This window comes from Microbacterium sp. 22179 (genome assembly GCF_052045715.1).
Lineage (GTDB): Bacteria > Actinomycetota > Actinomycetes > Actinomycetales > Microbacteriaceae > Microbacterium > Microbacterium galbinum.
Genome location: NZ_JBQEPJ010000005.1, coordinates 55,826 through 112,637, shown reverse-complemented (window position 1 = coordinate 112,637; position 56,812 = coordinate 55,826). Strand labels below are relative to the sequence as shown.

The window sequence follows — 56,812 nt, the reverse complement described above, 5'->3', positions numbered from 1 at the left end:
ACGGCGGAGAGGAAGCGTGGGTCGACGCGGCAGTCGAGCTCTACGCGACACGTTCGTCTCTCACCGACGGCGATCTGGATGCGATCCGCCTCACGGCGCAAGGCCTCGTCGGGCTCGCGGGCAACGCAGCGACCCAGCTGTGGTTCATCCCCCGCGGGGTGTACAGCGACGTCCTCGTCGAGATCACGGTGGCGGATGCCGAGGCGCTCGATGAGCGCGCTGTGCTGGAAGAGATCGCGACGCTGCCCGACTCCACGGCATCCGAGCTGATCCAACTCGAGACCGACGCGCACGGCAACGGATTCCTGCTGCGCCGCACCTCCGGCGTCGTCGTCGACGGCGCCGCGCGCCCGATCGCCAACTGGACGGTCATGCTCCGTGCGGGAGAATGGGTCATCATGATCGAGGCGATGGGCTCGACCCTCGAGTCCTTCGCCCTCATGGAGGAGCACATCCTCCGCGTGATCGACGGCATCACCCTGCCGGCGTGACCGCCGCCCCGAACAGACCAGCGCGAGGAGCCCTTCGGTGAACGAGATCAACGACCTCGGCGTCGAGATGCAGTTCGGCGTTCCCCCGTTTCGCCTCGTGCTTCCTCCGGGTTGGGTGCGGCACGTGCCCACCAATGCGGCGCAGCAGGAGGACGTGCGCAAGGCGAGTGCGATCTTCATGCAGGCCGGGCGTCCCGACCTCGATGCCGAGTTCCGCACCATGATGGCGCAGGTCAACCAAGTCATGCGCAACACCAAGGTGTTCGCCGTCTACCGGCAGCAGGACGTGCCGATGGAGGAACTGCTCCCCCTGTCGATCACGGCCTCGCTGCTCACGGCCGCCCACGGCGAGAACCTCGACGGCTGGGTGACCGAGGCCTTCCGCCTGCGGGGCGCCGTCTTCCTCGACGACCACGTCAAGCACATCGTGCGCTGGGTGACCGAGGCGAAGCGCCCACCCGGGGCGTCGTCGATCGACGGCGTCGGCGGACGCACGATCACCTACGTCGTTCCGGTTCCCGGCACGCAGCGCCGGAAGGCGCTCGTGTTCACGTCGACGATCGTCATCCCGGACGGCGACGTGCTGCCCGCCGAGGTGCTCGATGAGCTGGCGCTGCTGAGCGATTCGATCGTCTCGACCTTCGCCTGGGAGAGGGTCGCGGAGGAGGACGCCGTACCCGCGGTCTCGCCCGCTGAAGCCGCCGGTTGAGGGCGTGGCGGACCACCGATGCGTCGCCCGAGCGAACCGATGCTCTGGATCGCCCACGATGCCGAGGGCGCGGCATGAAGCCGGTCGTGCGCCTCTCCGGTGACGATGAGACGGTCACCGCGGTTGCGAACGAAGCGGTGGAAGTGCTTCGCGCCCAGCCGCAGGCGTCATCGGCGCTGTTCTCCCGCCTGTGGAACCTGCATCAGCGTCGGCGGCGCTTCGTCTCGGCGTCCGCGGCGCCGGCGATCGCCACCGCGAGCGCGCCGCCACGGGCGCAGTCGAGCGCGGGATATCTCGCCGTGTGGGGAACGCTGCTCGGCCTCGGACTGACGGCGGCCCTGACGTCGGCGGTGATGCTCGGTCCGTCCGACCGCAGGAACGCCTTCACCGACCCCGAGCTGGCCGTGTCGACCGCCGTCGTCGCGGGAGTGATCGCCATACCGGTGTTGCTCGTCGCGCTCCTGCTGCGGGTGCCTGACGTTCGGAGCGCCCGCATCGGCGAGACCAGCGCGGTCATGGTCGGCCTGCTCTGTGCCGCCCTGCTGGTGACACGCCTCCTCCTCGGTACCGGCGACGACCGCGGGTTCACGCCGGAGGACCTCGCGATCTGGTTGCCGATGACGGCGGCGACCACCCTCCTCATCGCGGGGGTCGCGATCCGGAGCGATCGGGTGCGGAGACAGGATGCTGCGCTCACGCCCCGCGCGCGAGCATCCGTCGATCCGGGCGACCTGCGCCAGATGCGCCGCGACGCCGAGTGGGCGGCATCGTCGTCCTCGCCGACGCCCTCCGACAATGCCGAGTGGACCCGCAGACTCGACGCCCTGGCCGCCGCGGGCATCGACACCACGACCATCGCCCAGGCGCGCACGCTCGCGCCCGCCGCCTGGGTTGCGTGGCTCGCCTACGACGGCGAGATCGACATCGCCGGCGTCATCCCCCGCCCCTGATTCCGGTTCTTCGCCCCGTGCGAACCGGGATGGGGAGGTCTCCCCATCGACGGTGGGGGTGGGGGTTGTTAGGTTTGTGGGTATCGGGCCGGAGGGGTCCGGTTCATTCGATTTCCGGAGGTGTGGACGATGGCCGATTTCGGTGCGTCTTATGCAGAGATGGAGCAGGTGGCGTCGTCGCTGTCGCAGGCTCGTGATGACATTCAGGGTCAGTTGGACACGCTGAAGGGTCAGGTGGACACCCTTCTGGGTGAGGACTTCAAGACGCAGCATGCGTCGGGCAAGTTCGGTGAGGGTTACACGGAGCTGACGACGGGTCTGAAGACCGCGGTCGATGGCATCAATGACATGTCGGAGTCGCTGCTGGGCATGATGCGTGCGATTCAGGACCTCGACACGCAGCTCGCCGGCAGCTGACCGAGCGTTCTTCGTGGGGCGTCGACCGACAAGGTCGGCGCCCCCTTTCGACCGGTGACCAGGGGAGGGGACACGTATGCCTGATGTGAGTATCGACTACTCGGCCATGGAGGCCAGCAAGACCGCGTACGCGAACATGCGCACGTCGTTGGATGCCGCGACCAGCGCTCTCGGCAGCGTCTCGGCCTCGGCCGTCCCGCAGCAGGAGCTGCGACGCCGTCTCGAAGACCTCCACGATTCGTGGGGTGGCGGCATCGACAAGCTCGGCCGCTACGCCGAAGATGCGAGCACCGGCCTGCAGGGCATCCTCGAGGCGTTCCGCGGGCTCGACTCCGAGCTCGCCGCCAGCATGGAGCCCGAGGAAGGGGCATCCGCATGACCGCGTTCCCCGCTCTGGGATTCGATCCCGCTCCCGGCGATCTCGGCGAGCTCGAGGGCTTCGTGCTCGGGCTCTCGACCGGCTGCGACAGCGTCGACGACGCGCTCGCGATGCTCAACGGCGACGATGACGCCGCCTGGACGGGCGAAGCCGCCGTGGCGTTCCGCGCCGCGATGAGCGAGGACTTCCGTCCGCACCTGGTCGACACGGGTTCGGCCCTGCGCACGTCCCGCGATGCGCTCAGCACCTGGGTGACGCAGCTGACCGGCTACCAGCAGCGCGCTCGCGAGCTCGAAGACCGGGCGGCCACCGCCGCCGCGTCGGTGAGCAGCAAGGCGACCGCGAAGGACAAGGCCGTCGACGGCGCCGACGCCGAGGATGCCGATCCCGACGCCGTGTCGAATGCGACCACTGCCCTCGCGACGGCTCAGGGCGCGCTCGACGACGTGATCGCCGAGGCGCAGCGCCTGAAGATCGAGGTCGACGACGACGCGGCGATCGCCGCGCAGCACCTCGTGAGCGCGAGCGACACGCTCAACTCCTATGCGGGCAACGCGTTCTCGAACTTCCTCGAGGGGGCGGGCGACTGGCTGGCGGATGCCGGCGAGTGGCTCATGGACAACGTGGTGCCGATCCTGGAGGACATCCTCCGCGCGGCGCTGCCGATCATCGCCATCCTCTCGCTCTTCATCCCGGTGCTCGGCACCGTGGCGCTCGTCATGGCGATCGCGCTGGTCGCGATCGACGGGCTGCAGGCGCTCACCGGCCGCGGGTCGTGGACGGACTTCGCGATCGGCGCGGTCGGGTTGCTCGCCGGTGGTCTGCTGGGTGTCGCGGCGAAGACGCTCATCGGCCCCGGTGGTGCGGTGCTCATCCCGTCGATCCAGCGCATGACCCCGGCTCTCGCCGGTGGCGGTACGGCGGCGGGAACCCTCGCCGTCACCCTGAACATCAACATGAGCAACATGGTCGCCAACACCTACTGGATGACCAACACCGCGATGGACGCGCACAGCAAGGGGCAGGACTTCGTCGACAGCCTGTTCGGTCCGTGGCAGAACCTCGCCGAACGTGTCGACAACACGGTCCATGGCAACGGCCCGAAGACGGACGACGAGCTGTGAGCGTCGAACAGGCAACCGGCCACCGGGTCTGGCAGCGGATGCCGCAGGGCTGGATCGAGTTCCGTGCCCTGGGCGATCGCTCGCCCGACGAATGGTTGGAGCGCTACCTCGAGGGCGGCAAGGGCTGGCTCCCGGACGAGGCGCGTGAGGCGATCGTCGCCGGATTCCACGAGGGTGTGCGCACCTTCGCCGACACCGGATTCGACTTCGCCGGGGTGTCGATCGTGCTCGGTGAGCGGCCGGCGGTGTCATTCCTGTGCACGAACGTGGTCGTCACGGGACCGGAAGACACCGCGGATGCCGTCTCGCTGCACCGTCTTCTGCCGCTCGGTCGCTTCGGCGACGACGCGACCGCCGAGACCTTCGCGTCGCCGGACGGGCGGGTCGGCACCGTGACGAGCGGACTGGTGTCGCGCGGGGGTATGGACGCGGTCATGACGGTGGGTGAGATCCGTCTTCCTGACGAAGCGGGAACCGTGGTCGTCATGGGCATGTGCTCCGACCCGGCGCAGCGGCAGGAGCTGGCGGTGATGACGGCGTTCGCGCTGTCGATGACGCAGTACCTTCCCGAAGGCGTCGAGCCGCAACTGCCGGAGGGTGCGCGATTCGAGACGCCGCTCGACGACGGCCTAACCTGAATCCATGCCCTTCGCCCTGATCCTCCCGGCCTCGCGTCCTCTCATCGCCGAGGCGGGATCCGATGACGCTCGCCCCGTCGAGGCCGACCGTGCCGCCGCGGCGCTGCGGGCGGACTTCGAACGATGGTCGCGGTGGGGGCTCGGCATCCTGGGCTTCGCCCTCGCTGCCGGCGGTGCGTTCGTGGCGGTCGGTCTCATCGAGACGGTGCGGATGCTGGGCGGCACGCCCGCCGGCAGCGACCTGGTGGCGATCGTGGTCGCCGTCGTCGTCGCTCTCGCGGGCGTCGCCCTGCTGGAGCTGCTGTGGTGGTCCGGGCGGCGGCTCCTCTCGGCTGCGACGTGGTGGATGCGTCTGCCGTACACGCGCGGAGGGCGCCAGCGCCGCGCCGGCGGTTGGCTGCAGGCCCGCACCGTGAACTTCGAGCTGCGGGTGTTCGTTCGGATCGTCACGGCGACCCTGGCCTTGCTGATCGCGGTGGGCGGGATCGCGCTGTTCGTCCGCGACCTCATCGAGGGGCCGAGCGAGCTGACCGTGGCGGCGGGGGTCGTCGGTGTGATCGCCGCGCTCGCCGGCATCGGTCAGATCGGCGGGGTGATGCGGATCGTGTCCGGTCTCTCGGAGCGCGACCCGCTCTGGGTGCGGATCCGGTCGGGCGTGATCGGCCGCTGACCTCGCCGTCACTCGCGGCTCGATGGGGAGGTCTCCCCATCGACGGTGGGGGTGGGGGTTGTTAGGTTTGTGGGTATCGGGCCGGAGGGGTCCGGTTCATTCGATTTCCGGAGGTGTGGACGATGGCCGATTTCGGTGCGTCTTATGCAGAGATGGAGCAGGTGGCGTCGTCGCTGTCGCAGGCTCGTGATGACATTCAGGGTCAGTTGGACACGCTGAAGGGTCAGGTGGACACCCTTCTGGGTGAGGACTTCAAGACGCAGCATGCGTCGGGCAAGTTCGGTGAGGGTTACACGGAGCTGACGACGGGTCTGAAGACCGCGGTCGATGGCATCAATGACATGTCGGAGTCGCTGCTGGGCATGATGCGTGCGATCCAGGACCTCGACACGCAGCTCGCCGGCAGCTGACCGAGCGCAGTTTTCGAGGGGTCGACGGTTCGCCGTCGGCCCCTTCGTCGTGTCCCCGACCCCGTCGCGGGCACAGTGCGGATGGGGAGTCCTGCCCATCGTGACATCCCTATATCCCTCGTTAGTGTGAAACCACAGAGAGCACCGGGGGGTGGAGATGTCGGACGTCGAGATCGACAGGGCCGCGCTCGAAGGGGCGATCCTGCAGATCGACTTCTCGATCGGCAACTACGTGATGTATGCGAACGACATCTGGGCGCGCGACACTGGCGTCGGCAACCCAGTGGGGCGCACGAGCCTCCGGGTCATGCTCGAGAACGCACTCGGTCAGGCGTCGATGGAGGCGAAGGCGCAGCACCTCGACGGCATCGCGATCAGCGACCGCCTCAAGAGCATCAACGATTCGTTCGACGACCTCGACGTCTCGCTCGGCGCCGGATGGGATTCCGACTATGTCGCTGACTTCTCCTAATCGCGGCTGGACGCTCGAGGAGATCGAGTACGACAGCGGCTCGCTCGAAGGCATCCATCGTGACCTCGAGACGTTGATCGATGAGGGTGGCAACGCCCGGATCGTGCTGCGCAACATCGACGGCGGACTCGAAGGGCGCGGCGAGAGCATCGATCGCGTGCAGACCGAATCGGGCGCGCTCGCGAGCCGGATGAACCCGACGATCCTCACCCTCGGGCGCATCGCCGATGTCGTCCGCGCCTACGGCGAGGCCGTGGCGCAGCACGCGAAGGCGGCGAACGACCTCATCGACGACATCGAGACGGCCCATGCCGCGAAGGAGGCCGCGGCGGCCGATCTCGATGCGGCCGAGCTCGCGCAGCGCCAGTGCACGCCCGACGACACCGCGCAGACCCGCAACACGGCGGAGCAGGACGTCACGGATGCCGAGAGCGGTCTCGCCTCGGCCACCAGCACCCTCGACGATCTGTGGGAGCAGTGGGAATCGGCGTACTCCCTGTGGGATGAGGCCTACGGCGCCGCGATCTCGGGCCTGGTCCGCGCCGATGGCACGACCCTCAGCGACTCGACGCTCTCGGCGATCGATGCGCTCGCGAACGCCGACAGCCCGGCCGAGGTCGCGGAGATCTGGGACAGCCTCACCGATGCGCAGCGCGCGGCGTTGGCCCGCACCTACCCGGAGTTCATCGGCAACCTCGAAGGCGTTCCCTACCTCGACCGGTTCCTCGCCAACAAGGCCGCCTACGACCGGGTGATCGAAGGCGGCCCGTATGGCGAGCCACTCGACTCGCAGCTCGAGCAGCTCGGGCGCGAGGTCACGGACTTCGATGGCCAATTGCTGATGTTCCACCCGTTCGAGCACCCGCAGGCAACCGCCGCCGTTATGTACGGCGTGCGGATCGTCGACGATGAAGGCAACCCGGTCGATCCGATGGACGGCATCACCAACGTCAACGTGCTGGTCGGTGGGATGTTCTCGAGCCTCGACGACCTCAAGGCATGGGGGGCGAGTGGCCGCAACCTTAACAAGTTCGCGAACGAGTACGGTGAGGGCGTGGGGTCGGCGACGATTGCCTGGTACGGCTACGACTCCCCGAATCTGGCGACCGAACACGTGATGGGCAGCGCGACCGAGGGCGCGGCGAGGCTCAGTTCCACGCTGCGAGGGCTCGACAACGAGGTTTCTTCACAGGTCACGACGTCGGTGATCGGGCACTCATACGGCAGCACGACCGCGTTCCTCGCGGTGGGCGGATCGCCCGACAACCTTGGAGTCGACAACCTCATCGCAGTCGGGTCTGCAGGCGTCCCCGACGGGTATCACGCAGGCTGGACCGGAGACGCGCCAATGGACTACTCCGGCACGCAAATCTACGCCTCGCGTGCTCCCGGGGATGTGGTCGCACGGTACGGGGAGCACAGCTCGTTCGGCCACGGGATGAATCCCGAGGCGTTGCCGGGTGCGGTCAGTTTCGAAAGCGACGGGGGTGAGGTGCCGAGCCTGGGCGGTGGTACCGAGATGGCGGTCGGAACACCCGGGCACGCGGCCCACGACGGCGGCAACACGGTGTGGGGGTGGTGGGAAGCGGGTAACGGGTACCTTTCTCGCGACTCGGAATCGTTCCGTAACATTGCCAACATCATCGCCACCGGCGAGCCGATCGATTGACTGGTACGCGGTGACGATACACGAGGAGTAGAGGCGTGCAGATGAGGAAGCGCTGGCGGGTGTCCGCTGCTGTGGTGGTGTTGTCGGTTGCCCTTACGGGGTGTGTGAATGGAGGCGGAATGATTCCCACGGGTGACGAGCTTGTTGCTCAGGCGAAGCAGCACTACTTCGACTACCGGGCCATCACGAATGATGTCCAGGCGCTCGTCTACGACGGGCCCTGGGAGTCGGATATCGGTTTGTTCGGGATGCAGCCTTCGGGCGCCGGGTGCGGTGACGACAGTTACAATTTCGATCTCACCCGCAACACGAAGATCGATCCGGATGAGCGGGATGGGATGCGCGAGAAGGTGCAGGATTATCTTGCCGATGCGGGCTTCGAGGTGGAGGGTCAGGAACTCGGCTCCGGTGACGCGCAGTCGTCCGATGTGATCGTGCGTCGGCAGGGCGACTTCTCGTTGCTGATGGTGACGTTCATCGCCAACGGCTCGGTTCTCGTCACCGCGACCACAAAATGCTGGCCCGGCGACCCGGCAGAGCTCAGCAAGCTCATCTTCGGCGGTGTCACCCTCTCGGAGGGGTATCTGCCGCGAGAGGAGTCGCCGAGCGATCCGCTCTTCTTCGGCGTCACGCCGGGTGAGCCGGCCTTCGGCCCCACACCCGCACCGTAAGCGTTCGTCAGCGCGCGAGATCCGCCAGGTGGCGCGCGTCGTGGTTGAGCACCTTGACGATGATGCCGCGGCGACGGAGGTCGGCGACCGTGCGCGACTCCTCTTCGCCGTCGCGACCGAGCGCGTGCGTGTTCGCGACGACGAGCACGTCGCCCTTGTGCAGGGTGTCGATGAGGCGGGCGAGGCGATCGCCCCAGCTCTCGAGGATGTCGGGTGCGGGGTGACGGAACCCCTCGATCGGAACGCCGAAGCGCGTGAGATCGTCGCGCTGCTGCACGACCGGAGGCATGCCCTCGCGGGAGACCACGAGTCCGACGAGGCGTGAACCGTCGGGGCGAGCGAGCCAGAAGTCGCGGTTCTGCTGCAGTTCGGTGAAGCACTTGGGGCACTCCGCCGCGGCGTGCGGCAGGTGCAGCGGGCTCGTCAGCGCGTCATCGACCGATGCCGTGCCGGTGGTCCGGTCTGTCGTCTCGCTCATGGGCGCACCTCCGGACTCCATTCTGCCCTGTCGGTGCCGAATCCGTATCGACTCCGCCGACGGGATCGGATGCCGCTCAGAGCTGTTGCAGGCGACGGGGAGGTCCCTCGAGCCGGGCGATCGTGATCTTCACGTCGACCAGCTCGTGCTCGACGCCGAGGAGGCGTTCCTCCACCCGGTCGATGCGGGCGTCGACGCGATCGAGTCGGGCGTCCACCTGGTCGAATCGGCGATAGACCTGCTCGAACCGGGCATCGACCTGCTCGAACCGGGCGTCGACCTGCTCGAACCGGGCGTCGATCCGCGCATCCATCTGCACGAATCGCGCGTCCAGACCGCGCGTCTGGTGGGCGAGCATCGCGCCCACGCCGCTGAGCACCGTCGCCGTGAAGGCGAAGAGCGCGATGATCATTCCGATCGTGTCAGGAGACAAGGTCACCGGTCCATTCTGCTCCGCGGAGCGTCGTCAGTCCGGTAACCATATGTTGGCTAATCGCGTACGTGTGGGGACAGTGGATAAGTCACTTATCCACACGTTCGCGCCGGAGGAGTGGATCAGATCAGACCGAGCGACCGCACCGCATCGCGCTCCTCGACGAGTTCGGCGACCGAGGCGTCGATCCGCCGCCGGGCGTCCTCGTCGATCTCCAGACCCTCGACGATCTGCCACGCACCGTCGACCGCGCGCACGGGGAATGACGAGATCAGGCCCGCGGGCACCCCGTACTCACCGTGCGAGACGACGCCGGCCGAGGTCCAGTCCTCGGTGCCGCGCACCCAGTCGCGCACGTGGTCGATCGTGGCGCTCGCCGCCGAGGCGACCGACGACGACCCGCGCACCCGGATGATCTCGGCACCCCGCTTCGCGACCCGCGGGATGAACGTCTCGTCCAACCACGCCGGCACGTCGCCGACGATCGCGGCGAGAGCCTCTGCCGCAGGCTCGCCGGCCACGGTCGCATGCGACACGTCGGGGAACTGCGTCGCGGAGTGGTTGCCCCAGATCGGCAGGCGCCCCACCGTCGCGACCGGCACCCCCAGCGTCTGTGCGAACTGCGCCCTGGCGCGGTTCTCATCGAGGCGAGTCAGCGCCGTGAATCGTTCGGCCGGCACGCCGTCGGCGGATGCCGCGGCGATGAGCGCGTTCGTGTTCGCGGGGTTCCCGACAACCGTGACCCGCACGCCGGGTGCCGCGTTCGCGGCGATCGCCGCCCCCTGCGGGCCGAAGATGCCACCGTTCGCGGCGAGCAGGTCACCCCGCTCCATGCCGGGTCCGCGCGGGCGCGCGCCCACGAGCAGCGCGAGGTCGGCACCGTCGAAGCCGATCGCCGCGTCATCCGTCACCTCGACGTGCTCGAGCAGCCCGAATGCGCCGTCCTGCAGCTCGAGCGCCGCGCCCTCCGCCGCTCCGATCCCCTGCGGGATCTCGAGCAGCCGCAGCCGCACCTTCTCGTCCGGTCCGAGCAGGTCTCCCGCCGCGATGCGGAACAGCAGCGCGTAGCCGATCTGTCCGCCCGCGCCCGTGATGGTGATCGTCGTGGTCATATCCCGAGCCTACGACCGTCCGAGGGGCGGAGTACCCTCGGAGCCATGACGTTCAACCCCGACGCCGACCTGTCGACCAACACCACGCGCCGCCGCGGTCGCAACGCGGCGATCGCGGGAGGCACAGGAGTCGGGGTGCTCGGCCTCATCGCCCTGATCGCGGGGCCGCTGCTCGGGATCGACCTGACGGGGCTTCTCGGCGGCGGTACGTCGACGGGTGGTTCGGGCTCCGACTCCGGGAGCTCGGTCATCGAGAACTGCGACACGGGGCAGGACGCGAACGAGAACGTCGACTGCCGGATGGCCGGCGCACAGGTCGCACTCGACGCGTTCTGGGAAGACAACGTCGAGGGGTACGTGCCGCCGACCCTGACGGTGGTCGACGGTGCGACCTCGACGCAGTGCGGCACCGCCTCCAACGCCGTCGGGCCGTTCTACTGCCCGCCCGAGCAGGGCGTCTACCTCGACCCCACGTTCTTCTCGCTCATGCAGCAGCAGTTCGGGGCATCCGCCGGCAACCTCGCCCAGCTCTACATCGTGGGTCACGAGTGGGGCCACCACATCCAGAACATCGTCGGCACGATGGATCAGTACCCGAACAACGGCACCGGAGAGGGCAGCAACGGCGTGCGCATGGAGTTGCAGGCGGACTGCTACGCCGGTGCCTGGATCGGGCGGATCTCCGAGCAGACGGACGCCGACGGCACGCCGTACCTGCAACCGACCACCGAGGAGCAGCGGCGGGACGCATTGGATGCCGCTGCCGCGGTGGGAGACGACCACATCCAGGAGATGTCGGGCGTTTCGAACCCCGACAGCTGGACGCACGGGTCGAGCGAGCAGCGGCAGTATTGGTTCGCGCTCGGCTACAGCGAGGGCCTGGGGGTCTGCGCCGAGACGTTCACCCGCTCGGTCGACGACCTCGACCCCTGAGACTGACCCAGGGGTGCGTCAGGCGCGCAGCGCCGCGAGCAGGGTCTTCACGAGGCCTGCCACGCCCCCGCTCGCCCGGAAGCGTGTGAGCCCTTCGCTCACCTCGGCGCCGGTGCGCGAGGTCACGAACCACGGCGGCGTCGGCAGGATCGTGACCCGACCGCCGCCGTTGAGGCCCGGCGCGGAGCGCGGGAACGGCCGGAACGGGCCGCGCAGCACCGATCGCTCGACCCGATCGAGCAGCAGGGCGTTGTGCACGACGCCGATGCCGCTGCCGACGTCGTCGATCGTGCTGCCGGGGAAAGCGCCCCAGGTCAGTGTCGGGGTGATGAACGCGAAGCCGGTCCAGCCGTTGATCGCGATCGATCCGTACCGGAGGTCGGCGATCGCCCTCTCGAATCCGGTGCCGAGCGACTTCTCGGTCGCCGGGTCGATGAGCACGTTCGCCCCCAGCGTGCCCTGCAGCTCGTCGTTCGCGTAGGCGACGGCGGCGTCGAGGAACTCCTGGCCCGTCCCGGCGACGCTCACGACGCCGAGGACCGGCGCGAAGTACTCGGTGCTCTGCAGGGCCGAGGCGTCGTCGTCGCCGTCGATCTCCACGAGCAGCCGGTCGCCGAGCACGAGGGCATCGGGGTAGGCATCGGATGCCTCGTGCATGCGGTTCGTCGACCCCGGGTACCAGGTGGGTCGCTCGGGCGCGCTCGCGTAGGCCCGACGGAGCGCGGCGCGGAAGGCATCCGCCTGGTCCCAGTCCTCCGACAGGATCACGACCTGCCCGGCGATGCAGTTGTGCCCGCTGTTCTGCAGCCGCATGGTCGCGACGTGCTCGGCCTGGTACCGCAGGTCGGCGTCGGACCAGTCGCCGGGCACGACGATGATCGGCGAGACCCCGCCGAGCTCGGCCGTGATCGGCTTCGACATCGACGGCTTCTTGCGGCGGGCGCCGCGCGCGGTCTTCGGGCCCCAGACGATCGCGTCGAACGTCGCCGCGGACCCGGTGATGTGCACGTGCGAAAGGTCGGGATGCGCCGTGAGGTAGGCGCCGACCGCCGGGCCGCCGCGCACGATGCGCAGGAACCCCGGCTCGATGAGCGGGGCGAGCGCGCGCTTGTAGATCGGCACGAGGGGATCCTGCGTCGGGTTCACCTTGAGCAGCGCGGTGCGGTTCGAGGCGAGCAGTTCGTAGAGCACGTCGAGCACGGGGATCGAGGTGACGTTGCCGGCGCCGAGCACGAGACCCACTCCGCCGGAGACGGTCGGGGTGCGCTGGCCGAGGCCGGCGGCGGCTCGGGCCGCGCGCGGTGTCGTGCCCGGTTCGAGCCAGACCTCGCCGGTGAATCCCGACAGCAGGAAGCGATCGATGCCGGTGAGGGGGAACGCGTGCACGCGCGTGCGGCCGCCGGGGGCGCGGTCGATGGTGATTCCGTCGAGCGGGTTGGCGCCGCGGGCGAGCCGCGAGAGCGTCTCGATGTAGGCGTCGAGGGCGCCGAGCACCCCGTAGGGCCCGCTCAGCCATTCCTCGCCTCGGAGCGGATGCCGCGCATCGAGCCCCTTCGTCGCAGCGGCGGTCGTGGCCCAGTCCTCGGCGGTCGCGGCCACGCTCGTGCGCACCTGACGCAGCAGCGTCACGCGCTGCGCGACCGTGAGCGCCGACCACACGCGGGCGCCCGTGTGCAGGTCGTCGATCGCCGTATCGAGCCGCGCGTGCTCGCTCTCGCCGATCTCGGGCGTGGTCGTGGCGACGGGCGTGGAGGTCACGGGCGGCTCCTTCGAACGGGATCCCAGCTTATGCGTCGATGTCGTCGCGGCGCAGGCGGTAACGGCGAAGAGGCAGGAGGCTCGCGAGCATGATCAGTGCGGGAAGGATGCTGAAACTGAGCACGATGCCGGTGATGGCGGCATCCGGTTGCTCGACCGTCGTGCCCGCGACCGTCGAGACGTACCCGGTCAGGGCGAGGGTGAGGGAGACGGTTGTCGCACCGAGAGCGAAGCCGACGGTCTCCCCGGCGGTCCAGATGCCGGTGAAGGTGCCCGCGCGCCCGCTGCCGTGGGTGCGCTCGTCGTGCGAGATGACGTCGGGCAGCATCGCCATCGGCAACGACTGCAGCCCGGCGTAGGCGATTCCGGCCACCGCGACGGAGGCGTAGATCCAGGCGCCGGGCGTCCAGACCGCGATCGTGAGGGACGCCGCGGCGAGAGTGAACAGCACGCTCGCGATGCCGAACGCGCGCTCCTTGCCGACCCGCCGGGCGATGACCGTCCAGGCGGGCGTCGCCACGAGCGCGGGGCCCACGAGCGCGACGAACACGAACGTCACGGCGTCCTCCGACCGCAGTACCCAGGTCGCCACGTACTGCGCCCCGGCGAGCATGGTGCCGGTCGCGAGCGCCTGCAGCAGGAACGCGCCCAGCAGCGCACGGAACGGCTGGCTGCGCCGCAGCGCCTGAAACCCCGAGGCGTACTGCTCTCGGATGCCGGCGGCCGGGGCCACCGCGCTCTCGTCGCCGACGCGGCGTGCGGCCGCGGCATCCGCCGTGCGCGTCGCCACGAACATGCCGATGCCGATCGCGAGACCCGCGACGATCCCCATCAGCAGATATCCGAGCACGGGGTCGTCGCCCGCCTTGCGCAGTGCGGGGCCACCCGCGCCGAACAGGAGGATGGATGCCGTCAGCACGACGACCCGCCAACCGAGCAGGCGCGTGCGCTCGTCGTAACCGTCGGTGAGTTCGGCGGGCAGCGCGACGTACGGCACCTGGAACAGGCTGAACGACGTCGCCGTGGCGAGGAAGGCGAGCAGCACGCACACCGCACCGGCAATCGGACCCCACGACGGAGGTACCGCGAACGTCAGCGCGAAGAACACGGGCAGCGTGACGGCGCCGAGCACCATGAACCCGCGACGCGAGCCGGTGCGCGCGAGCTGACGGTCGGAGGCCGCGCCGATCAGCGGGTCGATCACGACGTCCCAGATCTTGGCGGCGGTGACGATGACTCCGGCGGCCAGAGCGGCGACCCCGAGGTTGTCGGTGAGGAAGTACGTCAGCACCAGCCCGGGCAGCGTGGCGTATCCGCCGGTGCCGACGGATCCGATCGCGTACAGCACGATCGTGCGCGCGGACAGGCGGACGGATGCTCGTTCGGGCCGAGCCTCTGTGCTCATCGCGCCAGTGTAGCGGTGGCCCTTTGTGCCGGGGCGGCGCTCAGATCAGGGAGAGCTCGCGCAGCTTCGCCTCGACGTCGGCGTTCGACGGCTCGACCTGGTGGGAGGAGTCGGGGTACAGGACGACGGGGATGTTCGTGCGGCCGGAGATGTCCTTCGCGACGTCGGCACCGGAGGGGTCGGCGACGAGATCGACGTACGTGTACTCGACGCCGAGGTCGTCGAGCTGCTTCTTGGTGCGGATGCAGTCGCGGCACCAGTCGGCGCCGAACATCGTGATGGTGGATTCAGCAGGAGAAGTCATGACACAAGCGTAGAACGCCCTGGTGGGGAGAGGGCCGAGAGGGGCTTGTCGGTAAGGGTAGCCTTACCTATAATCGAAGCCATGAACCATGCGAGCGAGCACCTGGACGACCCCGACTGGGAGAGCATCGAGGGCGCTGTGCTCGTCGCCGGAGACGCGGCGGACGCCGGGGTGATCGCGGGGATCGCCGCCCGACTGCCGTGGGACGCGACCGGAGTGATCCTGCTCGAAGCGGCCGCGCGCATCCAGATGCGTCACATCGACGTGCCCGACGGGGTGTCGGTGCGCTGGCTCGTGCGCGGCGACGGCATCCGTGCGCACACCAAGGGCGAGCGCCTCGCCAATGCCGTGCACTCGTGGTGCGTCGAGTGGGCGTGCAGCGAGCCGCCGGCGCAGTGGACGGTCTGGCTGGGGCCGCACACGCCACCCCACGTGGCGCGCATGGCCCGCAGCCTGCTCGGCGTCGCGAACTGACTCCGTCGGCGAACCGGCCCGTCAGCGCGCGAGCGCCGGAGCCCCCGCACCCGCGGTGATCGCGTCGAGTGCTCGCCGCAGCGATGAGCTCGAGGTGTGCGCCGTGTACGGGAAGTACACGACCTCGACGCCGACGCGCGCGAACTCGCGCTCGAGCCGCAGCCCCTTCTCGGTGCCGCGCCAGTCGTCGCCCTTGAAGAAGTGCGTGAAGCGCACGTCTTCCCAGGCGTCCAGCTTCGACGGCGTCGTCTCGACGTGCACGTCGTCGACGAACGAGATGTGTCGCACGATCTCCGCGCGCTCCGCCGTCGGGATGACGGGCTCGATGCCCTTCACCTCGCGCAGCATCTCGTCGCTCACGACGCCGGCGATCAGAATGTCGCACTGCTGCTTGGCGTGGCGCAGAAGGTTCAGATGCCCCACGTGGAACAGGTCGAAAGCTCCCGCGGCATAGCCGATACGCGTCCCCATGATCTCCCCAGATCAGTGATTCCCCAGTAGGCGGATCCCCATCCACCTGCGACTCCCACAGCCGCACGGGTCAGTCTAGACCTCCCGCGTGCGAAAGCGCACCCCCGGATGCGGCCGGGCGGCAGGGCGAGGTCAGGTTTCGAGCGCATAGGAACCCGTGGCACGATGAGATGCCGCACCGCGGCGCGCGCAGAGGGGGCGACATGGACACGAAGGTCACGGTCATCGTGCCCACCTTCAACGAACGCGAGAACGTCGCCGAGCTCGTCGCCCGCACCGCCGCCGCGCTGACGGGGTACGACGCCGAGATCCTCTTCGTCGACGACAGCAGCGACGACACCGCCGACGAGGTCGCGCGGGTCGCCGCGGATGCTCCGTTGCCCGTGCGCGTGATCCATCGGGACGAGAACACGGGTGGGCTCGGCGGTGCCGTCGTGGTCGGCCTGGAGGCCGCGGCATCCGATCTCTGCGTCGTCATGGACGGCGACCTGCAGCATCCTCCCGAGCTCCTGCCCGTCCTGCTCGCCCGGCAGGCCGAGGGCGATGCCGACGTCGTCGCCGCCTCGCGCTACATCGGTGGTGGCGACACGAGTGGGCTCGGCACCGCGGTGCGCTTCGGCGTCTCGCGCGCGGCCACCTGGCTGACTCGGGCCATGTTCCCGATCCGCCTCGCCCGCAGTACCGACCCGATGACCGGGTTCTTCCTCGTCGACCGGAGTCGCCTCGACCTCTCGACGCTCCAGCCGCAGGGCTTCAAGATCCTGCTCGAGATCCTCGCGCGCACCGATCTGCGCATCGCCGAGGTGCCGATGGAATTCGCGGAGCGGCGCCACGGCACCTCCAAGGCGAGCCTGCGCCAGGGCGGCACGTTCATCGCGCATCTCGCTCGACTGCGCTTCGGCAAGATGTCGCTGTTCGCCCTGATCGGCGCGGTGGGCGCCGTCGCGAACCTCGCCATCATGTGGCTGCTGACGGCGGCCGGCGTGCCGTACATCTGGGCGGCGATCATCGGGGCGGTCGTCACGATCGTCGGCAACTTCCTGCTGCAGGAGCGATTCGTCTTCGCCGACATGCGCACGAATGCCCGCGGCGTGTGGCAGCGCTTCGCGGCGTCGTTCGCGTTCAACAGCATCGAGGCGGCGCTGCGCATCCCGGTGATGGCGCTGATGGTCGAGACCTGGCACATCTCGAGCGTCCTCGCGACGGGGCTCTCGCTGATCGTCGCGTTCTTCGCGCGGTTCCTGTTCCACTCGCTGGTGGTCTACGCGCCCCGACGCCGGGGGCAGAGCGGCGAGCCGAAACCCGACACCGCCACGCTGCGCATCATCCGTGCGATCGACGAAGAGGCGATGCGTCCGGGCGAGCTCTGACCCCGCTCGCCTCGCGACGAGATGCCAGCCGCGCCACCGGGATCGCCGTGAGCGCGAAGAGCAGTGCCAGGGTGCGCGACGACGTCAGCAGCGGGCTGAAGAACGTGTCCCAGGCGCCGAGCAGCACGAGCCACACCGCGATCCCGGCGGCGGCCTTGACCGAGACGCTGCGCGCGACGGCGTAGATCGCGCACCCGATCAGCGCGACGGCGAAGATCGCCCCGACCGGGCCGAAGCGCAGCCACAGGTCGCCGACCACCGAGTGCACCTCGTACTGGCCGCCGAACATGTATCCCTCGACGTAGCCGTTGTCGGGGTCGTAGTTCAGCTCGCTCATGCCGGTCTTCGCGATCCACACGTCGTGCGAGACGGGGAGCACTCCGCTGCCGAACCCCTGCGGCCGCTCAGCGACGAGCGCGGTCGCCGCTCCGAGTTCGGGGCGTCCGCCGGCGATGAGCGACCCGGAGGTGTCGATCTGCGCCTGGGTGCGCTGTTGGGCGGCGTCGCCGAGCGCCCCCTCCAGGATCAGCGCCTGCAGCAGGCTGAAGGCTGCGAGGCTCAGCACGCCGAGCAGCACGAGAGTCTGCAACGGGCGAGGCCGCCGGGTTCCCGGCGGCATGAACATCTGCCACAGCACGATGACGGCGGCCAGCAGCAGGAACGAAGTCATCGACCGGGAGTCCGACGCCAGGCACACCACGGCCAGCGCCCCGAGCGCGAGCAGGTCGAGCCACCGCCGTCCGGTCGTCGCGGTGAGACCGAGCACGATGATGATCACGGGCACCGCGAGCGAGTACTTCCAGAGGTTCGCCGGGTTGCCGCCCGTGAGCACCACGTTCGCCAGCGCCCCGACGCCGAACGCCACGGCGGTGCCGCCGAGTCCGATCTGCGTGCGCGACCACAGCAGCACTCCGATACCGCCGGCGAGCGAGAGCAGCGTGAAGGTCTGCTCGAGCAGCAGGCTCGTCGACACCGGGCGCATGGTCTCGAACAGCGTGAGCACCCCGCCCCACACGGCGGCGATCGCGGCGAGGGCGAGCAGGAGGCGGGCGAAGCGGAACCTCGCCAGCACGTGCCACCACACCGGCAGCAGCACGACGGCGGCGATCAGCGAGAGGCTCACGCCCGGCCCGAACTGGTACCGGACCGCGGTCGCCGCCGCGGCGGCCGCCGCGACGATCGAGGTGGTCGTGTGCCGCTCGGCGCGCCCCATGCCGGGTGCGCCGATCAGCGCAGGTCTCCGCGGAACACGGCGACCTTGGCGCCGAACAGGTAGTCCACGGTCAGGGTGACGTCGTCGCGGTCGGCCTCGGGCACCGAGAACAGGTAGGTGCCCTCGGCGGAGTCGCCGGGTTCCACCGTGCCCTCGAACGGTGCGCCGCCGGGCTGCGTCAGCGTGCCGGCCGGTGCACGATCCTCGCCGATGTAGGCGTTGACCGCCACGTACTCGAGGTCGAGCGGCTCGTCGCCGGTGTTCGTGATGCGCACGGTCGCGCGGATCGCGGGACCGGAGGTCTCGCCCGCGAGAGTGGCCTGACCGTCGACGGCCTGCAGCGACGACAGCGAGATCTCGATGCCCTCCTCGGTGACGATCGTCTGGTCGGGGGCGACCGGGCTCAGTTCGGCGAAGGGCTCGTCGGTCGCGCCGGCTGCTGGCGTCGGGGTCTGCGTCGGTCGCGGGGCATCGGGATCGACGATGTCGCGCGGAGGAGTGGTGGGAGTGGCGGATGCCGAAGGCTCGCTGCTCGGCGTTCCGGCGAGCAGCGGCGGCACGAAGATCGCGCCCAGGACCGCGAGCGCGATCACCACGACCAATGCCGACAGTGTGATCCACACGCGCCGTCGATTCGGCTGCGTCTCTTCGGTTGCGTCCATCGCAGACCCCCTGCTCCCCGTGTCTCCCCATCCGGCGCCGCAGTGGCGGCGGCCGGTGATGAGAGTTTAGACCGCGGGCCCCCGCTGCGAACCAGCCTGTGCAAGAAGTCGTCGTCCGTCGCGCACACCGCGCCAGGCCGCGCGCAGCGGAGCGATCGGGCGGAGGAACTGGCGGCGTCCCCCGCGCAGCAGCACCTGGCGCGCATTGCTCCAGGCGGTGCGCGACCAGGCCGCGGCATCCGCTGCATCGAGCAGCAGACCCGCGAAGAGCAGCCGGTTGCGGATGTTGTAGTAGTAGTACAGCTCGGACTTCGCCTCCGGCCGCTGGGCGCTCGCGCGATGCGTGCCGCCCTCGTCGTGCACCGCCAGAGCGTCGTCGACGACGAGCAGGCGCGCCCCCGCGCGGGCGGCGCGCACCGAGATGTCGACGTCCTCCCAGTACAGGAAGTACGCGTCGTCGAAGCCGCCCGTGAGGTTCCAGGCCTCGCGAGTGAACCACAGGCAGGCTCCGCTGAGCCAGGGCAGGCGTCGGGCGTCCGGGTGCTCGCGGCGACGACGCGGCCCGCCCATCGATCCGTCGTCGAGGTACACGTCCATACCGGCGAACCACACCCGGCCCGCGGCATCCTCGACGCGCGGCGAGGCGACGCTGGGTCCCTCCGCGGTCGCCGCGGCCAGGGCGGCGACGGAGCGACCGTCGATCCGGGCATCCGGATTCAGGAGCAGGATGTCGGTGACCCCGAGCTCGTCGAACGCCACGGCGGCGCCGGCGTTCACTCCGCCGCCGAACCCCGCGTTGCCGTCCATCGGCACGAGCCGCCACCCGTTCGCGACGCTCAGCGCCTCGACGCGTGCGCGCTCCTCCGGGGTCGAGCGGTTGTCGACGACGACGATTCGCGCGTCCGGCACCGCCGCGGCCGTCGCGGTCAGGTTCTCGGCGAGAAGGTCCGCCGAGGCGTAGTTGACGACGATGATCCCCAGCATCCGTCGTTCGTCCATTCGTGCATCCTCCCCGTCGTCACGAAACCCACGGACCCGTGCGAGGGCACCTGTGGCTATAGTGAAGGCTACATTTGACGCCACCTGGGGAGATGTCGTGTCAGAGATTCGTGGGGCGATGCTGCGTCTGAAACAGGCGCAGAAATCATCGAAGGGCGCGGCGGCATACTCGCGCTACGTGAACCGGCCTTTGGGGCGCCCGCTCGCGGCGACGGCCTACGCGTGGGGGATGACCCCGTCGCAGGTCACCATCGTGAGCGCGCTGTGCACCCTGAGCGGGGTGGCGCTGATCGCGCTGCTCGCGCCGACCGTCTGGTCGTCGGTGCTGGTGGCGGCGCTGCTCGTGCTCGGCTACGCGCTCGACTCGGCCGACGGGCAGCTCGCGCGGCTCACCGGAACGGGCTCGCTCGCGGGAGAGTGGCTCGACCACTTCTTCGATTCGCTCAAGCTCGCGACGATCCATCTCGCCGTGCTCGTGTGCTGGTTCCGGTTCTACGATCTCGACGACCTGTGGCTGCTCGTACCGCTGGCGTTCGCCGCGATCGCGAACACGTTCTTCTTCGGCATCATCGCCGCCGACTTCCTGCGGCGCATCCACCGGCTCCAGTCCCCGGCCGAGACCGAGGAGGCGCCGCGCGAGGCCTGGCGCTCCGGCTCGCTGTACTCGCTCGCGGTGATCCCCAGCGACTACGGATTCCTCTGCCTCGCCTTCGCGCTGCTGTGGTGGCAGCAGGGCTTCGTGGTGATCTACACGGCGCTCGCCGCGATCAATGCGCTGCTCCTGCTGCTCGCCGCACTGCGCTGGTACCGCTCGATCAAGGGCCTGCAGGCCGATGGCTGAGCGCCCGGGACCGGTGCGCGTCATGCAGTCCTTCGGGGCGCCGCGAGTGACGACCAACCCGTACATCACGATGCTCGATCGGGCACTCGCCGACTCCGACGAGGTCGATCACCTCCGCTTCTCCTGGCGTGGCGCGATCCTCGGTCGCTACGACGTCTTCCACTGGCACTGGCCCGAGGTGAAGCTGCACGGCGGGAGCGCCGTGTCGTCGGTGGGCAAGTACGTGCTGACCGCGCTGCTGTCGCTGCGGCATTCGCTCTCCCGACGGATCGCCGTCGTGCGCACCGTGCACAACCTCGAGCTTCCCGACGACAACGCCGCCCGGCTGTGGCTGCTGCGACGCATCGAGCACCAGGCCGATCACCGGATCGTCCTGAACGAGACCACGCTGCTGCCGGAGGGCACCGCGCGCTCGGTCATCCTGCACGGTCACTATCGCGACTGGTACGCGCCGCAGCCCCGCGCCGACCGGGTGCGCGGGCGCCTCGGAACCTTCGGCGGCGTGCGTCGGTACAAGGGCGTCTCGGGATTCGTGGATGCCTACGCCGAGGCCCTCCGAGACGATCGCGAGCTCAGCATGACGATCGGCGGGAAGGCCTCGACGCAGGAGCTGGCCGATGATCTGCGCGCGCAGGTCGAGGGGCTGCCCGGGGTGACGCTGCAGCTCGCGTTCCTCAGCGATGCCGAGCTGGTCGAGCTGGTCACGGCATCCGAGCTGGTCGTGCTCGCCTACCGCTTCATGCACAACTCCGGCAGCGTGCTCGCGGCCCTGTCGCTCGACCGGCCGGTGCTCGTGCCGCGCAACGAGCCGAACGAGGCGCTCGCCGCCGAGGTGGGCGCGGAGTGGGTGCAGATGTACGAGGGCGAGGTCGACGGCCGCGCGCTGCTCGAGGCGCTGCGCGCGGTGCGGCGGATCGAGGCCGAGCGGCCGGATCTCTCGCGCCGGGAATGGGCGGATGCCGGGGCCTCGCACGCGGCCGCCTACCGGGCGGCGCTGCGCAGCCGCTGGCTCGGCGCGAAGCCCCGGGGGGTGGACGCGTGATCCGCGAGGCGGCGTTCCGCCTGAAGACCGCGATCGGCGGACGGTCGAGCCTGGAGGCCTACCGGGCGTTCCTGCAGATGGACGCGCTCGCACCCGAGGAGATCGCCGACATCAGTGCGCGTCGGTCGGCGGAGCACGCGCGGTTCGCCTTCGCGCACAGCCCCTTCTATCGCGACCTCTACTCGTCGCACGGGTTCTCCGACGACGACCTGCGCGACCCCGCATCGTTCTCGTCGCTGCCGATCGTCGACAAGGCCATGCTGCGCGAGAACTTCGACGGCATCCGTACCGATGAGGCCGACCAGCGCACGAGTGTGGTGTCGAAGACGGGCGGCAGCACGGGGCTGCCGCTGCATCTGCTGCGCGATCTGCGCTTCCCGGCGCGGGCGCTCGAGTGGCGGCTGTTCGAGTGGTGGGGCGTGACGCCGTGGGACGACCGCGGCATCGTCACCCGGCACGTGCTCACGGGAGCCGCGCGGCTGCGGCACGATCTCGGGTGGTTGCCCTCGCGGCGCGTGCAGCTCGATGCCTTCCAGATCACGGATGAGGCGGTGACGGAGTTCGCCCGCGAATGGAACCGCGTGAAGCCACGGTTCCTCATCGGCTACGGCGGCGGGGTGCTCGACACCGTGCGCCGCCTGCGGCGTCTGGGCCTGGAGGTGTATCCGCCTCGTGCGATCGCGGTGACCGCGGCTCCGCTCACCCCCGGCACGCGCGCGGAGATCGAGACGGCCTTCGGCGCCCCCTGCTACGACCACTACCGCTCGGCCGAGATCCCCTGGATGGCGGGGGAGTGCCGTCACCAGAGCGGCCTGCACGTGTTCGCGGACGTGCGGCGGATAGAGATCGTCGACGCCGCGGATGCTCCCGTGCCCGACGGCGTCGAGGGCGAGGTCGTCGTCACCGACCTGAGCAACCGGGTGTTCCCGGTGGTGCGCTACCGCCTCGGCGACATCAGCAGCTACCTGCCCGGCGCCTGCGCCTGCGGGCGCGGCCTGCCGAGACTGGGCGCGATCTCCGGCCGGTCGTCGGATGCCGTGCGCCTGCCCGATGGCACGACGATCGCGGGTGCGCTCGGCCACATCTTCGACGATGCGCCGCTGTCGATCCGGCAGTTCGAGATCGTGCAGGAGGCCGATTACGCCGTCACCCTCCGCTGCATCCCGAGCGATGCGCCGGATGCGCAGGCCGGGATCGACGCGGCCGCCGCGAAGCTGCGCTTCGCCACCAGGGGCCTGGTTCCGGTGACGGTGGAGCGGGTCGAGAGCATCCCGCAGGTGGGCGGCAAGATGCGCTTCATCCGCAGCGCAGCGCGGGTCCCTCCGGCCTGATTCCGGCCCGTCGGGCTTCCGATATATTTCAGTTTCGCAACGATCTTCCAGTGGGCGTGTACACTGACCCCTGGCCGCCGCCCTCCGGGTAGGCGGTGCGTACCGATACTGCACACCATCTCGCCCGGAGGGGGCAAGTTGGAGGGGCGCGGTGTACGCGGGCTGAAACCCCTAGGAGAACCCTGTTGCGTCTTCGACGTCACCATCACCGTCCCGATCCCTCCCCTCGTCTGGCGACCACCGGTGCCACCGCTGCGGTCGCAGCCGTGACGCTGCTGCTCGGCCTGGTCGGCGCTCCCGCTTCGGCGGCTGAGACCCCGGCACCCGAGCCGACGACGACCGAGACCCCGGCCCCGTCCCCGGAGCCGCAGCCGAGCGCGAGCGAGGTGCCGGCTCCCGATCCGGCGTCACCCGATCCCGCCCCCGACGATTCCCCGGCCACGGATGCTCCCGCGCCCGAAACCCGCAGCGCGGCGGCAGCGGCACCGACAGTGCTGCTCGCCGACGACTTCGAGCGCACCTCGCCCGCGGGGTGGGGCAGCTCCGACAACGGGCTGGCCTACACCTCGTGGTCGTCGCGTGCGGGTGTCGCGAGCGTCGCCGACGGCGCGGCGACCATCGCGCTGAAGCCCGGCGAATCCGCCTATCTCACCCCTCGCGCCGTCCAGGCGACGGACGTGCGGCTCTCCGCCGACGTGCGCCTGTCGTCGACGGGCGGGCGGGGCTACTACGCTTACACGACCCGCGTGCAGAGCGACGGCGCCTCGTACCGTGTGCGCCTGCTCACCGACGCGAAGGGGCAGGTGCAGCTCTCGGTGCTGCGCACCCAGGGCGGCAAGGACACCGAGCTGAAGTCGGCGTCGGTGCCGTTGAGCATCCTCGGTGATTCCTGGTACACGTTCGACGCGACCGTCACCGGAACGGATGCCGTCAGCTTCGAGGCCCGCCTCACGCCGAAGGGCACCACTCCCGGTGCACCGCAGCTGACTGTCACCGACACCTCATCGAGCAAGATCGGCGGAGCCGGTGGATTCGCGCTGTGGGGCTATGCCTCCAGCAGCGGCGCCTCGGCGTCGGCGCTGCAGATCGATGCCCTCGAGGCGACGGTCGCCACGGGACCGTTGAGCAGCGAGGTCGTGACCGACCCGGAGCCCGAGCCCCAGCCGGAACCGCAGCCGGAGCCCGAACCCCAGCCCGAGCCGGAACCGCAGCCCGAGCCCCAGCCCGAGCCCGAGCCGGAGCCCCAGCCGGAGCCGGAGCCGCAGCCCCAGCCGGGCACCGGTCTCGAGGCCCGCGGTTCCGCCCCGGTCGGCACCGCGTCGTACGCCGTGCCGCAGGGGGCCGTGTTCGTCAATGGTTCGTCGACGTCGCAGACCCAGAACGGCAGCGCGGCGGCGCCGTACCGCAGCGTGCAGAAGGCGGTCGACTCCTCTCCCGCCGGCTCGACGATCGTCGTGCGGGCCGGGGAGTACCACGAGTCCGTCGAGGTGCCTTTCAACAAGACCATGACCATCCAGGCCTACCCGGGCGAGGCGGTCTGGTTCGACGGATCGACCCGGGTGACGTCCTGGACGAAGTCCGGATCGTCGTGGGTGAGCGGCGGATGGACCGCGGAGTTCGACGACGACATGCTCAACGGCAACGCGAGCTGGTTCGTCGACCCGAACTACCCGATGGCCAACCACCCCGACATGCTGTTCATCGACGGGGTGGCGCAGAAGCAGGTGGCCTCGGCATCCCAGGTCACAGCCGGCACTTTCGCGGTCGATTACGCAGCCGACCGACTGATCCTCGGTACCGACCCGAGCGGTAAGCAGGTGCGGGCCAGCGATCTCGGGCAGGCGTTCAACGTGCGCTCCGCGAACTCGCAGCTCAAGGGCCTCGGCGTCCGCCGCTACGCGACCTCGTACGACGTGCTCGGCACCATCCGCATGCACAACGTCGGGGTCACGCTTCGCGATCTGGTCATCGAGGACAACGCCACGATCGGACTCTTCGTGGGCAACGACCGCGCCACGGTCGACAACCTCACGATCCGCCGCAACGGTCTGCTCGGCATGTCGTTGACCACGGCGTACGACTCGACCGTGTCGGACTCGCTCATCACCGACAACAACAACGAGCGCTTCAACGGCTCGCCCGTCGCCGGTGGTATCAAGGTCACGCGCTCCCGCGGGGTCGACATGACCAACGTCGACACGAGCCGCAACGTCGGCAGCGGAACCTGGTTCGACGAGTCCTGCTACGACGTGAACATCGTCGACGTCACGTCGAACGACAACACCGAGATCGGCATCCACGCCGAGCTCTCGTCGAAGGTCACGATCGCCCGCAGCCAGACGTTCGACAACAAGGAGGGCATCCGGATCTTCGATTCGGAGGGCGTGCTCATCACGAACAACGACCTCGGCAACAACTCCCGGCACGACCTCAACCTCATGCAGGACGAGCGACGTCAGGCCACCCACAAGGTCGGGCGCGACCCGCGCGTGACCGGTGCCGACCCGACGGTGACGTGGATCACCCGCAACATCACGATCCGCAACAACGTGTTCGGCGCGGGCGGTCCGCGGGCGATCTTCGCTCACGACACCCAGACCGGGCGGGCCGTCGACACGTGGAACCTCACGATCGACGGGAACCTCTTCAGCAGTTCGAAGGGCGGACCGTCGATGGTCACCTGGGGTGGCTCGGGCAACGTCTACGAGACGTTCTCGACGCCGCTCGCGCTCGCCTCGGCGAAGAACACCGGATGGCGCAACGCGATGACCACCACCGCCGAGCCCTTCTCGGGCATGGCCGACGAGATCGCCGCCAACAGCGGCATCGCGCGTCCGCTCACCGGCGCGGCTGCGACCCTTCTCGGGGTCGGCAGCGGCACCGTGCTGCTGGGCAGCGGCCGCTGACACCCACCCCCACCGAATCCGCCCGCCGCGTCTGTGATGCGGCGGGCGGATGGGTGGTGGGGGCGCGCCGAGCGGCCGTGCCGTGCAGAATGGTCGGGTGACAGCCGACACCCGCCGCCCGCATCTGCTCGTGCACGCCGGCTGGGAACTGTTCGGTTCCGACCGGATGCTCCTCGAGAGCGCACGGGGTCTGCGCGACGCGGGTGAGCGGGTCGTCGTCGCGCTTCCCGCGGCGGGGCCGCTGGTCGGCGAGCTCCAGGCCGCCGGCGTCGAGGTCCTGATCCCGCCGACCTTCGCGTTGCGCAAGTCGGCTCTCCGCCCGCGCAACTGGCTGCGCTCGCTGCGCGATGCCATCCGCGGGTTCGTCGCCGCCGTCGTGATCACCCGTCGCCTGCGACCTCGGACGCTGTACGTGAGCACGATCGTGCTGCCGCTCTGGCCCCTCGTCGGCCGCCTGCTGCGCGTGCCGACCGTGACGCACGTGCACGAGGCCGAGGCATCCGCCGCCCGCATCGTCAACACGGTGCTCTATGCGCCGCACCTCGCCGCGCACCGCATCATCGTGAACAGCGAGTTCACGATGCGCACGGTGGGCTCGGTGATCCCGGCGCTCGGTCGTCGCGCGACGCTCATCCCCAACGGGGTCGACTCCCCGGACTCGGTGCCCGAGCCGCGCGCGGTGATCGATCGCCTGCGCATCGCCTACGTCGGTCGCATCTCCCACCGTAAAGGCCCCGACGTGGCCGTGGAAGCGGTCGCTCTCCTCGGCGACGCCGGGATCGAGGCGGAGCTCGATCTCATCGGGGCCGTCTTCGAGGGCAACGAGGCGTACGACGAGACCCTGCGGCGTCGCACCGACGAGCTGGGCGTCGCGCATCTCGTGCAGCACCACGGCTTCCGGTCCGACGTGTGGCCGGCGCTCGGGGCGGCCGATGTGCTGGTGGTGCCTTCCCGGCAGGACGAGTCCTTCGGCAACACGGCCGTGGAGGGTGTGCTCGCCGGGCGCCCCGTCGTGGCGAGCGAGATCCCCGGACTGCGCGAGGCGGTCGGGGCGTACGGCTCGGCCGCGTTCGTCGCGCCGGGCGATGCCTCGGCGCTGGCGGATGCTCTCGCCCGCGTCGTCGCGGACTGGTCGGCGCTCCGCGTGACGGCGCTCGCCGATCGTGACCGGGCGAAGGAGCGCTTCGCCCCGGAGATGTACCGGGCGACGATCGCGACCTTCCTCAGCGACCTCGCACGGGGTCGCTGAGGAAGGGATCGCTGAGGTCGAGGCGCTGGGGTTCGAGACCGCTGACGTCAGCGCGAACCCGCCGCGGAGTCGAGGAAGGCCGCAGCCTGACGCAGGAACTGCCCGACCTCGGCCGACGTCGAGGTCAGCATCGCGCGGTGCTCGCGCGTCGAGTCGTGGTGCGCGTCGGCGATGTCGAACGGGTTCCGGCGGCGGCGACCGAACAGCGTGCGGTCCGTCTTCGGCGGTGCGGTGAAGCCGCGACGGGCGTGGAGCGCCTCGGCGTATCGGGCCAGGCCCGTGGCGCTCGCGGCATCCGCATCGAATTCGGCGATGATCTCGAACTCACGGGCATCGACGGGCTCGGCCCCGAGGTGGATCGCCTCGCGCAGGGTGAATGCGCGGGAACGGGCCTCGGGCGCGGCGGCGGCGACCGCCGAGCGCTCGGCGCGACTGGCGGTGAGGATCAGATCGGCGGTCCGCAGCGCCTCGGCGTCGATCGCCTCCGAGCGGTGGCCGGCGGCGAGGATCGGCGTCTCGGCATCGCCGGAGGCCTCGGCGATCTCGGCCGAGGTCGCGCACATGCGATTGCCCGCGGTCCCCACGCGGGTACCCGCGCTCGAGATCTGCCACCCGGCCGCATCGCCCTGCGCGCGGAGCACCAGCTCCATCAGCGGCGACCGGCAGATGTTCGCCTCGCAGACGAAGATCAGTCTGTGCGTCACGTGTTCCCCCGTCGTGCCCCGCAGAGATCTCTGCGGTCCGATCCTCCAACATAGGTGATAATGGTCGCGGGGAAGGCACCGTGCGAGACACTGAGGCACGTCGAGGTGCCGAGGGGATACGGGGACACATGACACTGCAGGACTATTTCCAGTCGCTCAGGAGCCACTGGATCGTGATCGTCGTGCTGATGGTGCTCGGCGCGGGCTCCGCATACGGGTACTCGCAGTTCATCGACCCCGAGTACCGGGCCGAGTCGCAGGTGATCGTGATCCCGACCCGGGGCGAGAACACCAGCGAGCTGGTGCAGGGCTCGAACTACGTGCAGAGCCTGGTGCAGACCTACACGCTCCTCGTGAAGTCGCCGACCGTGCTCGACCCGGTGATCGATGACCTCGGGCTCGACGAGACCGCCAACCGTCTGGCACGACGGGTCGATGTCAACGTGCCCCTGAACACCGTCGTCATCGAGATCGGGGTGACGGATGCCAGTGGTGAGAGCGCGGCCGAGACCGCGAACGCGATCGCCCAGGAGCTCGCGACCGCCGTGGCGGGCGTCTCTCCGGTCAGCGCCGACGGCGAGCCCGCCGTGCGCGTCGACACGATCTCCGCCGCGCGTACTCCGACGGTTCCGATCTCCCCGAACACCCGCCTGAACGTGATGGTGGGTGCCGTCGCCGGAATCGCGCTCGGTGTCGTCTTCGCGCTGCTCCGACGGCTTCTGGCCACCCGCATCACGACCGCGCGCACGCTGAGCGACGCCACGGAGGTCGCCCTCCTCGGCGAGATCCCCGAAGCATCCGACACCCACACGATCGCCCGCATCATCCGCTCGCAGCCCGACGGCCGCGTCGCCGAGGCGATGCGGCAGGTCGCCGCGAGCCTCAAGTTCGTCGACGTCGACAAGAACCGTCGCGTCATCCTCGTCACCTCGTGCTCGGCGCAGGAGGGCAAGTCATCGGTGAGCCTCGGACTCGCCCTGACCCTCGCCGAGGGAGGGCGCTCGGTGCTGTTCATCGAGGCCGACCTGCGCCGCCCGAGCACCGCCCGCTACACCCAGCTCGAGGGCTCGATCGGCCTGACCACCGTGCTGATCGGCGACGTGGAGCTCGCCGACGCCGTGCAGCAGTGGGGTCGACCGGGACTCGACATCCTCACCGCCGGAGCGCAGCCCCCGAACCCGGGCCAGCTGCTGTCGAGCGGCGGACTGCATCGCATCGTCGACGAGGCGCGCGATTCCTACGACTACGTCATCATCGACACCGCGCCCGTGCTGTCGGTCAGCGACGCGCTGTGGCTGTCGACGATGGCCGACGGCACCCTGTTCGTCGTGCGCTCGAACCGCACCAAGGCCGCCGATCTCACGCGCGCCCTGGGTTCGCTCGAGTCGACCAGGACCCCGGTGCTCGGAATCGTGCTGAACGGTGTGCGCGGCGCGGCGAAGAGCCCGTACTACACCGACGAGCCGAGACGGGGCGTCCGCCCGCGCCTCGCCGCCCGCGCCCCGCGCTGACACCGCCATGAACTCGCTCCTGGCCCTCGGCGCTCGCGCGCTGACGATGGTCGTCTCGCTGGTCTGCGGGGTCATCACGACCCGCATGATCCTCGGCGAGACCGACATCCAGCACTACGCGCTGTACTCGCTGCTCATCACGATCCCGTCGCTGCTCACGTTCACCGACCTCGGCAGCGGCGCGGTTCTCGTGAACGCCGTCGCGACCAGTGACGACATCCGCACCGATCGCCGGCTCCGACTGCAGGTCACCTCGGTCGGCCGCATCCTGCTGATGTTCGCGACCGGGCTCATGCTCATCAACACCGTGCTGCTCGTCACGGGCGGATGGCGCGCCCTGTTCGGCGACGCCGGTGCGATCCCGGGGGCGGCGCTCGCCGCCTTCCTGTGCATCACGCTGTTCAGCCTGTCGATCACCCTGGGCGTGTGGTTCCGCATCCTGCTCGGGCAGCGGCGCAACCACCTGGTGATCCTGGTGCAGGGCCTCATCTCGCCGGTCACCCTCGGTGGTGTCTGGCTGATGCTCCACCTCGGCGGGCGTGATTTCGATTCGTATCTCGCGATCGCCTCGTACGGCGCCTCGCTGCTGTCGGCGATCATCGGCTTCCTGTTGGTGACGCGGTCGACGCGGCCGCTGATCCCGGATGCTCTGCGGATGCTGTTCCGCTGGCGCAGCATCCCCGGGGTGCGGGTCATGGACGTCGGCTGGCCGATGCTCGCGCAGATGATCACCTACCCGATCGCCGTCGGGTCGCAGCGTTACGTGCTCGCCCAGTTCGGCACGCCGACCGACGTGGCCGAGTACGGCGTCACGGGTCAGGTGTTCTTCGCTCTCAACGGCCTGGTGATGGCCGCGGGCGTCGCGCTGTGGCCGCAGTTCGCCCGTCTGCGGCACAGGGGTGAGCTGAAGCGCGGACCATATCTGCTCTCGCTGCTCTTCGCCGGGGCGGTCGCCGCCGCCACCGCGTTCGTCTGGCTGATCGCACCGTGGCTGTTCGAGTTCATCACTCAGGGCGAACTCGACGTGCGCAGCTCGACGATCCTCGCCTTCGGCGCGATGATCATGCTCACTGCGGCCGTGTATCCGCTCGGGATGTTCATCATGGACAAACCCGGCATCCGCTTCCAGGTCATCCCGACCCTGGCGATGGCCGCGGTCAGCATCGTGCTCTCGCTCGTTCTGACGCCGGTGCTCGGCATCGTCGGACCGCTGCTCGGCGTGAGCTTCGCGCTGATCGTCTGCCAGGTGATCCCGTACGCGATCTACATCCACCGCCACCGGGATCGACTCCTGAAGAGCGAGCCCGAATCCGCGGCCGAAGCCGCCGTCGATCCGGTCTAGCCGGGCCACTCCGTCTCTGCGCGATGCGCACGGCGCGCGAGGGGATGGATGCTGTCGCCGGCCGCCAGGCGCCGGGCGAGGTCTTCATAGGTTGCGGCGACGTCGTCCCACGAGAACGCATCGGCCGCGCGACGCCGGACGGCAGCGGATGCCGCGGCGACGGCTCCGGCATCCGATTCCGCCGCGTCGACCGCAGCCGCGACATCCGCCGGCGTGCGGAAGTACCAGCCCTGCTCGTCGAGCACCTCGCGGTTGAAGACCACGTCGAACGCGATCACGGCCGTGCCGGCGCCCATCGCGCGCAGCAGGGAAGGGTTCGTGCCGCCGACCGAATGGCCGTGCAGGTACGTCGAGGCGTGGTGGTAGAGCGCGTCGAGGAGGCCTTGGTCGTAGACGGCGCCGAGCAGGCGGATGCGCGGATCTGCGGCGGCGATCCGGTCGATCGCGGCCGTGTACTCGGCGGCGTAGGGCGCGGAGCCGACCACGACGAGCGGTTTCGTGGCCTGCGACATCGCATAGCCCTCGACGATCTCGCGCACGTGGTTCTCGGGCTCGAAACGGGCGACCACCAGGTGGTAGCCCCCGGGCTCGAGACCGAGTTCGCGGATGCCGTCGGACGGAGCGTCGTCGAGCAGGGGGGCGCCGTAGCGGATCAGCTCGCTCGCGACGCCGAACTGGTGGTCGTAGTAGTCGGCGATGCCGGGGGCGTCGGCGATGATCGCGTCGGCCTGACGCACCCCGAACGACTCGGCGGCGCGGTAGTACGCCTTGCCGCGCGGGCCCCATTTCGAGCGTCGCCACTCCAGCCCGTCCATGTGGAGGGCGACGGGAATGCGACGGGCGCGCAACAGCGGGAGGAAGGGCGAGTTCGCGGCGTTGAACACGAACGCGGCATCCGGTCGGGCCTTGGTGACGGCGTGCACCGTCGACAGGGCCGTGTGGCTGAGGGTCTCGAGCGCCTTCTGACGCACCGCCGGCAGGGTCACGCGGCGCATGCCGAGGTGCACGTCTCCCGCTGTGCCGGCGTCGCGCCCGTAGACCAGCACCCGATGCCCGCGTTCGACGAGGCGCCGTCCGACTTCTTCGACGGCGGTCTCGAATCCGCCGTAGGCGGCGGGGATGCCGCGCGTGCCGATGAGGGCGATGCGCAGGGACGTCGACGACGGAGCGGAGGCGGTCTGCATCGCATCAGTATGCCCGAGGCGGCCGACAACGCCGGAAGACCGCGGGCTATCCTGGGGCGGTGTCCACGCCGCCGCACGAACGCCGCCCACTGATCTGGGGATTCCCTGCCGAGCAGTCGGTGACGCGCTGGGAGCGCCGGCACTCCGCCGGCGAGGTGCCGAGCGTGTGGCCCTACGGGCTCGACGGTCTGTGCGAGTACGCGCCGGTCGCGGTGCTCGACCTCCCGGCCCCCGGACGCCTCTCGCGCCTGCGGTCGCGCGTGGGGATCGGACCCCGACCACGCGCCCAGACGGCGTTCACGTGGGACGAGAACGCGGCGTTCCGCATGCAGGTCGCGAGCCCCTACGAGCGGTTCGCCTCCGGAGTGATCTGGCTGACCGACATGATCGAGCGCGGAGCCGACACCGGTCGTCTCGTCGAGGTGCTCCGCGGCGCCGAGACGCTGTGGGTGCTCAGCGAGGCGCAGGTCGAGCCCCTGCGCGCCCTCTTCGGAAGCGCGGGGCCACGGATCGTCGCGGTGCCGTTCGGGGTCGACGCCGAGTTCTTCTCGCCCCGCCCGTCTCCCGATCGCCCGCGCATCGTGAGCGTCGGCAACGACCGCGACCGGGATCCGCAGACGCTGTTCCGCGCGCTGGCGCGCGTGCACGAGCAGCGCCCGGACGTCGAGCTCATCGTGCAGTCGTCGGCGTCGACGGATGCTCCGGCCGGTGTCGAGGTCGTGCAGCGGATGAGTCATGGCGAGCTGCACGAGCTCTATGCGACGGCGTCCGTCATCGCCACCGCGACCCGGCCCAATCTGCACGTCTCGGGCATGACGGTGACGCTCGAGGCCTTCGCGACCGGTCGGCCGGTCGTGAACACCGACACCCCCGGAATGTCGCAGTACGTCACGGAGGGGCGCACCGGCCATCTCGTGCCGCTCGGCGACGACGAGGCCCTCGCGCAACGGTTGATCGGCCTGATCGACGATCCGCAGCGCGCGGCGGAGATGGGGCTGGCGGGGCGTCGCGACGTCGAGGAGCGCTTCACGACGCAGGAGATGTGCGCTCACCTCGCGCAGATCCTCATCTGACGCGGGGGTGATCTTTTCCAGTCCGAGACACCTGATCCGGGGTGTCGCGGAACCGTCGAGAAACTTCTTCTGGTATCCGGCGCGGTTGTGCGCTATCGTTGCCGCGGATGCGTCTATGGGGGACGCGGGGGAATCCACTTCTTTTGCCGATCACTCGGCAGCCGCCTGGGGAGGCGCTATGCGAGTCCGTCGACTCGACGCGATCGAAAACGATCACGATTCGAATTCACGTCCATTCCGTCGTATCGCATTGGGGATCGTCACCGTTCTGGTGACAGCGATGCTCGGTGCCACACTGACGGCTCCTGCCGCGCAGGCCGATACGGTTCCGACCGATCCGGCGCTGCCGACGACCATGAGCGCCGATCCGCTGCCGACCGTGCAGATCAACGGCATCGTGTGGGCTCAGGCCGTCGCGGGCAACAAGGTCTTCGCCGGTGGCCAGTTCACCAGTGCGCGCCCGGCCGGCGCGGCCGCCGGCACGAACGAGACGGCGCGGTCGAACCTGCTGGCGTACAACCTCGCCACGGGTGTGCTCGACACGTCGTTCAACCCGAACGTGAACGGTCGCATCCTCGCGGCCGCCGTCTCGCCCGACGGCTCCCGCCTCTACATCGGCGGCGGTTTCACGGCCGTCGACGGGCAGAACCGCTACCGTCTCGCAGCCTTCAACACCGCGACCGGTCAGCTCATCTCGACCTGGACCCCCGGGACGAACACGATCGTGCAGGGCATCGTCGCCACCGACACGACCGTCTACGTCACGGGTGAGTTCACCAACATCAACAACGTCGCCCGCACCGGTGTCGCCGCGCTGAGCGCGTCGACCGGTGCCGTGCTCGACTTCAACCCGCAACTCGCGGGCGGCTACGGCGTGCGCGCCGTGGTGGTGTCGCCCGACAAGTCGAAGGTCGTCATCGGTGGTTCCTTCACCTCGACCAACGGCTCGACCAACCCCGGGCGCGGCATGGCCGCCCTCGACGCGGTCACCGGCCAGAGCCTGCCGTGGGCGATCAACAGCGTGATCCGCAACGCCGGCACCGGCGCATCGATCTACGCGCTCGCCTCCGACGGCGACAGCGTGTACGGCAGCGGCTACGACTTCGGCGGCTCCAAGACCGAGGACGACTTCGAGGGCGCATTCCGTGCGAACTGGAGCGACGGATCGATGGCGTGGATGGAGGACTGCCACGGCGATACGTACTCGATCTTCCCGACCGGGGGCGTGCTCTACACGGCGTCCCACACCCACTACTGCGGCAACATCGGTGAGTTCCCGCAGCTCGACCCGTGGAACTTCAACCACTCGCTGGCGTTCGACAAGAACCCGTCGAACCGCACCATCACGCCCGACCCCTACGGATACCGCAGCTTCACCGGCAACCCTGCCGCGAAGCTGCTGCACTGGTACCCGAAGTGGCAGCCGGGCTCGGTCTCGGGCATGGACCAAGCCGGATGGTCGGTCACGGGTGCCGGCGAGTACCTGATCTACGGCGGAGAGTTCACGGCCGTCGGCGGCGTCGCCCAGCAGGGCCTCGTGCGTTTCGCGAAGCCGTCGACCGCGCCGAACAAGGTCGGCCCGACCATCCAGGGCGGGGCCTACCAGATCAGCACGCAGTCCTTCCGTGCCGGTCAGGTGCGCATCGCGTGGTCGGCCAACCACGATGCCGACAACGCGAAGCTGACCTACGAGGTCTTCCGCCGCGACATCGCGCAGCCGATCTACACGACCACGGCCGAGTCGACGTACTGGGTGCGTCCGCGCCTGACCTACTCCGACAACGCGGTCACCGCGGGTCAGACGTACCAGTACCGCGTGAAGGTCACCGATCCGAACGGCAACTCGACGACGTCCGACTGGACCTCGGCGACCGTGGCCGCGACCGGCACCGAGAACGCCTACAACATCGCCGTGCTCGACTCGCAGCCGAAGTACTACTGGCCGCTGAACGAGGCGTCCGGCACCTCGGGCATCGACTGGATGGCGGGCAACGACGTCACCCTCGCCGGCGGGACCACCCGCGGGCAGGCCGGCCAGGTCGTCGGAGCGGCGTCCTCGTCGACGGCGTTCAACGGCTCGAACGGCACGGGTGCATCCTCGGTGTCGGAGGTCGGACCCAACACCTTCTCGGTGGAGGCCTGGTTCCAGACCACCAGCACGAGTGGCGGCAAGATCGTCGGCTTCGGTAACAACGCCACCGGCAACTCCGGCAGCTACGACCGGCACATCTACCTCAACAACACCGGCCAGGTGTCGTTCGGCGTCTACCCGGGCACCACCCGGGCGGTCACGAGCAGCGCCGGTTTCAACGACGGGCAGTGGCACCACGTGGTCGGCACGATGAGCTCGTCCGGCATGGTGCTGTACCTCGACGGCAAGCGCGTCGGTTCGCGTTCCGACACCACGACCGGTCAGAGCTACTCCGGCTACTGGCGGATCGGCGGCGACTCGCTGGGCAGCTGGCCCTCGGCCGGCAGCTCGGGGTACCTGAACGGTCGGATCGCCGACGTGGCGGTCTACAACACCGCGATCACCCGCGACGTCGTCGATGCCCACTGGGTGGCCTCCGGTCGCACGTCGGCTCTGCCGGCAGCGCCGGCGGATGCCTACGGCAAGGCGGTCTACGACCTCGACCCGACCCTCTACTGGCGTCTGGGCGAGACCACGGGAACCGTGGCAGCCGACTCCGGCCGCGACGGCAGCACCGGCAGCTACAAGACGAGCGGCAACGCCTCCATCCAGCGCGGTGAGACCGGAGCCCTCGCGGGAGTGACCAACAAGTCGATCCGGTTCACGTCCTCGCGCCTCGGCAGCACCTGGAACAACCGTCAGAACGTGATCAGCGATCGTCAGTACGCGGCATCCGACATCTACTCCATCGAGACCTGGTTCAAGACGACCACGACCGGCGGCGGCAAGATCGTCGGTTTCGGCAACAGCAACTCGAACAACGCCAACGCAAGCTCGAACTACGACCGACACATCTATATGGACACGGTGGGCCGTTTGAAGTTCGGCACCTACAACGGGGGGACGAACATCCTCACCGCGCCGAGCACCTACCGCGACAACCAGTGGCACTACGTCGTGGCGCAGCAGTCTCCGAGTGGCATGCAGTTGTACGTCGACGGTGAGCTGGTCGCGTCGAACTCGGTGTCCAACGCCGAGGACTACGCCGGATACTGGCGGGTCGGCGGTGACTCGACCTGGGAAGGCGACCCGTTCTGGGTGGGCTCGGTCGACGAAGTGGCGATCTACTCCGCGCCGCTGTCCGCGAGCCAGATCCTGCAGCACTACCAGCTGGGCAAGACCGGGCAGGGCAACGAACTCCCGGTCGCGCAGTTCACGACCACGCCGACCGACCTGTCGGTGGCCTTCGACGCCTCGAGCTCAAGCGATGTCGAAGGGCCGATCACCGACTACAGCTGGAACTTCGGTGACGGCGAGACCGGCAGCGGAGTCGCGCCGACCCACGCCTACACGACCGCCGGCACGTACACCGTCACGCTGACGGTGCGCGACAGCGGGTCGTTGACCTCCTCGGTCAGCCACGACGTGGTCGTGCGCAACCCGAACGCGCTGCCGACATCGGCGTTCACCGCGAGTGCCGAGTTCCTGGCGCTGTCGGTCGACGGTTCGGCCAGCGCCGACCCGGACGGCACCATCGCGAGCTACGCGTGGAACTTCGGAGACGGAGCATCCGCGACGGGCGCGACGGCGGCGCACACCTTCGGCGCGAGCGGCACCTACGCGGTCTCGCTCACGGTCACGGACGATCGCGGCGGCTCGGCGACGAGCACGCAGCAGATCGTGGTCGAGGCGGCGAACGTGCCGCCCAAGGCCGTGGCCAACGTCGTGCGCGGTGCGGACGGCATGACCGTCTCGGCCGACGGCAGCGGGTCGACGGACACCGACGGCACGATCACGGCCTACGCCTGGAACTTCGGTGACAACGCGACCGCGACCGGAGCGACGGCCAGCCACACCTACACGACCGCCGGCACGTATACCGTGACCCTGACGGTCACCGACAACCGCGGTGCGACGCACCAGGCGACCTCGTCGGTCGTCGTGGCTCCGGCCTCGACCGAAGACGTGATCGCCCGCGACGCCTTCGCACGGTCGGCGAGCGCCTCGTGGGGCAGCGCCGACGTCGGAGGCGCCTGGACGACCACCGGCGGGGCCGCGGCCTTCTCGGTCGCGGACGGCGTGGGCAAGATGGCTCTGGCAGCCGGGCAGACCCGAGAGGCGCGCCTCGCCGGAGTCAGCTCGACGAACACCATCACCTCGTTGACGATCTCGTCGAGCAACGCGACCTCGGGCGGCGCCTTCAACCTCACGGTCAACGGCCGTCAGGTCGGGAGCGACGTCTACTCGGGCCGCATCAAGGTCGAGTCGACCGGAGTGATCCGCCTCTACCTGCTGCGCAACGAGACGGCGATCGGCAACAGCGTGGTGCTGCCCGGCAACTACGTCGCGGGTGAGAGCCTGTCGGCCGTGCTGTCGGTGCGGGGAACCTCGCCGACCAACCTGTCGCTCAAGGTGTGGCGCACGGGAACGACCGAGCCGACCGCGCCGCAGCTCCAGGCGACCGATACCACGGCCGCGCTGCAGCAGGCGGGATCCGTGGGGCTGAAGATGGCCGTCAGTTCCGTCTCGACCGTGTCGACCGTGATCAGCATCGACGACTACAAGGTGGTCACCGGTGCGGTCGTCGCACCGCCGAACCAGGCGCCGGTCGCCGCGTTCGTGTCCTCGACGACGGGCCTCACGGCCAACGTCAACGCGAACGGTTCGAGCGACTCCGACGGCACGATCGCGTCGTACGCCTGGAACTTCGGAGACGGAGCGACGGGCACCGGCGTCACGACGTCGCACCCTTACGCCGCGGCCGGCACCTACACGGTGACGCTCACGGTGACCGACGACGACGGAGCGACGCACACGGTTACGGCCCCCGTGACCGTGACCGCGCCGCCCGTCGACCCGCCGGCGGGACCGACGCCGCTCGCGACCGACGAGTTCAACCGCACGCTCACCGGAGGGTGGGGAACGTCGGATCTCGGCGGAGCCTGGGCCACGTCGGGCGGTAACGCCGCCTTCGGCGTCGCCGCCGGTCAGGGAACGGTGACTCTGGCACCCTCGCAGACCCGTGAGGCCCGTCTGGGCGTCTCGGCGACGAACATCGTGCTCGACACGCTGTTCTCGTCCGACGTCGCGTCGACCGGCGGCACGGCGAGCGTTACGGTGCTCGGACGCACGGTCGGAACCTCGAACTACTCGGCCCGCGTGCGGTTCGAGCCGGCCGGGGTCATCCGCCTCTACATCCTGCGCGACGAGACCGCGATCGGGAACAGCTACGTGCTGCCGACCGCGTACACGCCCGGGCAGGTACTGCACACCAAGCTGTCGGTCACGGGCACGAACCCGACGACGATCGCCGCGAAGATCTGGGTCGAGGGGCAGCCCGAGCCCACCGCGTGGCAGCTGCAGGGCACCGACACGACGGCGGCTCTGCAGGCGGCCGGCGGCGTCGGGATCAAGACATCGATCAGCTCGGCGTCGACCAACCCGGCGACCAAGCTGTCGTTCGATCGCATTGCCGTGGTGGTTCCGCAGTAGGCACGGTGCGGGGAAGGCCAGGCCAGGCGCTCGCCCTCCCCGCATCTGGGCGATCCGGGAGTGCCCGATACGCTCCCGTCGCTGGAAGGCCCGGCATCCTCACGGATGCCGGGCCCTTTCCGTGCGCACGGACCTCCGCGAGGGGTCATGACACGCCGCAAGCGGGCCGACCCGCAGGGCGTGTCTTGACCTCTCGCCCGGGGGCGGGGGCTCGAGGACCTCCGCGAGGGGTCACAACACGCCGCCCCCGAGGAGCTCGGCAGGGCGTGTCTTGACCCCTCGTGACTGCACACGCCTGCACCTGTGACCAGAGATGGCCACCGACGACCAACGACGGCCGCACGGGCAGCGCTGCGCGCCGCGCGGACGGCTACGCCGGAGCGGTGTTCGGCTTCGGGGGCCGCGCGTACTCGGGCGTCACGTGCCCGATGGCGCCGAGAATGCGACCCTGCGCGAACCAGGTGCGTCGCGTCAGCACGGCATGGGCCGCGACGTCTCCCCGTAGACGCGCGAGCGCGCCGCGAGCCGAGAACACGATCAGGCGGGCGACGCCGCCGAGCAGATGCACACCGCGCAGGAGAATCCGCCGCGGCGTCGACGATGTGCGCGTGAGCAGGCGCGTGCGCATCTGCCCCTGCGAGATGGTCCGGCGTCGCACGAACTCTCGCGTCGTCCGGGCTGCGGGAACCTCGTCGCGCACGACGGAGTCGGCGGAGGCGATGATCGACCCGCCCGCCGCGAGGATCGCTCGCCCGAACAGCATGTCCTCGCCGCCGGCCAAGCCGAGGTTCGTGTCGAAGGAGACACCGAGCTGCCGCACCTGGGCGGCATCGATCAGCACGTTCCCGGTGGCGAGCGCGTCGAGGTGCTGCCCGGTGATGCGTCGGCGGCGTCGCATGAATCCACCGGCGACGATCCACGGGTCCGTGCCCTCGGGCCACACGTACTCGACGTAGCCCATCACCACCGCGGGATGCTCCGCCGCCCAGACGCGCAGGAGGGCATCGAGCCAGCCCGGTTGCGGGACGACATCGTCGTCGACCATGGCGACGAGCTCACCGGGGCGGGCGGCGTCGAGCGCAGCCTGACGAGCCGCCGCGATCCCGGGAGTGGGCTCCGAGACGTAGTCGACGCCGAGGCCGGCGGCGACCGCGGATGCCGATCGCTCCGGGTCGTTGTCGACGAGCGCGATCCGCATCCGGGTGCCCGCGGCTCCCGTGGCGTCTCGGATCGCGGCGACCAGCGGTGGCAGCAGCTCGGTGCGTCGGAAGGTCGTCACGGCGACAAGGACGGCAGGGCCCTCGTCGGGCGTGGCGGCGCTCATGCGTTCAGTATGCCCCGCTGGGCTGCACCATGACCTTCGCCGTACGCCACATGATCTGCAGGTCGTTCATGACCGACCAGTTCTCGACGTAGCGCAGGTCGAGACGCACGCTCTCGTCCCACGACAGGTCGCTGCGACCCGAGACCTGCCACAGACCCGTGATGCCGGGTTTGATGTAGAGGCGGCGGAACACCGTGCCGTCGTAGGCGGTGACCTCGGTCGGCAGCGGCGGGCGAGGCCCGACCACGCTCATGTCGCCGACGAGCACGTTCCAGAACTGCGGCAGTTCATCGAGCGACAGCTTGCGCAGCACGCGACCGACGCGCGTGACACGGGGATCGTCCTTCATCTTGAACAGGAGACCCGAGCCCTCGTTCTGCAGCTTGAGCGCCGCGAGCTTCTGCTCGGCATCCGTCGCCATCGAGCGGAGCTTGACCATCCTGAAGCGCCGGCCGTCGCGCCCCACCCGTTCCTGGTGGAAGAACACGGGGCCGGGGGAGTCGAGCTTGATGAGAAGGGCGAGCGCCGGAAGGATCAGGCCGATCGGGATGAGGGCGAGGGTCGCGACGACCACGTCGAGTGCGCGCTTGAGCACGTGCTTGCCGCCCTCGTAGGTCGGAATCTGCACCTGGATCAGGGGGAGCCCCTCGACCGAGGCGAACGAGATGCGGGGCCCGGCGACATCGGTGAGCCGGCTCGACAGCACCAGTTCGGCGGCCGTGCCCTCGAGCTGCCAGCTCAGGTGCTTGACGAAGTCGGGGTCGCGCTCGGGACGGCTGGCGACGATGATCGTGTCGGCGCCGAGCTCGGTGGCCACGGTCGCCACGGAGTTGGAGTTGCCGAGCACCGGGAAGCGGATGTCGTCGATCTCGACGTCGCGGGCGTTGCCGTCGAGCAGCGTCGCCCCGACCACCTGGTAGCCGGAGGCGCCGATCGGGTGCAGCGTACGGATGACGTACTCGACGTCGTCCCGGTTGCCGACGACGAGCGTGCGGGAGGCGAAGCGCCCGTGACGCCGCTCGCCCTGCAACCAGTGCCGCCATCCCCAGCGCGTGACGAGCAGTGCGAGCAGTCCGACCGGCAGTCCGACGACGAGCATCAGCTGCATCGACTCCCACGCCAGCAGCACGTCGATGATCGCGACCAGACCGAACGCGAGTCCGCTCGCGTTGGCGACCCCGCGGTACTCGGTCGCACTCGCCTGGAACAGCGCGGCGTCACGGGTGTGGAGTGCCCCGAGCATCAGGAACCACAGCACGGCCAGCGGCGCGCTGGCGCGCAGCACTTCGAGCACCGTGAGGCCGATGGACAGCTGGATCGCCGCCGTCAGTGCGACGGCGAGCAGGATGACAGCCGCATCCGTCGTCCGCAGTCGCATCCGATATCGCCGCTCCCACTGACGGCGGCGTTCCAGCGTTGCGGAGACGCGCGGTGAGACCACCGAGCGCGGCACCGACTTGACGGCTCGCGGAGCGGCAACCGGCACGTATGCCGTTCCTGCGCGAGTGATGCTCACGGCATCCTCTACGGAGGTCATGCCGAGGCTCCTCGAGCCGGTGATGTACGCAAAAATCCCCAGTGCGCCATTGTTTCCCCAGATATTCCCCAGACCGCCAGCCCCACGCTCGCGGTTTCGTCTGCATTCCCGACCCCTCGGGTCCCTCTGACGTTCCGTGATCCCACATCACGGGCGAGCAGACGCCGTCCCACACGGTGAATGCATACAGAGAGCACTGCAGACTCCCGTCAGCATAGCCCACGGCGGTCGCGTTCGGTAGGTTCTCCGCGCAACGATCCGAAACGATATTCCGGTGGCCCGGCACGCCGCCGCGAGAGCGGGGCTATCCTGGCGCGGTGACACCCAACGCCACTTCGCCGAGACTGCGTCTCACCCGCATGATTCCGCGTGACGCCGCCCAGCCGCACCGGGTCGCCAGCTCGCTCGAGCTGTTCTTCGACCTCGTGTTCGTCGTCGCCGTGAGCATCGCCTCGGCGCAGCTCCACCACGCCCTCAGCGAGGGGCATCTGCAGCACGGGATCATCTCGTACGCCATGCTCTTCTTCGCGATCTGGTGGGCGTGGATGAACTTCACGTGGTTCGCGACCGCGTTCGACACCGACGACTGGCTGTACCGCGTCACCACGATCGTGCAGATGAGCGGAGTGCTCGTGCTCGCCGCCGGCATCCCCAGCGCGTTCGAACACGGCCACTTCGCGCTCGTGGTCGTCGGATACGTGGTGATGCGCATCGCCATGGTCGCCCAGTGGTTGCGGGCGTCGCGCGCCGCGGGTCCGCTGCGCCAGGCGACCCGGCGGTACGCCTTCGGCATCGCCGCGGTGCAGGTGCTCTGGATCCTCTTCCTGCTGGTGCCGGACGGGCCCTTCCAGCTCGTCGCCTTCGCCGCGTTCGCGCTGCTGGAGATGTCGATCCCGGTCTTCGCCGAGCACGAGCGGCAGACCCCCTGGCATCCGCACCACATCACCGAGCGCTACGGACTGTTCACCCTGATCGTTCTCGGCGAGAGCCTGCTGGCGTCGGCGAACGCGATCATCGAGGCGCTGCACGAGGCCGAGTCCTTCGTGCCCTTCATCTCCATCTCCGTGCTCACCCTGGTGGTGACGGCATCGCTGTGGTGGATCTACTTCTGGCCGGAGCACCATCGTGCGGTCGGATCGTTCGGCAGCTCGCTGCGCTACGGCTACACGCACTACCTGATCTTCGCGGCGGCGGCCGCCTTCTCGGCCGGCATCGAGGTCGAGCTCGACGTGCTCACGGGCAAGAGCGAGCTGTCGAGTACGGCCGCGTCCTTCACGGTGACGGTCCCGATCGCCGTCTTCCTGCTCGGCGTCTGGTGGGTCGCCATCCGCAGGAGCGCCGACCGCGTCGTGAACACGGTCGTGCCGCTCGGGGCGGTGCTCGTGCTGCTCGACCCGATCCTTCCGGTCCCCGTAGCGCTCACCGCGGTGATCATGGTGATCATCGTCGTGTTCCTGGTGCTCCACCCGCCGGTGCCGGAGAAGAAGGCCGCCGTCATCGAGAACGCATAGCCCGCGCAGGGGCGACGCATCGCCCGCCGCGCGACCATGGATGCTCCCGACCCGCACACGAGGAGCGCGACAATGACCCGGATCCCCGAGCCCGACCGTACGCCCGAGGGCCCCGCCTACGAAGGTCGCCTTCTCGATCGTCCCGATGAGGAGGTGGTCGATCAGGGCGCGGCCTTCGACCTGCGCACCCTGCTGACGCGCCGCGGAGTGCTGAGCCTGGCAGGGATCGGCGTGGGCGCGGTGGTGCTCGCCGCCTGTGCTCCGTCGGTCACGGCATCCGGTTCTCCCTCGCCGACCGCGACGCCGACGCCCAGCCCGACTCCCACCCCCACGCCGACAGCGGATGCCGTGGCCGCCGACATCTCGGAGATTCCCGAGGAGACCGCGGGGCCTTACCCGGGCGACGGCTCGAACGGTCCGGACATCCTCGAGGACTCGGGCATCGTCCGCCAGGACATCCGCTCCTCCATCGACGGCGGCGCGACCGCCGAGGGAGTGCCGCTCGTGTTCGAGCTGCAGATCGTCGATGTCGCCAGCGGGGCGCCAGCCGAGGGCGTCGCCGTGTACGCCTGGCACTGCACGGCGCAGGGCGAGTACTCGATGTATTCGTCGGGGCTGCAGGACGTCACCTACCTGCGGGGCGTGCAGGTGGCGGATGCCGCGGGCACGGTGTCGTTCACCTCGATCTTCCCCGGCTGCTACGCCGGGCGCTGGCCGCACATCCACTTCGAGGTGTATCCGGACCTCGCGTCGATCACCGACGCGAGCAATGCGATCGCGACGTCTCAGCTGGCGCTGCCCGAGGCCGAGTGCGCGGCGGTCTACGCGACCTCGGGCTACGACGGCTCGGCTCGGAACCTCTCTGGGATCACGCTCGCCAGCGACAACGTGTTCGGGGAGGATTCGGCCGTGTCGCAGCTCGCGACGATGTCAGGGGATGCGTCCGCGGGGTACCGTGCGGTGCTGGCCGTGGGCGTGAACGTCTGACACGGCAGGCGCAAATCTGCTAGTCTGTCTACGCAACGTGTGTGCACGCCCCTCTCGGCGCCCACGTCGCCACTGATCAGGGCCATTCCGGACCACGCACATCGACGCGCGCGGCATCCGCCCACGATCTTCCATCGCGGAGCGCCGACGCGCCCGCCACACAGCAATGATGAGCATGACCATGAGTACGACAACTTTCCATCCGACCGATCCGTTGATCTGGAAGCAGGCCGACCTCGATGTGCACGTCGCGACCCGCGACGGCGAATTCGCCGGTTTCGTCGAGTTCGACGGCACCGCCCACGTCGTGCGTGACGCGCGCGGTGCCGATCTCGGCACATTCGCCGATCTCGACGACGCTCAGCGGGCTCTGGAGTTCTCACACGAACCCCACAGCAAGCGCCGGAACCTCGGTTTTCCCGCGGTTTTCCGCCGCCGCCCGCGCCGCGCCCGTGCCTGAACGACCCCGCCCCTCCGGAATCACATGCCGGAGGGGCTTTCGTATGCCCTCCCGCGTATGCGGGCGGGGTTAGCCTGAGGTCAGCGATCGGCATCTGCCCTTGGCTTCTGAAGCTCAAGGGCTCCCGATCGGAAGGAGAGCATCATCTCCATTTCACAGCTCGAATCCACCGCTTCCACGCTCGGCCCCATCCGGCAGACCTATTCCGGAAACGCCGACTTCCCGCCGATGGCGAAGGCGTATCGCGATGTGCAGCAGGTGGTCAAGGAGACCGGCCTGATGCAGCGCACCCCGGTCTTCTACTCTCTCGTCGCGGGGGCGCTCGCCCTCGGCTTCGGTGGTGCGATCACCGGGTTCATCCTGCTCGGCGACAGCTGGTTCCAGCTCCTCATCGCCGGAGCCCTCGGCATCCTCTTCACGCAGGTGGCGTTCCTCGCTCATGAGGCCGCCCACCGCCAGATCCTCGCGTCCGGGCCGGCGAACTTCCGCCTGGCGCGGATCCTCGCGGCCGGCGCCGTCGGGATGAGCTACCACTGGTGGGACTCCAAGCACACCCGCCACCACGGCAACCCGAACCAGGTCGGCAAGGACCCCGACATCCAGGTCGACACGATCTCGTTCCTCGAGACGGATGCCGCGCAGTCGCGCGGTCTCGTGCGCCTGATCACCCGCAAGCAGGGCTGGCTGTTCTTCCCGCTGCTCACGCTCGAGGGGATCAACCTCCACTACATCAGCCTCAAGCACCTCACCACGCAGAAGAACGTGAAGGGCCGCTGGACCGAGCTGAGCCTCATCGCGCTCCGCCTCGCGCTGGTCATCGTGCCGGTCTTCCTCTTCCTCCCCTTGGGCATGGCCTTCGCGTTCATGGGCGTGCAGCTCGCCGTCTTCGGCGTCTACATGGGCGCGTCCTTCGCTCCCAACCACAAGGGCATGCCGGTCATCGCGCCCGATGCCAAGCTCGACTTCTTCTCGAAGCAGGTGCGCACCTCGCGCAACGTCAACGGCGGCTGGTGGGCCACCTGGTTCATGGGCGGGCTCAACCACCAGGTCGAGCATCACCTGTTCCCGAACATGTCGCGCCTGCACCTCTCGAAGGCACGCGGAATCGTGCGCGACTACTGCGCGGCCAACAGCATCCCCTACACGGAGACGAGCCTGTGGCGGTCGTACGCGATCGTCATCGCTTACCTCAACCGTGTGGGGCTCGCCGCGAGCGATCCTTTCGACTGCCCGGCCGCGTCGCAGATGCGCCGCGCATAGACGACGACCATGACGAAGGCCCGAGCGGAATCCGCTCGGGCCTTCGTCATGCCGGGGTGTGTCAGCGTGACGAGTCGTCGTCGCTCTCGACGACCTCGATCGTGATCTTCTCGAGCGGACGATCGTCGTCGATCGCCTCGTCATCCAGCACCTCGTCGCCCAGGAACTCCTCAGCGGGCTCGTCGTCGACCGTCGCGACCTCGCCGAGCGACGCGGTCGCGCCGCCCTCATCGGAGAAGACGCCGTCGGGGCGGATGAGCTCGCGCACCTCGGCCATGAAGCTCGTGAGCTGCTGCTGCTGCCAGCGCAGCTGACGGGTACGGTCCTCGGCATCCCGCAACACCGTGTTGGTGTGCGTCGTGACGGCGTCGACGATCTTCTGCGACTTCACCCGCGCGCGGTCGAGCGTCTCGCGGGCGCGCACCTGGGCGTCTGCCTCGATGGACTGCGCCTGCGAACGCATGAGGCGCTCGTAGTCGTCGGCCTTCGCCGAGATGCGCTGGGCGTGGTCGAGAGAGGCCGAGACCTGCTCGTTCGCATCGCTCGTGATGCGCTCGGCGTGGGCGACGGCCTGGTTGTGCAGCACGAGGAACTCCTGCTGGGCGTCGTCCTGGCGGCGGGTCAGCGTCTCTTCGAACTCGAGCACGCGGGCGTTCATCTCGCGCACGTCGCGCTCGGCGTCGGCACGCAGCTGCGTGGTCTCGCGGGTGACGAGCGAGCGCAGTGCGGCCGCTCCCTTCTCCGCCTCGGTGCGGATGGCCGTGGCCTCCTGCGAGGCCTGGTTGACCTTCTCGGTGGCATGCGCTGCCTCGCGCTCGATGCGCGCCTCGTGCGCCGTGTACTCGGTCTCCATCTTGAGGCGCACCTGGTCGGCATCCCGCTCGGCCTGGGAGATGATGCGGGCGACGTCGGCCTCGGCCTCGGCGCGCTGGGCGGCGACCTCTTCGCGGGCGGCGGCCATGAGGCGGTCGGCCTGCACTGCGGCGTTCTGGATCAGGACGTTCGCCTGCTCCTCCGCCACGCGCAGGATCGCCTCGAACTGCTGGCGCGACGGCGCCTCCTCACCGTCCGGGGCGGGGGCGTCGACGAGCTCGGAGGTCAGCGTCGCGACCTGCTGCTCGGTCTCGGCGACCTTCGCCTTCAGAGCGGTCAGCTCGCTCTCGAGCTCTTCACGGGCGGAGCTCTCCTCCGACTTCAGCGCGTCGATCGCGTCGGCGTGACGCACCTCGGCGTCGGCCAGGTCGGCGTTCGCCTGCTGCAGCTGGTTGCGCAGCGTCGACAGTGCGGAGTCGACCTCCGCCTTGTCGTAACCGCGGAAACCGATCGTGAACGCCGCCGGAGACGACGAGGAGCCCTGCGGAGAAGAGGCTGCGGGCGGCGTGGTCTCGATCAGCTGGTCGAAGAAGTCGGGGGAGCGGTCGCCGCTGCGGTCTTCGGACTCGGAGGATTCGCTCATGGTTCGTGCCTTTCTGGGGCAGGTCCGTGAGGACCGGGGAGGGATCGTGAAGGGCCGATGCCGTGACAGCCGCTGCGAGCCGCTGTCGCCGTCGCAGTCCAGCCTAGTTGCGTCGGACGGGAGTTGCGTGCCGGTTTCACCCGGCGCGAGAGGCGAATTCACCCCGCGCGAGGGGCGATCAGGCGTCGAGTGCCCAGCGGGCGTTTTTGGGGTCGAGCAGGTGACCGCGAAGGTATTCGAGGTGCGGCCCCTCCGACACCGTGACCCCGCGCGCTGCGGCGGCGGTCGAGATGCGCGTGCGCAGGTCCTGCCAGAACGAGACGGTCTGGGGGAAGCCCATGTACTCGCGGAAGGTCTCGACCTGCACGCGCGTGCCGGCGGGATCGGGCACCAGGCGCACGATCGTGTCATCGGGCTCGACGAAGCGGATGCCGAAGCCGCCGTCCGCGCGCCCCGGGAAGTCCTTGGGCTTCTTGCCCGCGGCCTCGGCGACGATCTCGCGCGCCGCGTCTTCGGGGGCGTGGATGACGACGGTGGTTCCGAACTCGACGAGCACGTTCACCAGTTGCTTCGCGGCGAACTTGCGTCCGGCGTTCTCGCCGGCGGCTGCGGCCTTGCGGTTCGCCCACCTCTTGATGAAGGGCCCGCCGATGATGAGTACGAGGACGAGAATGCCGAGAAGGATGAGTGTCGGGTCCACGGCCACAGCGTAGCGGGTGCGTGCGGTCGGCTAGCGCGCACCGATATTTCGGTTAGCTCGACAGCACGTGATCGAGCACCAGCTCGCCACTGGCGTTGAGGTGCTGCATCAGTTCGGCGATGCGTTGCGGGTCGACGGCGGGCGGCTGCTCCTCGTCGAAGCCGAACTGCAGGGGGATCGCCGGATGGATCCAGACCGTAGACCGCTTGTTGGGGCCGCTGTCACGCGGCGCCCACGTCATCATGAAGCTCTCCTGTCGGCGCAGCTTCGTCGCGATGATGATCTTGAGATGCGCGAGCGTCACGTCCTCGATGATGATCGGGTCGGAAGTGCCGTCGTACCTGAGCCTGCCCATAGAAGAACCGTACTTGTTATTCGGGGAATATCACGCCGATGTCCGCCACGAATTCCTGTCTCGCTGGTACCGTGACGGCGGGGGACATCATGTCCGCTGGGGCCGAACGACCACGGGAGAGCGCGACATGAAGCGACAGTCACGCTTGCGGCGCGCCCGAGTCGGTGTTCTTGCACTCCTGGTAGTGGTCCTCGCCTCCTTCTTCCCGTCGCTCACGTCCTCGGCACCGGCATCCGCTGCTACCGACGGGCAGATGGTCGTCCCCTCGTCCGGGAACATCCAGTCGAAGGTCGGCGACGGATGCCGCAACAACTACCGCAAGCACGACGGCATCGATATCGGAGGAGGCGGCGGAACGCCGATCCTGGCGGCCTATGACGGCGTGATCAAGGCGCGAACCGCGAACAGCGGGTACGGCAACTACGTCGACATCGAACATCCCGGCGGCTACGTCACCCGCTACGGGCACATGGCCGCGCCCGGCATGCAGGCGGCGGGCACGCGCGTCAGCCGCGGCCAGCAGATCGGCGTCGTCGGCAAGACCGGCGCCACCGACGCGTACCACCTGCACTTCGAGGTATGGCGCAACGGCAGCGTGTACAGCGCGATCAACAACGGCTTCACGTGCCTGACGAACGTCACGCGCGGCAGTTTCATCCCGATGAACTTCCCCGGTCTCGGAACCCCGGTCAACCCCAAGGTGCTGACGGCCGACTACAACCGCGACGGCAAGGCCGATCTCGTCGGTGTGGCCGCCGATGGCGACCTCCACTTCCTCGGGGGGAACGGCACTGCGGCGCTCAAGCCGCGCGTCGTCATCACCTCCGGCTGGGCGGGCCGCGGGCAGATCGCGCACGGCGACCTCAACAACGACGGCCACTCCGACCTGATCGTGGTCCGCAACGACGGAACGCTGGAGTTCTACGGGGGCAGCCCCGCGGCCGGAGGAGGGTTCGCCTCCCAGCGCGACATCGCGACCGGATGGGGCGGACTGCTGCATCTCATCTCCGGGGCCGACTACACCGGAGACGGCCTCCACGACGTCATCTCCGTCCGTCCGGACGGCAACATGACGATCCATCTCGGTGACGGCAAGGGCGGATTGTCAGGGCAGACGCGTCCCGGCGGACCGGAGTGGAATTCGATGGTCTATCTCGTGGGCGGCGACTTCGATCGCGACGGGCGCGGAGATCTCATCGCGATCGATGCCGCCGGCACCCAGTACTTCTACCCGGGCATCCCCAACGGCTTCGCCGCGCGGCAGATCGTCGGGCGCGGATGGACCGGGTTCACGGCCATGACGGGCGGCGTCGACTACAACGGCGACGGGCGCCCCGACCTCGTCGCGCGGATGGCGAACGGCGACCTGCGGGTCTACCCCGGCGGAGGGAACGGCGGGTTCGGCGCCTCGTACGTCATCGGAACCGGGTTCGGCTCCTACCTGCAGATCGAGTGATCGCGACCGGCGTCAGCCGAGAAGCAGCATGATCAGGAGCAGCACGGGCAGGCATCCGATCGTCGTCAGGAAGACGGTGTCACGGGAGATCGCCTCGCCGACGCCGTAGCGCTGCGAGTAGTTGAACACGTTCTGCGCGGTCGGCAGAGCCGCGAGCACCGTGACGATCAGCACCTCGTGCGCGGTGAGCCCGAACACGAACTGGGCGAAGACCCACGCGACCAGTGGCATGACCGCCAGCTTGAGGATGCTCGCCACGACGACATCGCGTCGGTGCCCCTGCGTGCCGAGCACGCGCTGGCCGTGCAACGACATGCCGTAGCTGATGAGGAGCACCGGCACTGCGGCATCCGCGATCAACTGCGCGGGTGCCAGGACGATCTCCGGGAGCTGCAGGCCCGTGACCGACACCAGGGTGCCGAGCAGAGCACCGATGATGATCGGGTTCGTCGCGGTGCGCAGCAGCGTGCGGCGCAGAGAGGTGCGCTCGGCCGTGGCGGCGTCGAGGATCGTGAGCGACACCGGCGTGAAGACCAGCAGCTGCAGAAGGATCACCGGCGCGGGGAACGCCGCACTCCCCAGCAGATAGAGGGAGAGGGGCAGGCCGATGTTGTTCGAGTTGACCTGACCGGCCGAGAGAGCGCCGATCGTCGTCTCGGCCACCGACCGACGCCAGGCGAAGCGCGCGACGAGGGTGTGGATCAGGATCACGACGACCGCGGCGATGGCCGACACGGGCAGCAACGACGAGAACAGCATCGTCGCGTCGGCGTGCGCGAGAACGGTGAAGAGCAGGAACGGCGAGAGCACGAAGAACACCAGGCGGCTCAAGACCGGACGCGCGTGCTCGCCGAGCAGATCGATCCGTGCCAGCACGTAGCCGACGATGATCGCGACGCCCACCACGACGAATCCGGTGAGCGTCTCGAGCATTCTTCGAGCGTATCGAGGTGCCGCGAGCCGGACGAATCCGGGGGCGCGTCAGCGCCGGGTACGCGCTCGCGTCTTCGTGACGCTGCCGAGGGTCGCGCGCACCGGGGTGCCGAGGTACAGACCGAGCGACGCCCCCGAGGCGAGACCGATCCCGATGACGGCGGCGTCGATCAGCGATCCGCCTGCGCCGACGACGCCCATGCTGGTGCCGCCGTTGTGCACCATCTCGAGCAGCCCCTGGAAGACCGCGACTCCCGGCACGAGCGGCACGATGGCCGCGGTCGTCACCGCGACCGACGGAACGTGCAGGTTGTGGGCGATCAGCACCCCGACGAAGCTCGCGAGCAGCGCGCCGATCGCGCTCGCCGCGGCCGGGTGCAGATTGAGGGCGACGGATGCCGTGTACCCGGCGATCGTGATCGCGCTGAGCAGAGCGCTGACGAGGATGATGCGGATGCCGGCGCCGTTGAACACGGCCACGGCGACCGCGATGATGATCGCCCCGGCGAAGACCCCGAGCAGGGGACCGAACGGTGCGGGGTCGTCGGGCAGGTCCATCGTGAACCCGAGCACGCTGCCGAGCTCGAGACCGACGAGGATGCCGATCACCACACCGAGGGTCTGCATCGTGAGGTCGAGGATGCGGCCGCCGGCGGTGAGCGCGAACCCGTCGATCGCATCCTGCGCGGCGCCGACGACCGTGAGCCCGGCGAGCATGAGCACGATGCCCGAGGCGACGATGATCGAGGGGCGGATGCCGACGAACGGCTCGATCCCGGCAGAACCGAGCGCCGACACGGCGACCGCGACCACGGTGGTGACGAAGCCTCCGGCGATCTGGCTGAAGAAGAGGGGAACGCGCACGCGCGCGAGGCCGGCCTGCGTGAGGGCGGCGGCGAGGGCGGCGATGAAGGTGAGTCCCACGATGATCGGTGACGCGCCGAGAAGGATGCTGACGCCGACGGCGAGCATCGCCCGGGCGACGACGACCACGGACTGCTGGTAGCGGAACGGCACGCGCCGGATCACACGGAACGCCGTGCGGGCGGACTCCAGGTCGAGCCCCGCTTCGATGTCGGCGACGAGCGCCTGCACGCGCTGCAGTTTGGCGTGGTCGGGAGCGGCGACGCGCACGACGCGCAGCAGTGTCTCGGGCCACACCTCGCCGCTCAGGTGGAACGAGACGGTCACCGAGTTGTAGGTGACGTCGACCTGCACCCCCTTGAGGGCATAGGCCTCGCACACACGAGTGATCGCGAGCGTGACCTCGTGAGCGGAGGCGCCGACCGCGAACATCGATTCGCCGATGCGCGTCGCGAGGTCGAGCACGCGGGGCACCGTGCGCTCGTCGATGATCGGCATGGCCTCTGTGTGCGCGACGTTCGAGGGATCGTTGTGCAGGATCCGCTGCATCGAGGCGAGCAGTCGCCAGCGCGAGTTCGAGGGCATACCTCCATCCTCTCGTCCGGGTCAGGTGAACGAGGAGAGAGCACGCCGATATGCCACGCTGTCGGCTCGTGTGCCGGCCGTGACGAGGAGGGCGTTGTCACTGACACGGCGAGTGTGCTCGCCCCGGCAGGGGATCGTGATGATCGTCGTGAGTCCCGCCCGCCAGGCAGGGATGAGAGCCTCGAGGTCACGGTGCTCCGGGTTGTCGGCGAGGGTGTGCGGGCGCGCGGCGGCGCGCTCCTCGAAGGCCGAGTGTTCGTGGTCGGTGTAGGAGGGGTCGTCGAAGGCGGCGTCGCCGAACTCGTCGCGCCAGGTCGGGCCCATCATGTCGCGGAGGAGGTTTTCGCGAGCGGGGTCGCCCGGTTCCATCGCGAGCAGCCGCGGGAACTGATCGTGATCCTGCTCGCGGCCGACATGGACGGATGCCGCCGGCCAGAGTCGAGTCCACGCGCTCTCCCAGTGAGCCCGGGTGTCCGCGTCGAGGACGGCTGCGGCCGGCGCGGGAGTCCGGACGAGGAGCGGCGGAAGGTCGTCCCCGGTGGGCTGGAGCCCGTACGCCTCGCGCAACCAGAGGAGTTCGAAGAGCGCATGCGGTGCGTCTTCGATACGGATGACCATGTCGTGCGGCCAGGGGTTACCGGGGATCGGATTCACGGATCGCATCGGAGAAGTACACCCGAGATGCGCGCCGGGCGAAAGACCTCCCGGGGCTATTGCGCTCCGGTGCTCGATACCTCAGCGTCGATCGAACCGCCCGCAGGCAAAGCAAAACCCCCGCCATGTAGAAGCTAGGCGAGGGTTTCTGGGCTGATTGTAATGATCAGCCTTGTGGCTCCGACCGGCATCGATCCGGTGACCTTTCGATTTTCAGTCGAACGCTCTACCAACTGAGCTACAGAGCCGCGCGACCGGCGAACCTGTCGCGTCCTAGACGAAGAGCCCTCTCCGAAGAAAGAGCTCATCGCACGGAGCGACCCTGACGGGACTTGAACCCGCGACCTCCGCCGTGACAGGGCGGCACGCTAACCAACTGCGCTACAGGGCCATACTTGTTTTCAATTATATCGGACGTGGTGACCCCAACGGGATTCGAACCCGTGCTACCGCCGTGAAAGGGCGGCGTCCTAGGCCGCTAAACGATGGGGCCGAGTCAGTCCCGGGGGACTTCCTTGCCGACGCTCAAGCATAAGCGATAGTCGGGGCAAATCGCGAATCGAGGGCGAGTCAGCGCGCTCCCGGGCGTGTTCCGGGAGACGATGTACCCGTCAGCATGCCCTTCGACCGACCCGCGCGCCCTGGTGCGCATGTGAAAGTTGTTGTTACTGTGACATGTGTGAAACCGGCGGAAGGGGCCGTGTGAACGACCAGATCACGAAGGATGCCGCGGCAGCTGCAGCATCCGAGGAATGCGGCTGCGCGCCCACGCCCGCCGAGCGCGACGCTCTCTGGAAGCAGAGCTTCAGCCGTCGAAGCGCGCTCGGGCTCGGTGCGCTCAGTGTCGTCGCCCTCAGCGCCTTCGGCGTCACCTCCGGCGTCTCCGCCGCCTACGCCGCGTCGTACCCGAGCTGGGACGACGTGCAGAAGGCCAAGAACAACGAGGCTGCCAAGGGCGCCGAGATCCAGCGCATCGAGGGCCTGATCCAGTCCCTCACGCAGAAGGTCGCGCAGACCCAGGCGGCTGCCAAGACCGCCTCCGACGAATACTTCACGGCCCAGCAGGAGTTCTTCGCCGCGATCGCCGAGGCCGACACGCTCCAGGCGAAGGCTGACGAGCAGGCGGGCGTCGCCGACGAGTCGGCTCGCAAGGCCGGCCAGGTCGCTGCACAGATCTACCGCAACGGTGGTGACGACACCTCGCTCGAGCTGTTCTTCGCCGGCTCCGCCGCGAACGCCGATGAGTTGCTCTCGCGCCTCGGCACGATGGACAAGCTCCTCGAGTACAACCAGTCGGTCTACGACGATGCCGTCGCCGCCCGCAACTCCGCCCAGTCGCTCAGCGACCAGGCCAAGGTCGCACGCGACGAGCGCGACCGGCTGCAGAAGATCGCGGAGCAGAAGATGGTCGCGGCCCAGCAGGCGGCGGATGCCGCGCAGGCCGCCCTCGACGAGCAGTCGGCGAACCTCAACACCATGCAGGCGCAGCTCGCCGCCCTCAAGGACACGACGACGAAGACGGTCGCCGGCTACCAGGCTGGCGTCGCAGCTCGCGAGGCCGAGGAGAAGAAGCGCCGTGAGCGCGAGGCCGCCGAGGCCGCGGCGAACGCCGGCGGCAACAGCGGCGGCGGAGGCGCCCCCGCCGGCAGCGGCAGCGGTTGGGTGCGCCCGCACGGCGGTTACCGCAGCTCGGGCTACGGTCCCCGTTCTCAGCAGTGCAACGCGAACGGATGCTCGTCGAGCTGGCACTACGGCATCGACCTCGCCAACGGTTGCGGGGCGGCGATCTATGCCGCGTACGCCGGTGTCGTCGACGCCGCGTTCTACAACGGCGGGTACGGCAACTACGTCCGCATCCAGCACGGCACCGGCGTCGCGACCGGCTACGCGCACATCCGCGACGGCGGCTTCGCGGTCAGGGCCGGCCAGCAGGTGCAGGCCGGGCAGATCATCGCCTACGCGGGCAACACCGGCGGATCCTTCGGCTGCCACCTGCACTTCGAGGTCTACATCAACGGGTACTACACGAACCCGGCCGACTTCATGGCCGCGCGGGGCATCTCGATCTGAGCATCCGCCCGCCCTGCATGCAGAAGACCCCCGGCCGCTGAGCGGATCCGGGGGTCTTTCGCGTCGAGCGTTGGCGAGGGGTCAGTGGCCCTGCTCGCCGAAACGGACGATCGCCTCGTCGAGGATGCGCTCGGCCTCGGCCTTGTCGCCCCACGCGTCGACCTTGACCCACTTGTTGGGCTCGAGGTCCTTGTAGTGCTCGAAGAAGTGCGCGATCTCCTTCTTCGTGTACTCGGCGATGTCGTCGATGTCCTGGATGTGCGCCCAGCGCGGGTCCTTCGACAGCACGGCGACCAGCTTGTCGTCGCCGCCGGCCTCGTCGCTCATCTTGAGCACGGCCACGGGACGCACCTCGACGACGACGCCCGGGTAGATGGCGTGGTCGAGCAGCACGAGCACGTCGAGCGGGTCGCCGTCCTCGCCGAGCGTGTTGTCGAAGTAACCATAGTCGGCCGGGTAGCCGAAGGTCGTGTAGAGCACGCGGTCGAGGTGCACTCGCCCGGTCTCGTGGTCGACCTCGTACTTCACGCGGCTGCCGCGCGGGATCTCGATGACGGCGTCGTGTGCGCCCATGCGTGTGCTCCTCGGGAGAAAAAATCGGTTGGATGCCGCGGACAAGCCTACTCGGCAGGTCCGGGCGTCTGAACGTCGGAGTCGCGCGAACGGCCGCGTGACAGTCGATCGACCAGCCGGGAGACGGGGGCGTTCAACAACAGCAGGAAGAGGGCGGCGTACCCGATCTCGGGAACGAGCACGGCGACGAGCAGCGCCGCGGCGAACAGGATGATCGCGGCCAGGTCGCCGAGCACCCCCGCGCGGTAGGTCGAGGGCGGCGCGGTCGAGAGCTCGGGGTGCCGTGCGAGATAGATGCCGCCGGCCAGTGTCGCGAGCTGCGTGGCGATCAACGTGCCGATGTACACGACCTTCTGCAGCGGGTCGGTGTCGATCTGCCCCAGCATGGCCGTCGGCACGGGCAGCCAGACGATCGTGGCCATCCAGGCCACGTTGATCCAAATGAGCGGTGTGGTGATCCGCTCCACATCGCGGTACTGACTGTGGTGTCCCATCCAGAAGGTCGCGATGAGCAGGAAGCTCAGCGCGAAGCTCAGCAACTGCCCCGAGTGCTCGTGGAAGAACTCCGCGGTCGTGAGCTTGCCGGACGCGGCGTCCGACACCGCCTCCATGAGCGGCAGGATGAGCAGCGTCATCGCGATCGCGACGACGGCGTCGACGAACGCCGTGAACCGCTCGGTGCGGAACGGCGGGGTGCGGTGCGGTGCGGTCACGGCGTCAGGATAGTCCCGCCGCCGGGGCGGGCGCACGCCCCGCGGATGCCGTGCCCTAGCGTGGAGGGATGCCGTCACTCGACCCCGCCATCGCCGAGATCCGCCGCGCCGTGCGCACCGCACTGGCCGATCTGCCCGAGGGTGCCGCCGTCGTGGTGGCTCTGTCCGGGGGAGCGGACTCCCTGGCGTTGGCCGCGGCCGTCGCTTTCGAGGCGCCGAAGGCCGGCATCCGCGCGACCGCCGTCACCGTCGATCACGCCCTGCAGACGGGATCGGATGCCGTCGCCGCGCGGGCCGCCGAGCAGGCCACGACCCTCGGCCTCGAAGCCTGCGTCGTGCGCGTCGAGGTCGACGAC

Annotated in this window: 53 protein-coding genes and 3 tRNA genes (2 of these 56 cut by a window edge); 31 read left to right on the top strand and 25 right to left on the bottom strand. The window is 69.2% G+C overall.

Translation table 11 applies throughout. The annotated features are described in order from the left end of the window. The 12 genes from ACTJKK_RS12405 to ACTJKK_RS12350 all read left to right on the top strand — a co-directional run. Positions 1-491, top strand: partial view of a hypothetical protein gene (locus ACTJKK_RS12405; RefSeq protein WP_440748216.1) — the 3' portion only. The gene continues 103 nt to the left of window position 1, outside the view; 491 of the gene's 594 nt are visible here — the last part of the coding sequence; the start codon falls outside the window, past its left edge; the stop codon is at positions 489-491. A 37-nt stretch (positions 492-528) separates the two neighbouring features. Continuing rightward, positions 529-1,200: a hypothetical protein gene (locus tag ACTJKK_RS12400; RefSeq protein WP_440748215.1), complete on the top strand. Its 672-nt coding sequence runs from the start codon at positions 529-531 to the stop codon at positions 1,198-1,200. A 74-nt stretch (positions 1,201-1,274) separates the two neighbouring features. After that, positions 1,275-2,150: a hypothetical protein gene (locus tag ACTJKK_RS12395; RefSeq protein WP_440748214.1), complete on the top strand. Its 876-nt coding sequence runs from the start codon at positions 1,275-1,277 to the stop codon at positions 2,148-2,150. A gap of 129 nt (positions 2,151-2,279) precedes the next feature. Next, complete coding sequence (locus ACTJKK_RS12390) at positions 2,280-2,567, top strand: WXG100 family type VII secretion target (RefSeq protein WP_247623521.1); 288 nt, start codon at positions 2,280-2,282, stop codon at positions 2,565-2,567. 76 nt (positions 2,568-2,643) lie between these two features. Then, positions 2,644-2,946 carry a hypothetical protein gene (locus ACTJKK_RS12385; RefSeq protein ID WP_247632977.1) on the top strand — a complete coding sequence of 101 codons (303 nt, stop codon included), beginning with the start codon at positions 2,644-2,646 and terminating at the stop codon, positions 2,944-2,946. After that, positions 2,943-4,070, top strand: a complete 1,128-nt coding sequence (locus ACTJKK_RS12380) for a hypothetical protein (protein WP_404597808.1) — start codon at positions 2,943-2,945, stop codon at positions 4,068-4,070. The genes ACTJKK_RS12385 and ACTJKK_RS12380 overlap by 4 nt, the downstream gene beginning before the upstream one ends. After that, positions 4,067-4,708: a hypothetical protein gene (locus ACTJKK_RS12375; RefSeq protein WP_247955520.1), complete on the top strand. Its 642-nt coding sequence runs from the start codon at positions 4,067-4,069 to the stop codon at positions 4,706-4,708. Before ACTJKK_RS12380 ends, ACTJKK_RS12375 begins: the two co-directional genes overlap by 4 nt. A gap of 4 nt (positions 4,709-4,712) precedes the next feature. Further along, positions 4,713-5,378, top strand: a complete 666-nt coding sequence (locus ACTJKK_RS12370; protein WP_440748213.1) for a hypothetical protein — start codon at positions 4,713-4,715, stop codon at positions 5,376-5,378. A 122-nt stretch (positions 5,379-5,500) separates the two neighbouring features. Continuing rightward, positions 5,501-5,788 carry a WXG100 family type VII secretion target gene (locus ACTJKK_RS12365; protein WP_247623521.1) on the top strand — a complete coding sequence of 96 codons (288 nt, stop codon included), beginning with the start codon at positions 5,501-5,503 and terminating at the stop codon, positions 5,786-5,788. A gap of 157 nt (positions 5,789-5,945) precedes the next feature. Beyond that, positions 5,946-6,260, top strand: coding sequence for a hypothetical protein (locus ACTJKK_RS12360; protein WP_440748212.1), 315 nt, complete (start codon positions 5,946-5,948; stop codon positions 6,258-6,260). Continuing rightward, positions 6,241-7,929, top strand: a complete 1,689-nt coding sequence (locus ACTJKK_RS12355; protein ID WP_440748211.1) for an alpha/beta hydrolase — start codon at positions 6,241-6,243, stop codon at positions 7,927-7,929. Before ACTJKK_RS12360 ends, ACTJKK_RS12355 begins: the two co-directional genes overlap by 20 nt. 41 nt (positions 7,930-7,970) lie before the next feature. Further along, positions 7,971-8,600, top strand: a complete 630-nt coding sequence (locus ACTJKK_RS12350) for a hypothetical protein (RefSeq protein WP_440748210.1) — start codon at positions 7,971-7,973, stop codon at positions 8,598-8,600. A 7-nt stretch (positions 8,601-8,607) separates the two neighbouring features. On the opposite strand, the gene ACTJKK_RS12345 is transcribed toward ACTJKK_RS12350, so the two are convergent. The 3 genes from ACTJKK_RS12345 to ACTJKK_RS12335 form a co-directional block, all read right to left on the bottom strand. Then, entirely contained in the window at positions 8,608-9,078 is a 471-nt protein-coding gene (locus ACTJKK_RS12345; RefSeq protein WP_247623517.1) for a recombinase family protein, read from the bottom strand. A gap of 76 nt (positions 9,079-9,154) precedes the next feature. Continuing rightward, positions 9,155-9,517 carry a response regulator gene (locus ACTJKK_RS12340; protein ID WP_440748209.1) on the bottom strand — a complete coding sequence of 121 codons (363 nt, stop codon included), beginning with the start codon at positions 9,515-9,517 and terminating at the stop codon, positions 9,155-9,157. A 116-nt stretch (positions 9,518-9,633) separates the two neighbouring features. Beyond that, a complete protein-coding gene (locus ACTJKK_RS12335; RefSeq protein ID WP_440748208.1) occupies positions 9,634-10,623 on the bottom strand; it encodes a malate dehydrogenase in 990 nt (329 codons plus the stop codon). 45 nt (positions 10,624-10,668) lie between these two features. On the opposite strand from ACTJKK_RS12335, the gene ypfJ reads away from it, so the two are divergent. After that, complete coding sequence (gene ypfJ / locus ACTJKK_RS12330) at positions 10,669-11,556, top strand: KPN_02809 family neutral zinc metallopeptidase (protein WP_247623514.1); 888 nt, start codon at positions 10,669-10,671, stop codon at positions 11,554-11,556. An 18-nt stretch (positions 11,557-11,574) separates the two neighbouring features. Here the strand turns inward: ypfJ and ACTJKK_RS12325 are convergent, their stop codons facing one another. From ACTJKK_RS12325 to ACTJKK_RS12315, 3 genes are read right to left on the bottom strand one after another with little or no spacing between them, the layout of a single operon-like run. After that, entirely contained in the window at positions 11,575-13,314 is a 1,740-nt protein-coding gene (locus ACTJKK_RS12325; protein WP_440748207.1) for an aldehyde dehydrogenase family protein, read from the bottom strand. 28 nt (positions 13,315-13,342) lie between these two features. Then, a complete protein-coding gene (locus ACTJKK_RS12320; RefSeq protein ID WP_440748206.1) occupies positions 13,343-14,719 on the bottom strand; it encodes an MFS transporter in 1,377 nt (458 codons plus the stop codon). A 40-nt stretch (positions 14,720-14,759) separates the two neighbouring features. Further along, positions 14,760-15,023 carry a glutaredoxin family protein gene (locus ACTJKK_RS12315; RefSeq protein ID WP_247623511.1) on the bottom strand — a complete coding sequence of 88 codons (264 nt, stop codon included), beginning with the start codon at positions 15,021-15,023 and terminating at the stop codon, positions 14,760-14,762. An 81-nt stretch (positions 15,024-15,104) separates the two neighbouring features. Between ACTJKK_RS12315 and ACTJKK_RS12310 the strand changes: the two genes are divergently transcribed. Next, entirely contained in the window at positions 15,105-15,497 is a 393-nt protein-coding gene (locus ACTJKK_RS12310) for an SIP domain-containing protein (protein ID WP_440748205.1), read from the top strand. 21 nt (positions 15,498-15,518) lie between these two features. Here the strand turns inward: ACTJKK_RS12310 and ACTJKK_RS12305 are convergent, their stop codons facing one another. Continuing rightward, on the bottom strand, positions 15,519-15,968 hold the full coding sequence (locus ACTJKK_RS12305) for an adenylyltransferase/cytidyltransferase family protein (protein WP_247623509.1): 450 nt from the start codon (positions 15,966-15,968) through the stop codon (positions 15,519-15,521). Between the two features lie 203 nt (positions 15,969-16,171). Here ACTJKK_RS12305 and ACTJKK_RS12300 point away from each other — a divergent pair, with 203 nt between their 5' ends. Beyond that, a complete protein-coding gene (locus ACTJKK_RS12300) occupies positions 16,172-17,338 on the top strand; it encodes a glycosyltransferase (RefSeq protein ID WP_440748204.1) in 1,167 nt (388 codons plus the stop codon). On the opposite strand, the gene ACTJKK_RS12295 is transcribed toward ACTJKK_RS12300, so the two are convergent. The 3 genes from ACTJKK_RS12295 to ACTJKK_RS12285 form a co-directional block, all read right to left on the bottom strand. Then, positions 17,292-18,551 carry a hypothetical protein gene (locus ACTJKK_RS12295; protein WP_440748203.1) on the bottom strand — a complete coding sequence of 420 codons (1,260 nt, stop codon included), beginning with the start codon at positions 18,549-18,551 and terminating at the stop codon, positions 17,292-17,294. The two genes, ACTJKK_RS12300 and ACTJKK_RS12295, sit on opposite strands and share 47 nt — an antisense overlap. A 14-nt stretch (positions 18,552-18,565) precedes the next feature. Then, the gene (locus tag ACTJKK_RS12290) at positions 18,566-19,213 is read right to left on the bottom strand and encodes a DUF4232 domain-containing protein (protein WP_440748202.1); all 648 of its coding nucleotides are present in this window, start codon (positions 19,211-19,213) and stop codon (positions 18,566-18,568) included. Between the two features lie 66 nt (positions 19,214-19,279). Continuing rightward, the gene (locus ACTJKK_RS12285) at positions 19,280-20,212 is read right to left on the bottom strand and encodes a glycosyltransferase family 2 protein (protein ID WP_440748201.1); all 933 of its coding nucleotides are present in this window, start codon (positions 20,210-20,212) and stop codon (positions 19,280-19,282) included. Positions 20,213-20,330: 118 nt separating this feature from the next. Between ACTJKK_RS12285 and ACTJKK_RS12280 the strand changes: the two genes are divergently transcribed. The 5 genes from ACTJKK_RS12280 (at position 20,331) to ACTJKK_RS12260 (ending at position 27,581) form a co-directional block, all read left to right on the top strand. Continuing rightward, entirely contained in the window at positions 20,331-21,053 is a 723-nt protein-coding gene (locus ACTJKK_RS12280; RefSeq protein WP_440748200.1) for a CDP-alcohol phosphatidyltransferase family protein, read from the top strand. Beyond that, entirely contained in the window at positions 21,046-22,095 is a 1,050-nt protein-coding gene (locus ACTJKK_RS12275) for a glycosyl transferase (RefSeq protein ID WP_440748199.1), read from the top strand. Before ACTJKK_RS12280 ends, ACTJKK_RS12275 begins: the two co-directional genes overlap by 8 nt. Beyond that, positions 22,092-23,426: a phenylacetate--CoA ligase family protein gene (locus ACTJKK_RS12270; RefSeq protein ID WP_440748198.1), complete on the top strand. Its 1,335-nt coding sequence runs from the start codon at positions 22,092-22,094 to the stop codon at positions 23,424-23,426. The genes ACTJKK_RS12275 and ACTJKK_RS12270 overlap by 4 nt, the downstream gene beginning before the upstream one ends. Positions 23,427-23,611: 185 nt before the next feature. Further along, complete coding sequence (locus ACTJKK_RS12265; RefSeq protein WP_440748197.1) at positions 23,612-26,332, top strand: right-handed parallel beta-helix repeat-containing protein; 2,721 nt, start codon at positions 23,612-23,614, stop codon at positions 26,330-26,332. A 97-nt stretch (positions 26,333-26,429) separates the two neighbouring features. After that, positions 26,430-27,581: a glycosyltransferase gene (locus ACTJKK_RS12260; protein WP_440748196.1), complete on the top strand. Its 1,152-nt coding sequence runs from the start codon at positions 26,430-26,432 to the stop codon at positions 27,579-27,581. Between the two features lie 47 nt (positions 27,582-27,628). On the opposite strand, the gene ACTJKK_RS12255 is transcribed toward ACTJKK_RS12260, so the two are convergent. Continuing rightward, positions 27,629-28,285, bottom strand: coding sequence for an arsenate reductase/protein-tyrosine-phosphatase family protein (locus ACTJKK_RS12255; protein WP_440748195.1), 657 nt, complete (start codon positions 28,283-28,285; stop codon positions 27,629-27,631). Positions 28,286-28,413: 128 nt separating this feature from the next. On the opposite strand from ACTJKK_RS12255, the gene ACTJKK_RS12250 reads away from it, so the two are divergent. Then, the gene (locus tag ACTJKK_RS12250) at positions 28,414-29,796 is read left to right on the top strand and encodes a polysaccharide biosynthesis tyrosine autokinase (protein WP_440748194.1); all 1,383 of its coding nucleotides are present in this window, start codon (positions 28,414-28,416) and stop codon (positions 29,794-29,796) included. Positions 29,797-29,803: 7 nt separating this feature from the next. Then, positions 29,804-31,138: a hypothetical protein gene (locus ACTJKK_RS12245; protein WP_440748193.1), complete on the top strand. Its 1,335-nt coding sequence runs from the start codon at positions 29,804-29,806 to the stop codon at positions 31,136-31,138. On the opposite strand, the gene ACTJKK_RS12240 is transcribed toward ACTJKK_RS12245, so the two are convergent. Further along, positions 31,135-32,322, bottom strand: coding sequence for a DUF1972 domain-containing protein (locus ACTJKK_RS12240; protein ID WP_440748192.1), 1,188 nt, complete (start codon positions 32,320-32,322; stop codon positions 31,135-31,137). The genes ACTJKK_RS12245 and ACTJKK_RS12240 overlap by 4 nt on opposite strands. A gap of 59 nt (positions 32,323-32,381) precedes the next feature. Here ACTJKK_RS12240 and ACTJKK_RS12235 point away from each other — a divergent pair, with 59 nt between their 5' ends. Together ACTJKK_RS12235 and ACTJKK_RS12230 are read left to right on the top strand one after the other, a co-directional pair. Next, a complete protein-coding gene (locus tag ACTJKK_RS12235) occupies positions 32,382-33,395 on the top strand; it encodes a glycosyltransferase family 4 protein (RefSeq protein WP_440748191.1) in 1,014 nt (337 codons plus the stop codon). Positions 33,396-33,675: 280 nt separating this feature from the next. After that, positions 33,676-39,018, top strand: a complete 5,343-nt coding sequence (locus ACTJKK_RS12230; protein WP_440748190.1) for a PKD domain-containing protein — start codon at positions 33,676-33,678, stop codon at positions 39,016-39,018. A 370-nt stretch (positions 39,019-39,388) separates the two neighbouring features. Here the strand turns inward: ACTJKK_RS12230 and ACTJKK_RS12225 are convergent, their stop codons facing one another. Then, positions 39,389-40,342, bottom strand: a complete 954-nt coding sequence (locus ACTJKK_RS12225; protein WP_440748189.1) for a glycosyltransferase — start codon at positions 40,340-40,342, stop codon at positions 39,389-39,391. Positions 40,343-40,346: 4 nt separating this feature from the next. After that, the gene (locus ACTJKK_RS12220; RefSeq protein WP_440748188.1) at positions 40,347-41,879 is read right to left on the bottom strand and encodes a sugar transferase; all 1,533 of its coding nucleotides are present in this window, start codon (positions 41,877-41,879) and stop codon (positions 40,347-40,349) included. Positions 41,880-42,238: 359 nt separating this feature from the next. On the opposite strand from ACTJKK_RS12220, the gene ACTJKK_RS12215 reads away from it, so the two are divergent. From ACTJKK_RS12215 to ACTJKK_RS12200, 4 genes are all read left to right on the top strand, one after another. Beyond that, positions 42,239-43,390: a low temperature requirement protein A gene (locus tag ACTJKK_RS12215; RefSeq protein WP_440748187.1), complete on the top strand. Its 1,152-nt coding sequence runs from the start codon at positions 42,239-42,241 to the stop codon at positions 43,388-43,390. Between the two features lie 72 nt (positions 43,391-43,462). Then, positions 43,463-44,377 carry an intradiol ring-cleavage dioxygenase gene (locus ACTJKK_RS12210; RefSeq protein WP_440748186.1) on the top strand — a complete coding sequence of 305 codons (915 nt, stop codon included), beginning with the start codon at positions 43,463-43,465 and terminating at the stop codon, positions 44,375-44,377. A 175-nt stretch (positions 44,378-44,552) separates the two neighbouring features. Further along, complete coding sequence (locus ACTJKK_RS12205) at positions 44,553-44,837, top strand: hypothetical protein (protein WP_440748185.1); 285 nt, start codon at positions 44,553-44,555, stop codon at positions 44,835-44,837. Between the two features lie 228 nt (positions 44,838-45,065). Continuing rightward, entirely contained in the window at positions 45,066-46,097 is a 1,032-nt protein-coding gene (locus tag ACTJKK_RS12200) for a fatty acid desaturase family protein (RefSeq protein ID WP_247955541.1), read from the top strand. Between the two features lie 61 nt (positions 46,098-46,158). On the opposite strand, the gene ACTJKK_RS12195 is transcribed toward ACTJKK_RS12200, so the two are convergent. From ACTJKK_RS12195 to ACTJKK_RS12185, 3 genes are all read right to left on the bottom strand, one after another. Next, on the bottom strand, positions 46,159-47,553 hold the full coding sequence (locus tag ACTJKK_RS12195) for a cell division initiation protein (RefSeq protein WP_247632947.1): 1,395 nt from the start codon (positions 47,551-47,553) through the stop codon (positions 46,159-46,161). Positions 47,554-47,731: 178 nt separating this feature from the next. After that, positions 47,732-48,253 carry a hypothetical protein gene (locus ACTJKK_RS12190; protein ID WP_404597766.1) on the bottom strand — a complete coding sequence of 174 codons (522 nt, stop codon included), beginning with the start codon at positions 48,251-48,253 and terminating at the stop codon, positions 47,732-47,734. Between the two features lie 52 nt (positions 48,254-48,305). Beyond that, positions 48,306-48,608 carry a DUF7882 family protein gene (locus tag ACTJKK_RS12185; RefSeq protein ID WP_247955544.1) on the bottom strand — a complete coding sequence of 101 codons (303 nt, stop codon included), beginning with the start codon at positions 48,606-48,608 and terminating at the stop codon, positions 48,306-48,308. Positions 48,609-48,792: 184 nt separating this feature from the next. On the opposite strand from ACTJKK_RS12185, the gene ACTJKK_RS12180 reads away from it, so the two are divergent. After that, positions 48,793-50,064, top strand: a complete 1,272-nt coding sequence (locus tag ACTJKK_RS12180; protein WP_440748184.1) for a peptidoglycan DD-metalloendopeptidase family protein — start codon at positions 48,793-48,795, stop codon at positions 50,062-50,064. Positions 50,065-50,076: 12 nt separating this feature from the next. Here ACTJKK_RS12180 and ACTJKK_RS12175 read toward each other — a convergent pair whose 3' ends face one another. The 6 genes from ACTJKK_RS12175 to ACTJKK_RS12150 all read right to left on the bottom strand — a co-directional run bounded on the left by ACTJKK_RS12175 (position 50,077) and on the right by ACTJKK_RS12150 (position 53,593). Then, positions 50,077-50,997, bottom strand: coding sequence for an AEC family transporter (locus ACTJKK_RS12175; RefSeq protein ID WP_440748183.1), 921 nt, complete (start codon positions 50,995-50,997; stop codon positions 50,077-50,079). Between the two features lie 48 nt (positions 50,998-51,045). Then, positions 51,046-52,446, bottom strand: a complete 1,401-nt coding sequence (locus ACTJKK_RS12170) for a threonine/serine ThrE exporter family protein (RefSeq protein WP_440748182.1) — start codon at positions 52,444-52,446, stop codon at positions 51,046-51,048. Between the two features lie 21 nt (positions 52,447-52,467). Continuing rightward, the gene (locus ACTJKK_RS12165; protein WP_440748181.1) at positions 52,468-53,109 is read right to left on the bottom strand and encodes a hypothetical protein; all 642 of its coding nucleotides are present in this window, start codon (positions 53,107-53,109) and stop codon (positions 52,468-52,470) included. Between the two features lie 166 nt (positions 53,110-53,275). Then, positions 53,276-53,348 (bottom strand) — tRNA-Phe (locus ACTJKK_RS12160). A 69-nt stretch (positions 53,349-53,417) separates the two neighbouring features. Next, positions 53,418-53,491 (bottom strand) — tRNA-Asp (locus ACTJKK_RS12155). A 26-nt stretch (positions 53,492-53,517) separates the two neighbouring features. Continuing rightward, positions 53,518-53,593, bottom strand: a tRNA-Glu gene (locus ACTJKK_RS12150). Positions 53,594-53,802: 209 nt separating this feature from the next. Here ACTJKK_RS12150 and ACTJKK_RS12145 point away from each other — a divergent pair. After that, on the top strand, positions 53,803-55,170 hold the full coding sequence (locus ACTJKK_RS12145; protein WP_247955551.1) for a M23 family metallopeptidase: 1,368 nt from the start codon (positions 53,803-53,805) through the stop codon (positions 55,168-55,170). A gap of 81 nt (positions 55,171-55,251) precedes the next feature. On the opposite strand, the gene ACTJKK_RS12140 is transcribed toward ACTJKK_RS12145, so the two are convergent. Both ACTJKK_RS12140 and ACTJKK_RS12135 read right to left on the bottom strand, forming a co-directional pair. Further along, positions 55,252-55,743, bottom strand: a complete 492-nt coding sequence (locus tag ACTJKK_RS12140; protein WP_045254862.1) for an inorganic diphosphatase — start codon at positions 55,741-55,743, stop codon at positions 55,252-55,254. Between the two features lie 47 nt (positions 55,744-55,790). After that, complete coding sequence (locus ACTJKK_RS12135; RefSeq protein WP_440748180.1) at positions 55,791-56,456, bottom strand: TMEM175 family protein; 666 nt, start codon at positions 56,454-56,456, stop codon at positions 55,791-55,793. Between the two features lie 68 nt (positions 56,457-56,524). On the opposite strand from ACTJKK_RS12135, the gene tilS reads away from it, so the two are divergent. Continuing rightward, on the top strand, positions 56,525-56,812 hold the beginning of the coding sequence (gene tilS / locus ACTJKK_RS12130) for a tRNA lysidine(34) synthetase TilS (protein WP_440748179.1). 708 nt of this gene lie beyond the right edge of the window; only the first 288 of its 996 coding nucleotides appear in the window; the start codon lies at positions 56,525-56,527; the stop codon falls past the right edge of the window.

Coding starts and splice junctions, on each gene's coding strand:
- ACTJKK_RS12395 (WP_440748214.1), top strand. CDS start 1,275: ATGAAGCCGGTCGTGCGCCTCTCCGGTGACGATGAGACGGTCACCGCG.
- ACTJKK_RS12390 (WP_247623521.1), top strand. CDS start 2,280: ATGGCCGATTTCGGTGCGTCTTATGCAGAGATGGAGCAGGTGGCGTCG.
- ACTJKK_RS12385 (WP_247632977.1), top strand. CDS start 2,644: ATGCCTGATGTGAGTATCGACTACTCGGCCATGGAGGCCAGCAAGACC.
- ACTJKK_RS12380 (WP_404597808.1), top strand. CDS start 2,943: ATGACCGCGTTCCCCGCTCTGGGATTCGATCCCGCTCCCGGCGATCTC.
- ACTJKK_RS12370 (WP_440748213.1), top strand. CDS start 4,713: ATGCCCTTCGCCCTGATCCTCCCGGCCTCGCGTCCTCTCATCGCCGAG.
- ACTJKK_RS12365 (WP_247623521.1), top strand. CDS start 5,501: ATGGCCGATTTCGGTGCGTCTTATGCAGAGATGGAGCAGGTGGCGTCG.
- ACTJKK_RS12360 (WP_440748212.1), top strand. CDS start 5,946: ATGTCGGACGTCGAGATCGACAGGGCCGCGCTCGAAGGGGCGATCCTG.
- ACTJKK_RS12355 (WP_440748211.1), top strand. CDS start 6,241: ATGTCGCTGACTTCTCCTAATCGCGGCTGGACGCTCGAGGAGATCGAG.
- ACTJKK_RS12350 (WP_440748210.1), top strand. CDS start 7,971: ATGAGGAAGCGCTGGCGGGTGTCCGCTGCTGTGGTGGTGTTGTCGGTT.
- ACTJKK_RS12345 (WP_247623517.1), bottom strand. CDS start 9,078: ATGAGCGAGACGACAGACCGGACCACCGGCACGGCATCGGTCGATGAC.
- ACTJKK_RS12335 (WP_440748208.1), bottom strand. CDS start 10,623: ATGACCACGACGATCACCATCACGGGCGCGGGCGGACAGATCGGCTAC.
- ypfJ (WP_247623514.1), top strand. CDS start 10,669: ATGACGTTCAACCCCGACGCCGACCTGTCGACCAACACCACGCGCCGC.
- ACTJKK_RS12320 (WP_440748206.1), bottom strand. CDS start 14,719: ATGAGCACAGAGGCTCGGCCCGAACGAGCATCCGTCCGCCTGTCCGCG.
- ACTJKK_RS12315 (WP_247623511.1), bottom strand. CDS start 15,023: ATGACTTCTCCTGCTGAATCCACCATCACGATGTTCGGCGCCGACTGG.
- ACTJKK_RS12310 (WP_440748205.1), top strand. CDS start 15,105: ATGAACCATGCGAGCGAGCACCTGGACGACCCCGACTGGGAGAGCATC.
- ACTJKK_RS12305 (WP_247623509.1), bottom strand. CDS start 15,968: ATGGGGACGCGTATCGGCTATGCCGCGGGAGCTTTCGACCTGTTCCAC.
- ACTJKK_RS12300 (WP_440748204.1), top strand. CDS start 16,172: ATGGACACGAAGGTCACGGTCATCGTGCCCACCTTCAACGAACGCGAG.
- ACTJKK_RS12295 (WP_440748203.1), bottom strand. CDS start 18,551: ATGGGGCGCGCCGAGCGGCACACGACCACCTCGATCGTCGCGGCGGCC.
- ACTJKK_RS12290 (WP_440748202.1), bottom strand. CDS start 19,213: ATGGACGCAACCGAAGAGACGCAGCCGAATCGACGGCGCGTGTGGATC.
- ACTJKK_RS12285 (WP_440748201.1), bottom strand. CDS start 20,212: ATGGACGAACGACGGATGCTGGGGATCATCGTCGTCAACTACGCCTCG.
- ACTJKK_RS12280 (WP_440748200.1), top strand. CDS start 20,331: ATGCTGCGTCTGAAACAGGCGCAGAAATCATCGAAGGGCGCGGCGGCA.
- ACTJKK_RS12275 (WP_440748199.1), top strand. CDS start 21,046: ATGGCTGAGCGCCCGGGACCGGTGCGCGTCATGCAGTCCTTCGGGGCG.
- ACTJKK_RS12250 (WP_440748194.1), top strand. CDS start 28,414: ATGACACTGCAGGACTATTTCCAGTCGCTCAGGAGCCACTGGATCGTG.
- ACTJKK_RS12245 (WP_440748193.1), top strand. CDS start 29,804: ATGAACTCGCTCCTGGCCCTCGGCGCTCGCGCGCTGACGATGGTCGTC.
- ACTJKK_RS12240 (WP_440748192.1), bottom strand. CDS start 32,322: ATGCAGACCGCCTCCGCTCCGTCGTCGACGTCCCTGCGCATCGCCCTC.
- ACTJKK_RS12230 (WP_440748190.1), top strand. CDS start 33,676: ATGCTCGGTGCCACACTGACGGCTCCTGCCGCGCAGGCCGATACGGTT.
- ACTJKK_RS12225 (WP_440748189.1), bottom strand. CDS start 40,342: ATGAGCGCCGCCACGCCCGACGAGGGCCCTGCCGTCCTTGTCGCCGTG.
- ACTJKK_RS12220 (WP_440748188.1), bottom strand. CDS start 41,879: ATGACCTCCGTAGAGGATGCCGTGAGCATCACTCGCGCAGGAACGGCA.
- ACTJKK_RS12215 (WP_440748187.1), top strand. CDS start 42,239: ATGATTCCGCGTGACGCCGCCCAGCCGCACCGGGTCGCCAGCTCGCTC.
- ACTJKK_RS12210 (WP_440748186.1), top strand. CDS start 43,463: ATGACCCGGATCCCCGAGCCCGACCGTACGCCCGAGGGCCCCGCCTAC.
- ACTJKK_RS12205 (WP_440748185.1), top strand. CDS start 44,553: ATGACCATGAGTACGACAACTTTCCATCCGACCGATCCGTTGATCTGG.
- ACTJKK_RS12200 (WP_247955541.1), top strand. CDS start 45,066: ATGGCGAAGGCGTATCGCGATGTGCAGCAGGTGGTCAAGGAGACCGGC.
- ACTJKK_RS12195 (WP_247632947.1), bottom strand. CDS start 47,553: ATGAGCGAATCCTCCGAGTCCGAAGACCGCAGCGGCGACCGCTCCCCC.
- ACTJKK_RS12185 (WP_247955544.1), bottom strand. CDS start 48,608: ATGGGCAGGCTCAGGTACGACGGCACTTCCGACCCGATCATCATCGAG.
- ACTJKK_RS12175 (WP_440748183.1), bottom strand. CDS start 50,997: ATGCTCGAGACGCTCACCGGATTCGTCGTGGTGGGCGTCGCGATCATC.
- ACTJKK_RS12170 (WP_440748182.1), bottom strand. CDS start 52,446: ATGCCCTCGAACTCGCGCTGGCGACTGCTCGCCTCGATGCAGCGGATC.
- ACTJKK_RS12165 (WP_440748181.1), bottom strand. CDS start 53,109: ATGCGATCCGTGAATCCGATCCCCGGTAACCCCTGGCCGCACGACATG.
- ACTJKK_RS12140 (WP_045254862.1), bottom strand. CDS start 55,743: ATGGGCGCACACGACGCCGTCATCGAGATCCCGCGCGGCAGCCGCGTG.